Origin of the sequence: Variovorax sp. Sphag1AA (assembly GCF_014192575.1) — a bacterium.
GTDB lineage: Bacteria > Pseudomonadota > Gammaproteobacteria > Burkholderiales > Burkholderiaceae_C > Variovorax.
In genome coordinates this window covers 565,089-622,260 of the sequence record NZ_JACHYC010000003.1, presented here as the reverse complement: position 1 = coordinate 622,260, position 57,172 = coordinate 565,089, and the positions used below count along the sequence as shown (strand labels likewise).

The following is a 57,172-nucleotide window of genomic DNA, read 5'->3' as shown; positions in this document are numbered from 1 at the left end:
GACGCGCAGCACGAGGGCATACCGATCATCAACTACCACGTGCCGAAGGAATTCGTGCACGAGAACGGCAAGCTCACCGGCATGCGCTTCGAGATCGTGCGCGCCGAGTACGACGATCAGGGCAACCGCAAGCTGGTCGCCACGGGTCAGCCCGATGCCTTCTTCGAATGCGACGAAGTGCTGGTGGCGGTGGGGCAGGAGAACTCGTTTCCGTGGATCGAGCGCGACTGCGGTATCGACTTCGACAAGTGGGGCCTGCCGAAGCTGGATAAGAGCAGCTTCCAGTCGACATTGCCGAACGTCTTCTTCGGCGGTGACGCGGCCTTCGGCCCGAAGAACATCATCGAAGCCGTCGCGCATGGGCACGAGGCAGCCGTGTCGATCGACAAGTTGCTGCACGGCGAGCCGGTGACGAATCGTCCGCCGCCGATGACCAACCTCATCTCGCAGAAGATGGGCATCCACGAGTGGAGCTACGACAACGACACATCGAACGACCTGCGCTACAAGGTTCCGTGGGAAAAGGCCGAGAAGGCACTCGCCAGCATCCGCGTGGAGGTGGAACTGGGCTTCGATGCGGCCACCGCCTTCAAGGAAGCGCAGCGCTGCCTCAACTGCGACGTGCAGACCGTGTTCACGGAGACCGCCTGCATTGAATGCGATGCCTGCGTGGACATCTGCCCGATGGACTGCATCAGCTTCACCACCAATGGCGACGAGGCCGATCTGCGTGAGCGCCTGAAGGCGCCGGCACTTAACCTTGCGCAGGACCTGTATGTGTCGGGTGGACTCAAGACCGGCCGCGTGATGGTCAAGGACGAGGACGTGTGCCTGCACTGCGGCCTGTGCGCCGAACGTTGCCCGACCGGTGCCTGGGACATGCAGAAGTTCCTTCTGAAGACCACGCCCGCTGGCCCGAACGCGCGCGAGAAGCGCGTCGCGCCGGAGGGGGTGCCCGCATGAGCGCCACATTGCCACCCAAGGGCATCGTGCGGCAGATCGAGGCCGTCAACGATTTCGTCATCAAGTTCGCGAACGTCAACGGATCGGGCTCGGCATCGGCCAACGAACTGTTCGCCAAGGCCATCCTGCGCATGGGCGTGCCGGTGAGCCCGCGCAACATCTTCCCGAGCAACATCCAGGGCCTGCCGACCTGGTACGAAGTGCGCGTGACCGAGGCGGGCCACCTCGGCCGGCGCGGCGGCACCGACATGATGGTCGCGATGAACCCGCAGACCTGGGATGCCGACGTGGCCGAGCTGGAGCCGGGCGGCTACCTCTTCTACGACAGCACGCGTGCGTTGCCGCCATCGAAGTTCCGCGACGACATTCGCGTCATCGGCATGCCGCTGACGGAGATCTGCAACGCGGTCTACCAGGACCCGCGCCAGCGGCAGCTCTTCAAGAACATCGTCTATGTGGGGGCGCTCGCGATCCTGCTGGGCATCGAGCCCGAGGTGGTCGAGAAGCTCTTCGGCGAGCAGTACAAGGGCAAGGAAAGGCTGCTCGCTTCGAACGTGCAGGCGCTGCATCTGGGATGCGACTTCGCGCGCGAGCACCTGCGCGAACCCATCGGACTCAAGGTGCGGCGTGCGGACAAGGTCGGCAACCACATCTTCGTGGACGGCAACAGCGCCGCAGCACTGGGTTGCGTGTATGGCGGCGCGACGGTGGCCGCGTGGTATCCGATCACGCCCTCGTCATCGGTGGCGGAGGCCTTCCAGAAGTACTGCTCTAAGTTCCGCGTCGATTCCGCGACCGGCCAGCAGCGCTTCGCGATCGTGCAGGCGGAGGACGAGATCGCTTCGATCGGCATGGTGGTCGGGGCAGGGTGGAACGGCGCGCGTGCCTTCACTGCGACCTCGGGACCGGGGATCTCGCTGATGAGCGAGTTCATCGGGCTTGCATACTTCGCGGAGATCCCGGTCACGCTCATCAACGTGCAGCGTGGCGGACCTTCGACCGGCATGCCCACGCGCACGCAGCAGGCCGACATCCTCGCGTGCGCCTATGCATCGCACGGCGACACCAAGCACGTGCTGCTGTTCCCCGAAGACCCGCACGAGTGCTTCGAGCATGCGGCCGCCGCGCTCGACCTTGCGGACCGGCTGCAGACACCGGTGTTCGTGATGACTGATCTCGACATCGGCATGAACCAGCGCCTCTGCGAGCCCTTTGCATGGGACGACAGCCGCGCCTACGACCGGGGCAAGGTGATGACCGCCGAAGAGCTGGAAGCCGGCCGCGATTTCGGCCGCTACAAGGACGTGGATGGCGACGGCATCCCATGGCGCACGCTGCCGGGCACGCATCCGACCAAGGGCAGCTTCTTCACGCGGGGCACGACGCGCGATGCGTACGCGCGCTACTCCGAGCGCGGTCCCGACTACATCTACAACATGGAACGGCTGCTGCGGAAGTTCAAGACAGCCGCATCACTGGTGCCACAACCCATGGTGCGTCTGGCGGCCGAGAAGACACCGCTCGGCGTGATCTATTTCGGATCGACCAGCCCGGCGATGCATGAGGCGCTCGAAGCCCTGCAGGAGCGCGGCGTTCACCTCGACGCGATGCGCCTGCGCGCGTTTCCGTTCCCTGACAGCGTGTCGCGCTTCATCTCGCAGCACGAGCAGGTGTTCGTGGTCGAGCAGAACCGCGAGGCGCAGATGCACAGCCTGCTGGTGAACGAGCTCGATGTCGATCCGGCGCGGCTGGTGCGGGTGCTGCATTTCGACGGCACGCCGATCACGGCGCGATTCATCACCGAGTCCATCTCCAAGCGCGTGAACGAGGAGCGTGCATGACCTACATCGCCAAGCCGCGCATGCGGCATCCCACCCTTGCCACCAACAAGGTGGGCTACACGCGGCGCGACTACGAGGGGAAGATCTCCACGCTGTGCGCGGGCTGCGGGCACGACTCGATCTCGGCATCGATCATCGAGGCCTGCTGGGAGCTGGACATCGAGCCGCACCGCGTCGCGAAGCTCTCGGGCATCGGCTGCAGCTCGAAGACGCCGGACTATTTCCTTGGTGCATCGCACGGCTTCAACACGGTGCACGGCCGCATGCCCAGTGTGCTGACCGGCGCCAACCTCGCCAACCGCGACCTGCTGTACCTCGGCGTGTCGGGCGACGGCGACTCGGCCTCCATCGGCCTTGGCCAGTTCGCGCATGCGATGCGGCGCGGGGTGCGCATGGCCTATATCGTCGAAAACAACGGGGTCTACGGGCTGACCAAGGGCCAGTTCTCGGCTACCGCGGACCAGGGTTCGAAGAGCAAGAAGGGCGTGGTCAACACCGACAGCCCGGTGGATCTCGTCGCCATGGCACTGCAGCTCGGTGCGACCTACGTGGGGCGCGGCTTCTCGGGCAACAAGGCGCAGCTCGTGCCGTTGATCAAGGGCGCGATCAGCCACGGGGGCGCGGCATTCATCGATGTCATCAGCCCGTGCGTGGCGTTCAACAACCACCCGGGCAGCACCAAGAGCTACGACTACGTCCGCGAGCACAACGAAGCGGTGAGCCGCATCGACTTCATCAGCGCGCGCGAAGAGATCACGGTGGACATGGCGCCGGGCGAGGTCATGGAAGTGCGGCAGCACGACGGCACGCTCCTGCGTCTGCGCAGCCTGCATCCGGACTACAACCCGGCCGACCGCTACGCGGCCATGGCGCACATGCAGCGGCACCAGGAGATGGGCGAGATCGTGACGGGGCTGCTCTACGTCGACCCGCTGGCGACCGACCTGCACACCGCGCTCAATACCGTCGACCGGCCGCTGAATGCGCTCGGCCCGGCCGAACTCTGCCCCGGCGCACCGGCGCTGGAGCGGCTGAACGCCAGCTTGCGTTAACCGAAGGCACGTCGCACCATTGGATGTTTCCCAACGGAGGGGGCGGATCATGGCTGAACGCACAGTTTTCCAGTCCATTTCGCGCAAGCACGTAACCAGTCTGGCGCCACAGGCCACGGTGCGTGACGCCGCCTGCGTGATGACGCGCGCCAACTGCGGCAGCGTGCTCGTCATGGAGCCGCCAGACAGTCTCCTGGGCATCCTCACGGAGCGCGACCTGATGACGCGAGTCCTCGCGCGGGGGCTCGATCCGGACGCGACCAGCGTCCGTTCGGTCATGACACCCAATCCGATCTGTGTCACGCCAGAAACATTGGTATCTGATGCCGTCGTGCTGATGCTCGAACGCGGCTTCCGTCACCTGCCGCTGGTGTCGGGCAAGAAGATCCTCGGCGTGTTCTCGGTGCGCGATGCGTTGCCGCGCGAAATCGGTGCGGCGCTGAGCCAGACCGAGTTCAACGAACAGGTTAACGACGTACTGGGGTAGCCCGACCCTCCGACCCCCGGCCGCGTCCGCGGCGCTCCAGACTCCCAAAGACCCTTCCGCTCCGCTCGGAGAGGGTCGTGCACGGCCTTTTTCTGCCGTCTCGCGAGCTGTGATCCGGGTTTCTACCGGCACTAATTTTTAGGTCGCCCGTCCCTAAAAACGGTGCTTTGCGAGAACGCCCTCAACTCCTAAATTTCGGTCACGCCACACGGCAGACGACCCGAATCCACAACCAGGAACCCCCGTCATGAATCACTCTTGCGACCCCGCACGCCGCCGCCTGCTGAAGACCTCGCTTGCCGCTGGCGGTCTCGCGGCTGGAGGCTTTCTCTCGATCGACGCACTCGCCCAGGGCAAGGCGCGCATCAACATGCAGCTCGGCTGGATCCCGAGCGTCAACCAGGTCGGCGAGGTCGTCGCCAAGCGCCTGGGCTTCTACGAGCAGGAAGGCATCGACTTCGCGATCCAGCCCGGTGGCCCGAACATCGACGGCGTGGCGATCGTCGCCTCCGGCCGCTACGAAGTGGGCCAGGTGTCGTCGAGTCCCTCGGTCATGCTGGCCGTGTCGCAAGGCCTGCCGATCAAGTGCTTCGCGGTCGGTGCGCAGAAGCATCCCTTCACCTTCTTCTCGCTGGCCAAGAACCCGGTGCGCAAGCCTGCCGACCTCGTGGGCAAGAAGGTGGGCATCCCGTCCACCGCCGGCATCCTGCTGCGCGCACTCCTTGCGAAGAACAAGATCGCCGAGAAGGACGTGACCGTGGTCACCGTCGGTTCGGACATGGCGCCGCTGCTGACCGGCCAGGTCGACGTGGTCACCGGCTGGCTCACCAGCACCACGGCGCTCAAGGCCTTGGGTCCGGATCGCGTCGACCTCACGCTGTGGGACTCGGGTGTGCAGCTCTACGCGCTGCCTTACTACGCCACCACCAAGACCATCGAGACGCAACCGAAGGTGCTGGAGGCTTTTGTCCGCGCCACCTCGCGCGGCTGGCAGCATGCCAAGGCCAATCGCGACCAGGCGGTGGACCTGCTCGTGAAGGAATATCCGAACCTCAAGCGGGAGGACGAGCGCGCAGCCATCGACGTGATGCTCGAGTACGCACTGGGCGGCCTCGCGCAGACGCAAGGGTGGGGCACGATGGATCCGGCGGTCTGGCAGTCGCAGATCACGACCTACGCCGACCTGGGCCAGTTCACGGCCCGCACGCCCAAGGTCGATGACGTCATCTGGCTCGGCGCGCTCAAGAACACCGTCGACGCGCGAGTGAAGGCCTGAGCCATGGCAGCCGTTCTCAACGACGCCTCCGCGATCTCGTGCCGCGACGTCGGCATGCGCTTCTTCACCGAGCGCCGCGATGTCACTGCGATCAAGTCGCTCGATCTCGAAGTCGCGCAGGGCGAGTTCCTCACACTGCTGGGCCCGTCGGGCTGCGGCAAGTCGACTCTGCTGCGCGTGGTGGCGGACCTGCAGGCACCGAGCCGCGGAAGCGTGAAGGTGCTCGGCGCCACGCCAGAGCAGGCGCGCGAGCGCCGCGACATCGGCTTCGTGTTCCAGGACGCGGCGCTGCTGCCGTGGCGCACAGCTTTGCAGAACGTCGAGCTGCCGCTGCAGGTTGGCGGCGGCGCGGGTCGCAAGGGCCGCCGTTCGCCGAAGGAACTGCTGGAGCTGGTCGGCCTGAAGGACCGCGCCAACGCGTGGCCGCACGAGATGTCCGGCGGACAGCGCCAGCGCGTGTCCATCGCACGTGCGCTCGCGAGCGATCCGAAGATCCTGCTCATGGACGAGCCCTTCGGCGCGCTCGACGAGATCACGCGCGACCGGCTGAATGAAGAGATCCGCCGCGTCTGGAAGGAAACCGGCGTGACCATCCTCTTCGTCACGCACAGCATCCACGAGGCGGCCTTCCTGGGCCAGCGCGTGCTGATGCTGGCCGCCAATCCCGGGCGGGTGCGCGAGATCGTGCCGGTGAACCTGCCGGAAGACCGCACCCTGGACATCCGCGAGACACCCGAATTCGTGCAGCTCACCGGCCACCTGCGCCGCGTGCTGGAAACCTGCTGAAGGCCACTCACATGACCACCAGTTCCCTCGAGACACCCGTGACGGTACGTGCTTCCGTGGCCGCCGATCCCGAGTACACCGCCTGGGCCGCCGCGCGGCGCAGGAAGCTCTGGCGCCGCCGCATCCTGCCCGCGCTGGGCATCGGCGGACTCATCGCCCTGTGGTGGGCGGTGATCGCGATCTTCGACGTCAAGCCGTTCATCGCGCCGTCGCCCTGGGCCGTGCTGGAGACGCTGTACGCCAAGCGCGCAGTGCTGCTCGACAACCTGATTCCCACCGCGTTGGAAGCGGCCGGCGGCTTCGTGCTGGGCAACCTTGCGGCCATCGCGGTCGCGACGGTGTTCGTGCACAACAAGACGCTGCAGGACATCTTCTTCCCGGTGGTGCTGATGTTCAACGCCATCCCGCTGGTCGCGAAGGCGCCGGTGCTGGTGTTGATCATGGGCAACGGCATGGAGCCGAAGATCACGATCGCCGCGCTGGTGTGCTTCTTCCCGACGCTGGTGAACATGGTGCGCGGGCTCGAATCGGTGAACCCGCAGGCCATGGAGCTGATGCGCGTGCTGTCGGCGAGCAAGACGGAAATCTTCTTCCGGCTGCGCCTGCTCAATTCGTTGCCGTACCTGTTCTCGGCGCTGCGCATCGCGGCTTCGATGAGCGTGATCGGTGCGGTGGTGGGCGAGTGGGTCGGTGCCACCGTGGGCATCGGCGCCATGATCCTTCAGGCCACCTTCAACTTCGACTCGCCGCTGCTCTATGCCGCGATCGTGATGAGTGCGACCTTGTCCGGCCTCTTCTTCCTGCTCGTGACCGTGGCCGAGCGCCTCGTCATCCGCTGGCAGCCCGAGAGCAGCCACTGAACCCCAAGGAGCACGGCGCGATCCGCGCCGCTCCATTCCCCCATCAATCAAGGAGATAGTGATGAGCCGTATTGGCGATTGGATGCATGAGAGCGCGCACGACATTCGTGTTGCAGCCGAATCGGACGTGGTGGTGGTCGGCGGCGGCCCCGCTGGACAAGCGGCAGCCCTGGCGGCTGCGCGCAACGGCGCCAGCGTGACCCTGCTGGAGCGCTACAACCACCTCGGTGGCCTCGCTTCCGGCGGCATGGTGCTGGTGCTCGACGACATGTGGGACAGCCATCAGCAGGAGATCTCGGTGCGCGGCATCTGCCTCGAGATGATCGAGCGCATGGCCGAACGCGGCCTCGCCGAATACCCGAAGCAGAAGGACTGGGGCAGCCTGCCCGAGTCGGTCCGCCGCTGGAAGCGCTGGGGCACCTTCGACTTCCACAGCAAGGAGAAGCCGCACCCCATCTGCTTCGCCGCAGCATTCGATCCGGACGCCTTCAAGCGCGCTTCGCTGGAGATGGTGCTGCAGGCCAATGTCAACCTCCGCCTGCACTCCTGGTTCTCTCGCACGCTGGTGGAAGACGGCCAGGTCAAAGGCGTGATCTGCGAAAGCAAGAGCGGCCGCGAAGCCATCCTGGGCAAGGTGGTGATCGATGCCACCGGCGACCTCGATGTGGCCGCATCGGCCGGTGCGCCGCACGTCAGCGGTGCGTACATCGTGACCACGGTGTTCCGCCTCGGCGGTGTCGACACCGAAGAAGCAGAGCGCTTCGAGCATGAAGAGCCGGCCGCCTTCCAGGCGATCGACCGCGAGGTCAAGCATCTCCTTGGCGGTGCGTGGGACAGCTGGTGGCTCAAGACGCCGCTGCCGGGCGTGGTGTGGTGCAACTGCCCGCACATGGCGGGGCTGGACGGCCTCAAGGTCACCGACCTGACGCGCGCCGAAGTGCAGGGCCGCGCCACGATCCACAAGGTGATCGAGTTCATCCGCGGCAAGCTGCCCGGCTTCGCCAACTGCTACCTGATCGACCTCGCGCCGCAGACCGGCGTGCGCCAGACGCGTCTGCTGGAAGGTGAGTACGTCATGAGCAAGGACGACGTCACGCAGCGCGTGCGCTTCGAAGACAGCATTGCCCGTGGCCGCGACTACTACTACCCGTACCGTTCGCTGGTGCCGCGCAGTGTCGAGAACCTGCTGGTGGCAGGCCGCCACTACTCGTCGACCTCGGCGGCGCAGAAGATCTCGCGCGAGATCCCGCCGTGCATGGCCATGGGCGAAGCCGCCGGCACCGCTGCCGCGCTGGCGCTCGATGCCGGCGTGAGCGTGCGCAAGGTCGACATCGCGAAGCTGCAGCGCACGCTGCGCGCGCAGGGTGCCGATCCTGGTGATCAGAAAGGCCCGAATGCCGACGTGCCCGAGATCGCCCGTTCTTTCGCGGAGGCCGCATGACACACAACACCAAGACGCTGCCGCTGGCCGGCATTCGCGTGATCGACTTCACCCAGGTGATGATGGGTCCCGTCTGCACCCAGATGCTGGCGGACCATGGCGCGGACGTGATCAAGATCGAACGCAAGGGCGCGGGCGATCTGAGCCGCTCCACCTTTGCGCCGGTCGCAGGGCATGACAACCCGATCTTCTGCAGCCTCAACCGCAACAAGCGAAGCTGCGAGATCGATCTGCGCGACCCTGCGCAGGTGGAACTGGTCAAGGCCCTCATCGCCGATGCCGACGTGGTCACCAACAACTTCCGCGCCGGCGTGATGGAGCGCCTCGGCCTGGGCTACGAGGACTGCAAGCGCCTGAACCCGCGCATCATCTACGCGGTGGGCACGGGCTACGGCGAGAGCGGCCCCTACGCGCACAAGGGCGGGCAGGACGTGCTCGCACAGGCACTGACCGGCGTGATGGCGCGCCGTGCCGATGCTTCGGTGCCGGTGTCGATCTATCCCACTGCGCTGGCCGACTACACCGCCGGCATGCACATGGTGCAGGGCATCCTCTTCGCACTGCTGCAGCGCGAGCGCACCGGTGAAGGGCAGAAGGTCTCGGTGTCCCTCTACAACTCGATGCTGGCCATGCAGATGCAGGAGGCCGCGATGATCATGATGGAGGACTCCGAGGTGAACTGGGCGGCGATGCCGCTGTCGGGCGTGTTCGACACGCAGAACGGGCCTCTGGTGCTGGTGGGTGCGTTCAAGGCCAATCCGCTGCGCGACATCTGCGCCGCGCTCGAGATCGACGACCTGTCGCAGGATGCGCGCTTTGCCGACCTGCAGGCGCAGTTCAAGCACAAGGCCGAACTGCACACGATCTTCCGCGAGCGCTTTGCGACCAACACCCGCGAATACTGGCTGGCGCGGCTCGAGGAGCAGGACCTGCTGTCGGCGCCCGTGCGCGACATGCGCGAGGCGCTGGTCGATCCGCAGACGCTGCACAACGGGATGATCCTCGACGGAGGTACTCCAGGTGGCCGTCCGTTGCGGTTCATCGCGAGCCCGATTCAGATGTCCGGTGCGGCCGCCGGATTGCGCCGCGCGCCGCCCCGGCTTGGCGAGCACACGGATGAAGTGCTGGAGGAAGCCCGCGCACTCAGCGAGGTGGCGCAATGAGCGTCATCTACGAAGTCAAGGAGCATGTGGCGCGGGTCACCATCGACCGGCCCGATGTGCTCAACGCTGTCGACCTATCGACCGAGGCCGAGCTGATCCGCATCTGGGAAGACATCGAGCGGCGCGACGACGTGCGCGTGGTGGTGCTGACCGGCGCGGGTGAGCGCTCCTTCTGCGCGGGCGCCGACCTGAAGAACACCAGCAACCTGAAGGGCGTGGAGTACTGGGCGGCCAGTCGTCCCGGCGGCTTCGGCGGCATCGCGCTGCGCGAGACGCTGAATGTGCCGGTGATTGCCCGCGTCAACGGTTTTGCGCTGGGCGGTGGCTTCGAGATGGTGCTCGGCTGCGACCTCGTGGTCGCCTGCGAGGAAGCCAGCTTCGGCCTGCCCGAGCCGCTCGTCGGTCGCCTGCCGCTCGACGGCGGCATGCTTTTGCTGCAGCGTCAGATTCCGTATCGCCAGGCGATGGGCATGATGCTGACCGGACAGCGCGTCAAGGCACGCCAGGCGCTGGAGATGGGCCTCGTCAACGAGGTCGTGCCGCGCGTCGAACTCGACACCGCGGTCGAGCGCTGGGTGCAGCAACTGTTGGCTTGTGCGCCGCTGTCGTTGCGCGCGATCAAGCAGGTGGTGCGCCAGACCGGCCAGCTTTCGCCGTCGCAGGCCCACGGCATGCGCCTGCCAGCGCTGGTTGCTGCACTGCAGTCGGAAGACTCCAACGAAGGCGTGCTGGCCTTCCAGCAGAAGCGCAAGCCGCGCTGGCAGGGGCGTTGAGGCCTCGGCACGAAGGGATTGCGCCATGGCTCACGTCATCACCACCGCCTGCATCGACTGCAAGGATGGCGCCTGCGTCCCTTGCTGCCCTGTCGATTGCATCTACGAAGGCGCCCGGACTCTGTACATTCATCCGGATGAATGCATCGACTGCGGCGTTTGCGTGTCGGCCTGCCCCGTGCAGGCCATCTACGAGGAGTCCCGGCTGCCGCCCGGGCTCGCGCATTTCGTGGCCATCAACCGCGAGTACTTCGGCGATTCGGTCAGCGGCCTGGGTTCGCCCGGCGGCGCGGACGGCCGGCGCAGCGCCTGCGACCACCCCGGCATCGCCTCCGCGCTGCCCACTGTCGGAGCGGTCGCATAGTGCACAGCGCGGCAGGAGGGCCGGCTGATGCATGCCAGCGTCCTGAAGTACTTCATCGAAGTGGCCGCCTGCGGCTCCGTGCGCAAGGCGTCGGAGCGGCTCTACGTGGCGGCCAGCGCGGTGAACCGCCAGATCCACAAGCTGGAGGACGAGCTGGGCGTCGAGCTGTTCGACCGCATGCCCAATGGCTTGCGGCTGAACCCGGCAGGCGAGCGACTGCTCAAGCATGCGCAGGAGACGCTGCACCAGTTCCAGGTGATGCGCACCGAGCTCGATGCACTCAAGGGCGAGCGCACAGGGCACGTCAAGGTGGCAGCCATGGATTCCTTCTTCGAAGAGCTGTTGCCTTCGGCGGTGGAAGAGTTTCTGCAGCTCTTTCCTGCAGTGACCTACACCATCACTTCGACGCAGCCCATGGAAGTGGCCCAGATGGTCATGGCCGGGCAGGCCGACGTCGGGTTGACCTTCCTCGGCCGGCTACCCGGCGGAGTGCGGGCCATGAATGTGGCGCACCTGCCGATCGGCATCGTGATGCCCCCAGGACATCCGCTCGCCAGCTTCGAAACGGTATCGCTCAAGGAGTGCGCGAAGTATCCCTTCCTGCGCTCCAGCTCGCATCCGGTGATCAGCGCCGCGTCGTCGCCCGAGTTCGCCAACTTCTGGGACGACATGGAGCCCGCGGCCACCTGCAATTCGACGCCCTTGCTCAAGCGCCTGATCATGGGCGGCAAGGGCATTTCCTGCTTCTCCAAGATCGCCTTCATCGAGGAACTCAAGCGCGGGGAGCTGCTCTGGCGGCCCTTCGAGCTGGAGGCGCTCAATGGACTGAAGGTGGGCATCGTGGTGCCCACGCAGCGCGTGCTGCCGCACGTCACGCAGAACTTCGTCGGCCGCATGGCTCGGCGACTCACCCAACTGGAAGCCATCGCCGCGACGCTCTGAAGATGCCCGCCGTGGTGGCGATTCCTTCAACCCCCGAAAGGATCTCACCATGAACGATCTGAAGAACAAGGCAGTCCTCATCACCGGTGCCAGCACCGGCATCGGCGCGGCCGTGGCGCGCGCCATGGGCAAGGCGGGTGCGCGCGTGGCGGTGCACTACCGCGGCAGCCGGGCCGAGGCCGAAAGCGTGGCGCGCGACATCCGGTCGGCCGGCGGCGAGGCGCTGCTGGTGCAGGCCGACGTGATGGACACGAAATCGGTCGACCAGATGGTGCATGCGGTGCACGAGGCTTTCGGGCGCATCGACATCCTCATCAACAACGCCGGTGGCTTCGTCAAGCGCTCGCCCATCGTCGATGCGGACGACGACTACATCGATGCGGTGTTCCGTCTCAATGCGCGTTCGGTAGTGGCGGTGAGCCGGCGCGTGATCCCGATCATGTCGGCGGGCGGCGGCGGGGCCATCATCAACGTGACCACGCAAGCTGCACGCACTGGTGGAGGCCCGGGCGCGGGTCTCTACGCGGCCTGCAAGGGCTTCGTTTCGACGATCACGCGCACGATGGCCAAGGAACTGGTGAAGGACGGCATCCGTGTCAACGCCGTCGCGCCCGGGGTGATCGAGACGCCGTTCCATGACGGCCATTCAAGCCCCGAGGTTCTGAAGAACTTCGCGAGTGCCATCCCGATGGGGCGGTTGGGCACGGCCGAGGAATGCGTTGGCGCTTTCATGTTTCTCGCGAATGCAGAAGCCAGCAGCTATGTCACCGGCCAGATCGTCGAGGTGAACGGCGGGCAGGTCATGCCCTGAACGCGCGGCGGGCGGCTAGTGCGGCCGCCCCTTCGTCGCCTTCTTCTTCGTTGCGTCGAAAGCTGCGGCGACCACGGGCTTGGCCCATTGCGGCACCAGTTCGAGGTCGATGTGCGAGACGACCTGGCCGCCTTCCATGTGCAGGATCAGCGTGGGTTGCGGCTTGATGCCGGCCTTGGGATCGCCGTCGATGCTGTTGTCGTACACGCGCAGGCTTGCGAGGTGCGGCAACAGGCGGATCAGGTTCGCGCGGCTGCTGACGTAGCGCGCGCGGATCTTGTCCTCGGGGATGTCATGGCCGCCGGCGATCACGCGTTCCTTCACACGCTCGACGTGCTTCTCGGGCGATTGCAGCCCGGCGTACCAGACATGGACTTGCGCACCCTTGCGTGCGCCGGCCAGCAGCATGTCGGGAAGGGTCCGCGCGCCCAGCGTGGTTTCGAAGGCGAAATTGAGGCCCTCGGCCAGCGCGCGTTCAAGGCCGGCACGGCCCATTTCCCAGGCCTGCGCATTGGCCGTTTCCTGCGTGAGCGTGGGATTGGTGTCGAGCAGCTTGCGTGCTGCGAGATCGGGATTGAAGTAGGTGGCCTTGCGCGCCTGGAGCGCCGCACCGCCGATGCTGCTCTTGCCCGCTCCGTTGACGCCCGCGAGAACGAAGATGCGCGCGACCATCAGTGGGGGGTTACCTCTTGGCGGACTTGCTGCCGCCCGCGGCGCGGACCGCCGCCTTGCCCAGTTCGGCCGGTGTCATCGCGAAGGCGTCTTCCATCGCCGCGGCAGCGGCGTCGCCCTGCATGCTGGCGAACATGTCGTCGAACTGCTGCGTGAGCGCATCCAGATCGGGTTCGGCCGCCTGTTCGAGCGCGAGGTAGCGGTCGATCGACATCAGGACCATGGCCGGCTCGTCGTGGCGGGTGACGACGACGGCGCCGTGCGTCATGACGGCGCTGGTGACCTTCTGCATCCCTGCGACCAGCTTGGTGGCCGAGACGGCCGGCAGACCGCGCGTGAAACGGTCGAGAGCTTCGGGACGCGAACTATTCGGGCTGGACATGGCGGGCTCCGGTGGATCTCCAATCCGGCCATTTTGGCCGATTTGGGGATTTTAGCCATTTTGCCCCTTTCGGGTACGGATCGTGCCCTGCGCCGGGGCGCCTGGGGGTGGGCTGCGGTGCGCCAGTGGGGCGGTCTGCGCCTTGCGCAGACTTCCCTGCGGTACTCGCGCGGCCGGCTGCGCCGCAGAACTCACTGCGTGCCCCTTCGGTGCACTCCGTTCAAACAGCTGCGGCGAGTCAGACCACGAAGCGCGTGTCTTCGCACGCGCAGCCGGCCGCGCTGCGTTCCTCGGCGCCCCACAGGCGCACCACAGCCCACCCCCAGGCGCCCCGGCTGGAGAGGTTGCGCCGGTTTCTTCCAACGACGTCACTTCGCGGCAGGAGCCCGCACCCCAGACCCCCTGCCGCGACGCACGACCTGTATTCGTGAACGCAAGGTCGTATCAGAGCAGCTCGAATGCGATGTCCTGCGCGCCTTCCAACGGGGGCGTGTCAGCTACGCAGCGGCAATGCAACCCCGATCGCCACGAACACGCCGCCGCAGGCCTGGTTGAAGCGCCGCCCGACCTTCCGCAGCCAGGGGCTGATCCGGTGGGCCATGCTGGCGATCAGCAGTTCGGTGGCGATCTCGATGGCCGCGAAAGTCCCGGCCATGATGAGGAACTGCACCCAGAGGCTGTGAGTCGGGTCGATGAACTGCGGCAGGAAGGCCGCGAAGAAGAGGATGCCCTTCGGATTGGTCAGCGCCGACAGCGCGCCCTGCCCGAACATCGAGCGGCCCGAGCGCGATTCGACGGGTGCGCTGGTTTCGATGCCGATCGGCGGCGCGCGCCACACCTGGATGCCAAGCCACACGAGGTAGGCCCCGCCCAGCCACTTCATGACCGTCAGCCACGTCAGCGACGCCTTGAGCAGCGCGCCGATGCCGAACATCGACAGCGCGATGACGATCACGAAGCCCAGCGCCCCGCCGGAGATGGTGTAGAGCGTCTTGCGGCGCCCGTGCAGCGCGCCGTGCGTCAGCGCCAGGAGTCCGTTGGGGCCGGGCGATAGCGACAGCCCGATGGCCGCCGCCAGGTAGATGAGCCAGGTGTGGAGATTCATGGATCAGAACCTGTACGAGGCGAAGACGCCGTAGGTCTCCTGTGTCTTGTCTTCGGTGATCGGACTGCGCTTGGCGTCGCCTTGCAGCCAGGCGGTGGTGAAGCTGGCGCCGATACCCCACTGTGCCGTCAATTGATACTGGGCGCCAATGGAGAAGCGGACCGTATTGAGACCGGCTCCCGCCCGGTACTGGGGAACACCGGCAATCACGCTTTGCTGCGCGTTGATGCCATAGAAGGTCTGCGTGTAGTTGCCGTTGGCCCAGGTGATGCCGGGGCCGGCAGTCAGGAGCAGTCTTTCATTGACCGGATACCGGCCCTCGAGGTCGATCGCGATCCGGGTTCCCTGGTCATTGCCGCCCAGGTCGGAAACGAGAAAACCCCGGAGCGTGAGCCATTCGTACGTATAAGACGCAAACACGCTTCCAAGGGCAGTCTCGGGAATATCGCCCCAGCCATGGAGGAGCGGCGCATCCGACTCCTTCCGCGGCTTGGTCAGTTCTCCACCCACGGCCACCCCAAATCGCCATGTGTCGTTCTGGATGATGTTGAAGCCCACGCCGAACGGGAAGCCCGCTCCCGGCGTGCCCCCGATGAAATAGCGTCCGTAGTTGGCGGTGACGAGCGGCAGTCCCACGACCTGGCTTTCGCCGCTACCGGGATATTTGGGGCGATCGAAGACGCCGACCCCTACCGAGAAGCGCCAGGAGTCATCGGCAGCCTGGTCCAGCCGCGCCTGGGCCCGTGCGTCTTGCGCAGTCATCGCAGCGGCAAGCGCCGCCCCCGAAAAAAAGAAGAGAGCGGTACTTTTGCTGCGTTGGATCATTGGGCGTTCAGTTCTGAATGGGAATGACGGAGTATCGATGCACTTCCGAAGAGGGTAGGGTGCATTGCGATCTTTGTCATCCCGCTCGCAGAACGGCACGCCCAGCGTGGCGCCATGACCACGCGTTCCGCAAGCACGCGCGCTCAGGCCTTGCGCTGCGCGGACTCGTAAACGTGGGGCCGCGTCAGTACCTCGTGGCGCAGTGCCTCGTTCAAGGCTTCTTCCGTCATCAGCTTGCGCTTGAGCACCACCTCGCGCACGTTGGTGCCGTTCGCGAATGCCTCCGCGGCGACCTCGGTCGCCTGCTTGTAGCCAATGATCGGATTCAGCGCGGTCACAAGCGCGATCGAGCGCTCGATGCTTTCCTCGAGCTTGGCCGGATTCGCGGTGATGCCCTTCACGCAAAGGTCGGCCAGCGTCATGCAGGCGTTGGTCAGGTGCTTGAAGCTGCGGAACAGCGCGTTGGCGATGATCGGCTCGAAGGCATTGAGCTGAAGCTGTCCGGCCTCGGCCGCGAAGGTCACGGTGACATCGTTGCCGAACACTTCGAAGGCGACCTGGTTGACCACTTCGGGGATCACCGGATTCACCTTGCCGGGCATGATCGACGAGCCGGCCTGCATCGGCGGCAGGTTGATCTCGCCGAACCCCGCGCGCGGGCCACTGGAGAGAAGCCGCAGGTCGTTGCACGTCTTCGACAGCTTCACGGCGATCCGCTTCAGCACACCCGACAGCTGCACGAACGCGCCGCAGTCCTGGGTGGCTTCGATGAGGTTCGGTGCGGTCGAGAGTTCAAGCCCGGTGATGTCGCACAGCGCGGCCAGTGCCTTGCTCGCGTAATCCGGGTGCGCCGTGATGCCGGTGCCGATCGCGGTCGCACCGAGGTTGATCTCGCGGATCAGCGCCGAGGCTTCGGTGAGGCGCGCGATGTCTTCCTCGATCATCACCGCGTAGGTCGAGAACTCCTGGCCGAGCGTCATCGGCACCGCATCCTGCAACTGCGTGCGGCCGATCTTCAGCAGGTGCGCGAACTCCTCGGCCTTCGCGGCGAAGGCGGCCCGCAGATATTCCATGGCCTTGAGCAGCCGCTCGATCGCGAAGCAGGTCGCGACGCGGATCGCCGTCGGGTACACGTCATTGGTGCTCTGCGCCATGTTGACGTGCTCGTTCGGATGCAGGTACTGGTACTCGCCACGCTTGTGGCCGAGGATTTCGAGCGCGCGGTTGCAGATCACCTCGTTCGCGTTCATGTTGGTGGAGGTGCCCGCGCCGCCCTGGATCACGTCGACCACGAACTGGTCGTGCAGCGACCCTCGCCGGACCTCGCGACATGCAGCGACGATCGCATCGCGAAGGCCAGGGTCCAGGAGGCCGAGGTCGGTGTTGGCTTCTGCCGCCGCCTGCTTCACGGAAGCGAGCGCGCCGATCAGGTCCGGGTAGGCCGAGATGGTCGTCCCGGTGATCTGGAAGTTCTCCTTGGCCCGCAGCGTATGGACGCCGTAGTAGGCGTCGTCCGGGACTTCGCGGTCGCCGAGCAGGTCGTGTTCGATCCGTACGTTGCTCATGTCTCCTCCTGTTTCGCGGATGGAATGATGCGGAATGCGACGAGACCGCAGCCATCGTAGCGCGCGATCTGCGCGCTGGCGAATGGCTTTTCTTCCGCTCAGGAGCTGCGTTCGGCGAGGTAGTGGCGCGTGATCACCGCTTCGCCTTCGACCTGGAAGCTGCGGGCGTTCGACTCGAGTTCCATGCTCGCCACGGTGGCGCGCGATCGCTGGCGCAGGTAGTCGGCCCACGAGGTGACGATGAAGCGCTCGACGTACCGTGTCGGGTCGCCGAGATCGCGGTAGATGCGCCAGAAGGTCGCGCCGTCGCGCCGGCGCGGCACTGCGAGCAGCCGCACCGCATCGAGGAAGCGCGATGCATCGGCCTCGCGAATGCAATAGACCACTTCGACTGCGACCGGGCCGGCTTCGAACTCAGGCTCGCTCGCGAGCGAGAGTTCGTCCGATTGCGCGACCTGCGTGACTTCGTCGTCCGCGCCCATGCGCAGCGGATAGGGCCGGGCGAGCGCCACGCTCGCGAGCATGCCGGCGGCGGCGATGCACAACGCGGCCGGCAATCCCAGCAGACTGGAGACGGCGCCCCATAGCGCCGATCCGAGCGCGAAGGAACCCAGCGAGCACAAGGTATGCATCGATGCCGCCCGCGCGCGCACCCAGGGCGATGCGCTGGTCTGCGTGGCGGCGTTGAAGGTCGACATCATCGTCATCCACGCCGCACCGCCGATCACGAAGGTCACGTACACCAAGGCGTGCCAGGTCACCAGTGCGCCGACCAGCATGGCGATCGCGAAGATCACGCAGCAGGCCATGGCGAGCGTGTCGAGCCCATAGCGCGCGCGCATGCGTCCGACGAAGAAACCCGCCGCGACTGCGCCGCTGCCCAGGCAGGCCATCAGCAGGCCGAAGCCCGCTGCGCCGAGTTCGAGCCGATGCGCCGCGATCACGGGCAGCAGCGCCCACAGCGCCGAACCGAGCCCCGAGTAGGCTGCAGTCCGCACGAGCTGCGCGAAGATCGCCGGCGAATGGCGCGCATACCGCAGCGCACTGACCATGCCGGCCCAGAGCCGCTCCGCCGGCAGCTTGCCGACGGTGGGTGGCGCGGGCGGCCAGCGACGGGTGGCGTAGCTCATGCCGATGGCGGTGAGCACCGCGAACGCGAACACCGCGCCGCCGCCGGTCCACGCGAAGATCAGCCCCGCAAGCGCCGGCCCGACGGCGCGCGCGCCGTTAAAGGACATCGAGATCAGCGTGATGGCCTGCGGCAATTGCTTGCGGCCCACGGCATCGCTGACCGCCGAGTTCCACGACGGCGATTGCAGCGCTGTGCATACGCCGAGCAGGAAGGTGAAGAAGAGCAAGGTCGTCGGCCCGGCCCACCCGACGAACGCGAGCACGGTGAGCAGTAGCGCCGCCGCTGCGTAGACGCCCTGCACGCGCAGCATCAGCTTGCGGCGATGCGTGGTGTCGGCCAGCACACCCGCCGGCAGCGACAGCAGGAACATCGGAAGAAAGGAAGCGGTCTGGACCAGTGCCGAGAGAAACGACGAGCCCGTGACCTCGATCATCAGCCACGAAGCGGCCATGTTGAGCATGGCGTTGCCGACGAAGAAGAGACTGCCGGCCGTCCAGAGGCCACGAAAGGCCTCGGTCTTCAGGGGACTCCAGATGGATGGCGCGGACGTGGCAGTGGCAGCGGGTGTGTTCAAGCGCGGGAATCCATCGGCGGGCGCCGGCCATTATCGGCGCGCGCTGCGCTCCGGCCGAGTCGCCCGGTGGACAGCGGCATCAGCCGCGCTTGCGCAGGAACACGTGCGTCGCCCGCTCGCCGGCCACGCTGCGATGGCATTCATAGCCGAGTGCATGCAGGTCGAGGCCCTGGAAGAGGTTCTCGCCCGAACCCATCAGCACCGGCCGGACCGCGAGATGCAACTCGTCGATCAACCCGGCCTGCAGGTACTGCCTGACGGTCGAAACACCACCGCCGAGCCGCACGTCGCGCCCGCCCGCTGCGGCCTTTGCCTGCTGGAGCGCTGCGTGAATGCCTTCAGTCACGAAGCGGAACTCGGTGCCGCCCTTCATCGCGAGCGGTTCGCGCGGATGGTGGGTGAGCACGAAGACGGGCGTGTGATACGGCGGCTCGTCGCCCCACCAGCCCTTCCAGCTGTCGTCGGGCCATGGGCCGCGCACCGGGCCGAACATGTTGCGCCCGAGGATCCAGGCACCCAGGTTCGCGAAACCTTCTTCGGCCATCGAGTTGTCGATGCCGGTCTCGCCTTCGCTGCCGCCATCACCATGCATTGCACGGAAGAAGCGCGTCGGGAAGACCCACTCCATCAGCTCCGGACCGCGAACGCCGAGCGGGTTCTGCAGGTCCTGCGCCGGCCCCGCGCTGAAGCCGTCGAGGGAGACCGAGAAGCTTTGCACACGTAGTTTGGACATCGGGGCATTCTTGCAGGCACAGGCATGCGCCGCAACCGGACCTTCGATTCGGTTGACATGCCTCGTTGCAGAGAGACACCATGCACGGACTCATCGATCCGCAAGGAGACCCTTTTGTACGCATGCTCATCCCTCACCGGCGACACAGTCATCCGACGCGCCGTGTGCCTGTGCCACCGTCCGGAGCTTCATTCGCTGACCCGTCGCATCAACGCAGAACTCACGCGCCGTGGCTTCGTGGCCGGCATGGCCGCATCGGTCGCGTCGGTCGCGGCGCTCGGCTTTCCTTTGAAGGCAAAGGCGCAGACCCCCGAACAGCCGAAGTCGACACTGTTTACCAACGTTCGCATTTTTGACGGCCGCTCCGCTCAGCTGCGTGACGGCCACCTGCTCGTGGAAGGCAATCGCATCAAGTCGATCGGCGCTGGCACCCCGGCGACCCCCGCAGGCGCGCAACTCATCGATTGCAAGGGCCGCGTGATGATGCCGGGGCTGATCGATGCGCACTGGCATTCGCTGTTTGCGGCGCTGCCGCTGCCGGTGCTCCTGCAAGGCAACATCGGCTACATCCATCTGGCGGGCAGCGCCGAGGCCGAGCGCACGCTGTTGCGCGGATTCACCACGGTGCGTGACCTCGGTGGCCCCACCTTCGCGTTCAAGCAGGCGATCGACGAAGGACTGATCGCCGGGCCGCGCATCTACCCGTGCGGCGCGATGATCACCGGCAGCGGCGGGCATGGCGACCTGCGCCCGCTTTCGGACGTGCCGCGCACGCCCGGCGTGCCGAGCTTTACCGAGAGGACCGGCGCGGCCGCGATCGTCGACGGCCCCGACGAGATTCGCTTGCGCGTGCGCGAACAGCTCACGCAGGGTGCATCGCAAGTCAAGATCGTGGGCGGCGGCGGTGTCTCGTCGCCGCGGACCCCGCTCGACCTGACGACCCTGAGCGAGGCCGAGGTGCGCGCGGCCGCCGAAGTCGCGAGGGACTGGAACACCTACATCACGGTGCACGCCTACGCGTCGAATACGGTGCAGCGCGCGATCAACGCGGGCGCGGGTTGTGTCGAGCACGCACACCTGATGGACGACGCGACAGCCAGGCTGATGGCCGACAAGGGCGTCTGGCTCAGCACGCAACCCTTCCTGTCCGACGAGGACACCGGACGGCTGACCGGCCAAGGCGCCATCTCCGCGCAGCAGGTCTTCGGGGCCACGGACGGCCTCTACAAGCTTGCCAAGAAGTACAAGATCAAGACCGCCTTCGGCTCCGACATGCTGTTCTCGCCCGCGCTGGCGCAGCGGCAGGGCATCATGCTCACGCACCTCACGCGCTGGTTCTCGAACAGCGAAATTCTCACGATGGCAACGTCAACCAATGCGCAGCTGATGGCGCTATCGGGGCCGCGCAATCCCTATCCGGGCAAGCTGGGCGTGCTGGAAGAGGGCGCTTATGCGGACCTGTTGCTGGTCGACGGCAATCCGCTCGACAACATCGCGCTGCTCGCCACGCCGGACACGAGCCTGATGATCGTCATGAAGGACGGCAAGATCCACAAGAACACCCTCAAGGCCTGAACGCAGGCCCTTGGGCGAAGGGCCGCTTCAGCGTCGTTTGCCGCGACCGCTTTTCTTGCCGGTTTCGGCAACCTGCGCGCTTGCAACGGCGGGGCTGCGCGCGTTCGCGTCGTCGAGCCACAGGAGTCCGTCGACGTACGACATGAACTTGTTGAGGTACTCCGGCGAGAGTTCGTGCATCAGCGTGAGTGCGCGGTGCACGAGGTGATGCGAGTTGAGCGGCCCCGCGTTTTCCGGCACCTTGGCGAGCGATTGATTGAGCCGGCGGTCGGCGCTCAGGCGCGACCAGGTGCTCTTGAAGTAGCTGAGCGTCTTCAGTTCGCCCGAGGGAACCGGGGTCGCTGCTGAGCCAACGGCGGTCGGCGCGGCATGCTGCCCGATGTGCTCGACAAGCTCGGCGAGCGCACTGCGCTGGATGGGCTCCGGGTCGTTGCCCGGCGCAACCTGCGCGGCGTCACGGGACTTTTGCAGCGCTTCGGCATAGGCCGCCATATGCGTCTGCAACCGCTCGTCCAGCAGGCGCCGTGCTTCACCGCCGTAGCCCGCCGTACGACGCGCCAACGCTTCGATGAAATGAAAGCGCACCGGATCGAAGCGGTGGTCGCCGCGCTGGCGCCACTCGTCGATGGTGGCGTTGCTGTCGCTGGCTGCGTCGTTACTCACGATGCCCGGGGATGCTGTTCGACGGCCGTGGGGTCGGCGCCATTTCCACGCGACGGTTTCGCGCGCGTCCCTCTGCATCGGCATTGGATGCGACCGCCTGCTCCGAACCGAAGGCCGCGGCGAACACCGATGACGAAGGCAATCCTTCCTCGATGAGCGTACGCGTCACAGTCAACGAGCGTTGCGCCGACAACTCCCAGTTGTCCGCGAATTGCTTGCTGCCGCCGCGCACCTGGCGGTCGTCGGTGAAGCCGCTCACCATCAGGATCTCGTCGCGCGAGCGCAGGTAGGCGGCAAGCGGTGCGGCGAGGCTCCTGAGCAACTGGCGACCTTCCGGCTGCAGATCAGCCGAGCTCACCGCAAACAGCACGCTGCCGCTGATGCCGATGCGCCCGTTGTTGAGCGTCACGCGGCCGGCGGCGAGTGGGCCCTGAAGAGCCTTCTCCAGCGCTTCGCGGCGCTGCGCCTCGATGCGCCGCTTCTGTACCTCGTCCTGCAGCTTCGATGTGAGGTCGAGCTGCATGCCGATCGCGCACACGAGGATCAGCACGAAAGCGCCGAGCAGGCCCGCCATCAGGTCGCCGAAGACCGCCCAGACCGGCACCTCCGGCTCGAGGCCGGCATCGACGTCGTCGTGCATCACGCTTCGCTGCCTGCAGTGGCCTGGCGGTTCGCGATCTGCTGGAGGTCTTCGACCACCTGCTTCTGCGACATGATGCTCAGGTCGATCACCTCGCGCGCCTGCGCGACGTAGTAGGCAAGCTGCTCGTCGCTGCGCGCGATCGATTTGCCCAGCGCCGCTTCGATGCGCTGCAGATGGCCCACCAGCTTGTCGTTCGATTCGCTGAAGAGGCCGACTGCATGGCCGAAGGCTTCGCCGAGGCTTGCCACTTCGACCGCGCTGCCGGTGAGTTGCGCGGCGACTTCGCCCATCTTGCCGGTCTCGGCTTCGAGTTGTTCGGTGAAGCGGCTTCCGACGCGTTCCAGCAGATCGGCCGAGGAAGCGACCAGCGCATCGATGGCGCCTCGCTGTTCGGTCGAGGCATGGTTCACCGCATCCAGCAAGGTCTTCAGCGTTTCGAGGATGTGGCCGCGCTCTTCCAGCATCGCGTTGTCGCGCGCCATGCTGTCGGAGAGCTTCTGGCGCAGTTCTGCCACCACCTCGGCCGCGGCCTTCGGGGCTTCCGATGCGGCCTCGAGCAGTCGGGCGGTCTCGGCGATGGTGCTCTTCGCATGCGCTTCGGACTGCGCCGCGATGTCGCGCGCGGTCTGCGCCATGGCTTCGCTGAGCTGCTGCTGCTGCGTCGCGGCGTGTTCGCCGGCCTGCTGCCATTCCTGATGCAGCGAGCCTGCCATCGATTCGAGCGAGTGGTTCCACGCGGACAGGCGCTGCTCGTCGCGCGCGGCGAGTTCGGTCTGGAGATTGGCGTGCGACTCGTCGACCTTGCCCAGAAGCACTGCCGAGTGCTGCTCGAAGGTCGCGGCAGCGGCGGCGAGCGCCTGTTGCGTGTCGGCCGCGAGCTTCTCGCTCGTGCGCTCGTGCTGCGCCAGTGCGCCACCCCAGGTGTCAGAAACGCTGCCGACCGTGCTTTGCAGATGCGTGGAGACGTCTTCGACCAGCGAGGCCGAGCGTTGCTCGAAGGTCTCGGCGAACTGGCCGAGTGCGCCGCGCAGGTCGGTCGAGAGGGCTTCGTTCGTGTTCTGGTGCTGGGAGAGTGCGCTCTTCCACGTATCGGCGACGCTGGCGGTCATCGTCTCGAAGCGGCCCGAGAGCCCTTCGAGCTGCATCTGCACCGTGCTCGCGACCTTGTCGTGCAGCGATGCGGTCTCGCGCGCAATGCCGGCCATGGTCGTCTCGACCACTGGCTGGATGGTTGCGCCTGCGATGCGCGCGCTTTCGGTGAGGCTCTGCTGGAGCGATTGGCCGACCGACGTAGCCAGGCCGGTGTATGCGGCCTCGGCGCGTGCGTGGAAATGGTCCTGGCTTGCGGCGAGGCGCTCGCTGATGGCCACGCTCTGCTGCTCCATCGTCGTCATCACGGCGTGCAACTGGCGGACCAGGTCGGGCATCACCTGGGCCTGCTGCTGCAGCAACCTGAACGATTCCTCGCGCTGATACGCCAGCGAGTGCACCCGCAGGCTGGTGGCGATCCGCGTGTCCAGCAGTTGTCCGGCGCGCAGGCGTTCGCGTCGGCACAGTGCCGAGGCGAGGCCCAGCATCGCCGAAGCGGCCACGCCGGCGACCGAGGTGCCGAAGGCCAGTCCCAGGCCCTTGACCGGCGCGGACAGCGATGCGCGCACCGCTTCGAGATCGGTCGCGCTGTCGAGGGCCATGCCGGTGCCCTTGAGCGTGACCACCATGCCGACGAAGGTGCCCAGCATGCCGAGCAGCACCAGCAGGCCCACGAGATAGGGCGTCAGCGCAGGACCGGGCAGCCCGACGCGTTCGCCTTCGACGCGTAGGCGCACCGCATTGCGCAGCGAAGGATGCAGGGTGTCGAGCCAGTCGGCGAGCTTCGGGGGCGATTCAGTAGTCGTCGCGGTGGCCTGCACCAGCGACGAAGTCGCCTGCTGGTAGCGATGCAGTTCCAGCGCGCCGACGATGTAGAACGCGGCGATGAGCACGATGACCGCGAGTGCCAGTGCGTTCGTGCCGGCATAGCCGAGGCCCACCCAGCCCACGGCCGCCAGGCCGGCCACGAGGACGGCATGTAGAAGAGTTCTGTTCATGAATGCGGGTTACTTCATGCGAAGGGCATCGAGCAGCCCTTCGACGGGTTGAAATCGAAAATCCAGTTCGGCGAGCAGCACATCGCGTGCGTCGCGGCGGAAGATGTCGAGCCATGCGCCGGTTTCGGTCGATTCGGCGTCCTGGCGTAGCCGGCCGAAATGCTTCTCGAGCACCTTGGGCACAGTAGACAAAAGGCTGCGTTCGCGGGTGCCCAACACTTGTTCCATCACGACATCCACTGCGGCCAGCTTTGCCATCTCGGGCGAGCGGGCCGCAAGCCGCGACCGCAGCTTGCCGCGCAATGCGCCGACACCCGCTTCGATGGCCTGCTGCCGCGCCTGGTAGCGCTGGCGGTAGGGCGAAAAGTCGGTCTCGGCGTCATCCGCTGCGGTTTGGGTCTGCTGGGGCGCGGCGAAGGTGCTGTCTTCGGCGATTGCCTTGGTGAGCGCGGCCCGCACGCGTTGGCATTCGCCTTCTTCGGCGCGGGATGCACTCTTTCCGCTGGATGTGCCAGAGGCACCGGCCACGGGCACGCCGTCAAGGGCTGCGGAAAGGGAGATGGCGTCCGTCCAGCTGAACCATTGGCTCAGCCGATCCGACGTGGATGCGCCGGATTCGCGAACATCGGGGCCGGCCAGTCGATCGAGCAAGCGAATGAGCGCCGAGCCAGTCAAACTCCTGCGCATCGACACTTGTGCACCTTACCGCCAGCTGGAAAAGCCCAGCAGTCTAACTGATGAGCCCTTCCGAACCGCCCCCAGAGGGGCAGGTGAGGGTAAGCACCTGCAACGCGGCGTTCAGTCGAGCCACTGCAGCCCGTTGACCGCGATGTCGTAGCGGGCGCTTTCCTGGGGCGTCATGGCGGCCTCGAGCTGCGAGAGTTCCAGCCGCTCGTCGTCGTGCGCCACCCACTCGAAGAGATGCGACGGCGGCATGTCGGCCACCTCGTCCTGGTCGCTCCAGGACTGGAGGCGAGCGGTGGCGCTTTCGAGGAGGAGGCGCAGGAACAGCGCTCGCTCCAGCCGGACCTGGGCGCGTTCTTCGGTACTCATCGCATTGGCGAGCTGGTCGATCCGTTCCTGGTACAGGGTCATGCGCAGCCAGAGCTCGTCGCACGACAGATCGGGGTACTTCCAGACCTTGGGCGACAGGCGTTTGCATCCGAAGTGGATGCGGGAGCAGGCCAGCGCCTGCAGGAGCCGAAGGATCAGTTGCTGCGAAGACTGCGAAAACGCGCTCATCTTGAGCGCCATCAAAGCAAAGGCGTGGGGCAGTCCGCGTAGGACGATCCGCCGTCCTCAGGCGGGCGTCTGTCGCCGGGCGTCGCCGAGCGTGCGGTGGGCGAGGAGGAAAGTCGCGGCGTTCCAGCTCTGTCCAGCCATGCCCATGGGCTCCAGCGTGCGGCCGTGGAACCATTCGGTGAAGCGCCATTCGCCGTGTGCATTCGCTCGCGCGAGGTGGGCGAGTGCTTGCCACGCCCGCTCGCGCAGCCCGAGCTGCGCCAGTGCCAGCACCCAGTAGCCGCCCACGAAAGGCCAGATGCCGCCGTTGTGGTACTGGTGCATCAGGTTCTGTTGGTGCCTCGCCATGTACGGCCGCCACAGCGGGTGCTGCTGGGTCAGCGGATGCAGCGCCACGCGCACCGGCCACGGCTCGGCCGCCTGAGCCGTCGCGATGGTGTTCACGATGCGGTGGGACATCGCCTCGTCGGCCAGGCCGCCCTGGATCGCGAGGAGGTTGCCGAACACGTCGCCCTCGTCGCCGACCACCGAGAGGTTGACGAAGCTGAGGTAGAGCCCCGGATCGCGCCGGCCGCGCCGCGCGTAGTGCCCCAGGAGCCGTGCACGGTGGTATTCGGGCAGGTCGCGCTGGAAGGGGTTGAAGAGGTGGTTGAAGTGGTAGTACGTCTCTTCGGCATGCGCGAGGGCGAAGCGGCGCTTGACCTCGTACCAGAGCGCATTGGTGTAGAGCACGTAGCCCGAGCGCGGCATGATGTCCGCCCAGTCGCTCGCCTCGTTCTGCTGCAGCAGGCGGAAGTGCTGGTGCTCCTGCGCGAGCAGCCAGTTGATCGCGCGTTCGACGCCGTCCTGCCAGTGCGCGGAATCGACGCTGCCGGCGCGTCGCACATGGTCCACCGCGATCAGCCACCACAGGGTGGCGTCGATGCAGCCGAGGTACCAGAAGTCGGCATCAAGGCCTTCCGGGTCGACGTACTTCGGGACCTGGCCATTGGGCGCCTGCTGCGCGGCGAGCGCTTCGAGGCTCGCGACCGCGCCTTGCTCGAGCGACGGCACGCCGCTGCCGCACATTGCCATCACGCAGATCGCCGCATCGCGCCCGAAGATGCGCGTGTAGCGGCGCGCGACGGCTGCCTCGGTGCGGCTCGCGGCCAGGATGCCGTGCGGCGTGAGGTTGCGCTCGAGGAGTTCGAGCGAGGCCTGCGAGCAGGTGTCGATGAGTGCGAGGTCGTCGGGCGCGAGGCTGGTCACATCAATGATTGTGACGAGGTTGATCGCCCGCCACACCGCGGTACTTGATCGCAAGTTCCATGCAAGCGCCTGACTCGAGTTGGCCGACAGTCGAGCGATAGACCTCCTGCCACGGCGTCTGGCTCGGCCGGATCGGCGGTACACCTTCGCTCTTGCGGCGCGCGATCTCCTCGTCGGACACCAGCATGTTGCATTGCCCGGTATTCACGTCGATGCGGATGACATCGCCCGTGCGCAGCCAGGCCAGGCCACCGCCGATGGCGCTCTCGGGCGAGGCGTTGAGGATCGACGGGCTGTCCGAGGTCCCCGACTGCCGACCGTCTCCCAGCGTGGGAAGACTGGTGATCCCGCGTTTGAGCAGCGCATCCGGCGGCTGCATGTTCACCACTTCCGCGGAACCGGGCCAGCCGACGGGCCCCGCGCCTCGTATCACGAGGATGCAGTTCTCGTCGATGGCGAGCGCCGGGTCGTTGATGCGCGCGTGATAGTCATCCGAATCTTCGAAGACGATCGCGCGGCACTCGAACTGGCCTTCCGCGCCCGGACGGCTCAGGTAGCGCTCGCGAAACTCCGCGGAGATCACGCTCGTCTTCAGGATCGCGAAGTCGAAGAGATTGCCGCTGAGAACGAGGAAGCCGGCGCGGTCCTTGAGGGGATGAGCGAACTCGCGGATCACTTCGCGGTTCGCGCTTTGTCGATCCTGGATGTTCTGTTCCATCGTCTTGCCGGTGACCGTCGGCCGCGCGCTGCGCAGCAACCCGGCCTGCTGCAGTTCCCACATGATGGCCGGAACGCCGCCCGCGCGATGAAACGCTTCGCCCAGGTACTTGCCCGCCGGCTGCATGTTCAGCAGCAGCGGCACGTCGAAGCCGAATTCAGTCCAGTCGCTCGGACGCAGATCCACGCCCGCATGACGCGCCATGGCCATCAGATGCGGCTGGGCGTTGGTGGAACCACCAATCGCGGCGTTGACGACGATCGCATCGAGGAATGCGTCCCGCGTGAGGATCGACGACGGGCGCCGATCCTCGAAGGCCAGCTCGACGATGCGGCGGCCGGTCTCGTAGGCGATTTGCCCGCGCTCCCGATAGGGCGCGGGAATCGCGGCGCAACCGGTCAACGACAGGCCCAGCGCTTCAGCAAGCGCATTCATGGTCGAGGCCGTTCCCATGGTGTTGCAGTGGCCGACCGAAGGCGCCGATGCGGTGGCGATGTCCATGAACTTCGCTTCGTCGATCTTGCCGGCCGCCAGCAGCTTTCGGCTCTTCCAGATCGCCGCCCCGGAGCCCACGAGTTCGCCTTCGAACCAGCCGTCCAGCATCGGGCCGCCAGACAGCACGATCGTGGGAATGTCCACGGTCGCCGCGGCCATGACTTGCGAGGGCGTCGACTTGTCGCAGCCCGTCGTCAGCACGACCGCATCGATCGGGTACCCGTGCAGGATCTCGACCAGCGCCATGTAGGCCAGGTTGCGGTCGATCGCCGCGGTGGGCCGCCTGCAGTTCTCGAAGGTCGGATGCACGGGGAACTCCATCGGAATGCCCCCGGCATCGCGGATGCCATCGCGCACGCGCTTTGCCAGTTCGAGATGGACGCGGTTGCAGGGATTCAGGTCGCTGCCCGACTGCGCGATCCCGATGATGGGCTTGCCGGAGCGCAGTTCCGCCGGCGTGATGCCGTAGTTCATGAAGCGCTCCAGATAGAGCGCTGTCATGTCGATGTGGTCGGGGTTGGCGAACCAGTCCTGCGATCGGAACCGCCGGGTGGTGCGGGCAGCTTCGGTCATGCGCCGTACCAGCCTGCGTCCACGAAGTACTCGCGCCCAGAGCACCGGGCCGCGTCGTCCGACGCCAGAAAGAGCGCCATCGATGCGACATGCGCCGGATCGATGCGCTGGTGCAGGCACTGGGCTGCGACAACCTGCGCTTCGCTTTCGGGGGTTTGCCACAGCTTCATCTGGCGCGGCGTGCGCACCGCACCCGGGACGATGCAATTGACGCGGATGTTGTACCTGCCGAGGTCACGAGCCAGTCCCTTGGTCAGCCCCTCGATGCCCGCTTTGGCCGTCATGTAGATCGACAGGCTGGCCAGCGCGAGGTGCCAGGAGATGGAGCCGAGGTTCAGGATCACGCCGCCGCCAGCTTCGCGCATGCCGCCCGAGACAGCTTGTGCGCAGAAGAACTGGTGCCGCAGGTTGACGGCGATGCGTTGGTCCCAGTAGTCCGGCGTGACGGCGCCGACTTCGTGTCGATCGTCATTGGCGGCGTTGTTGACGAGGACGTTGATGGCGCCCCCCGATGCCTGGATCGCGTCGAAGGTCGCCTGCACAGCCTGGATGTCGGTCAGGTCGCAGCGATGGAAGACGGGAGGGTGCGCGGTGTCGCGCAGCTTCGATTGAAGCGCCCGGCCGTCCTCGTCCGCAATGTCCAGGAAGAACACCTTGGCCCCTTGCCGGGCGAAGGCTTCGACCATGGCCGCGCCGATGCCGGAGCCCCCGCCCGTGATGACGACGCGCTTGCCGGAAAGGCTCGGATAGATGGCTGACATGGATGGTCCTTTTCTTGTTGGTGGGTTTGTGCCTCAGGAAACGGCAACGCCGCGGGAGGACAGATTGCGGTAGAGGGCCCTGACGCCGAAGGTCCAGGGCGCGATCGCATCGGAGCGCTGCACCTGATTGACCAGCGTGCCCAGCGACGGCGTCGAGATCGTCACGCGGTCACCCAGGCGGTGCGTGAAGCCTTTGCCTTCGGCACCCCGGTCCTTGATGGGCGAGAACATCGTGCCGAGGAACAGGAAGAAGCCGTCCGGATATTGGTGGTGTGCGCCGCAGGTCTGCCGCACCAGATCGGCGGGGTCGCGGCTGATCTCGGCCATGCGGCTGGAGCCTTCCAGCGTGAAGCCGTCGTCCTGCCCTTCGATGGTGAGGTTCACGGTGCATGTGCGGATGGTGTCCAGCGTGAAGCCGTCATCGAACAGGCGCACGAATGGCCCGATCGCGCAGGAGCCGTTGTTGTCCTTGGCCTTGCCCAGGAGGAGGGCGCTGCGGCCTTCGATGTCGCGCAGATTGACATCGTTGCCCAACGTGGCGCCGACGATCTCTGCGCGGCTGTTGACGGCGAGCACGATCTCGGGCTCGGGGTTGTTCCACGATGAGGTGGGGTGCAGGCCGACGTCGGCGCCCAATCCGACCGCCGACATGGGTTGGGATTTCGAGAACACCTCGGCATCGGGGCCGATGCCGACCTCCATGTACTGCGACCACGTGCCCTGGCGGATCAGTTCGCGCTTGAGCGTTTCCGCTTCCGGCGAGCCGGGCCGGATGGCCGACAGGTCCGAACCGATCGTGCGCTGAAGGTCGATGCGGATCTGTTCGGCCTTGGTGGCGTCACCGCCGGCCTGTTCCTCGATGACGCGCTCCAGCAGGCTCACGGCGAAGGTGACGCCGCATGCCTTGATGGCCTGCAGGTCGCACGGCGCCAGGAGCTTCTCGGCGCCGGCTTCTGCCGGGGCTGCCATGGATTTGTCGAGCCACCCGGCGACATCACCGAGCGATTCGCCCTTGCAGTTGCGCACGAATTCCAGGAGGTCTTGCCGATCGAGAAGGTCGGAAACGGTGGGGGCCGAGGCGGTGATGTCGATCACCTGCCCGCCGCGCACCAACACAACGCAAGGTCCGTTGACCGGGCCGGCACGCCAGACGCGGCCAACAAGCAATGCGGTGGAAACGTCGGTGGGGAGAAACGATGAATGAAGGTTCGATTGCATTGGAGGATCTACTGGAGGGGTTCCGGCGAAGGGTGAATCTCGAAGCTGCTTTCCATGCGCCACTTCTTTTCGAGCGCGCGCGCGCTGCCGACCACTTCGACTTCCGCGCGCAGCCGGATGTCGGCGCTCGACGCGCCGATTCCCAGCTCGAACTGGCCCGGCTCGACGATTCGCGCACCGGCCATGCCGGTGAATGCCAGCATGTCCACCGGCACGCGGAAGGTCACGCGGGCGATCTCGCCGGGGTTCAGTTCCACTCGACCGAAGGCCTTCAATTCGCGCACGGGGCGCACGACACTGGCCAGCCGGTCGCGCACGTAAAGCTGTGGAATCTCCACACCCTTTCGTAGCCCCGTGTTGGCGACTTCGAAACTGAGCACGATCTCGCCGTCCTCGATGGAAATGGGAGAGCGGGCAACTGCAAGATTGCGGTACTCGAAGCGGGTGTAACTCAGCCCATGGCCGAAGGGATAGCGGCTGCCGAAGTGCAGCGCAATCGGCGTTCCCCCGCTCTTGAACTTGTGGTTGTAGTAGTACGGCATCGCGCCGACGTTGTCCGGCACAGAGACGGTCAGCCGGCCCGTGGCCTCGGCGCGGCCGGAAAGCACTTCGGCGATGGCCGTGCCGCCTTGCTGGCCGCCGGAGAACGCCATCACGAAGGCGGCGATTCGATCTTCCAGTCCGCCGAGGTTGTAGGGGCGCCCGCTGGTCAGCACGACCACGGTCGGTGTGCCCGTATCGACCACGGCCTGCAGCAACTGCTGCTGCACACCGGGCAGATCGAGCAAATCGGCATCGGAGCCTTCGCCGATCGTGCCCGTCTGGAAAAGGCCCGCGAGGTCACCGACGAAAACGAAGGCGACATCCGCATTGCGGGCGGCGTCGACAGCCTCGGGAATCTGGTCGGTGCGAAGCGAAACGGGCGATGTGGGCTTGACTGTCCCTGCGCGTACATCGCCAGGGAACACCGGCGTTCCCTTCTGGCGGACTTCGATGATCGAACAGCCCTTGGCATGGCTCACGCGATCTGTGCCATAGATCGCTTGAAAGCCCTGCAGCGGCGTCACGATGTGCCGCGTGTCTTCGACCTGGTTGTGCAGGACGACGTGCGCGGGGTAGCTGTAGCCGCTGAGCATGGCCAGTGGGTCGTCCGCCGTCGGGCCGATGACAGCGATGCGGGGAGCGCCGGAAGGACTGAGGGGCAGCACACCGCTCCGGTTCTCCAGCACCACGATCGCCTGGCGCGCTGCTTCCAGAGCCGTTGCGACGACCTCTGGCGTACGCAGCGCGGGCGGCGCCGCGGGGTCCTCGAAGGTCTTCTCGAACAGTCCCAGTCGGAACTTCTCCGTCAGAACGCGAGAGACGATGCGATCGACGGTCGCCATCGAGATCAGGCCGCGCTCGATCGCCTCTGCGAGGTGCTGAGCGCAATCGTCCGCTGGCAGTTCGACATCCAGCCCGGCATTGAACGCCAGGGCCGCAGCTTCGGTCGCATCCGCCGCCACCGCGTGATGCTGGTAGAGCAAGCTCACCCCCACGTAGTCGGCCACCACGAGCCCGTCGAAGCCCCATTGCTCGCGCAGCACTTCGGTCAGCAAATGGCGAGAGCTGTGGGCCGGCTCGCCGTCGATGTCGTGATAGGCCGGCATCACCGAGCCTGCGTTGGCCTGCTTCACGGCCATCTCGAATGGAAGCAGGAACACATCGTTCAGCTCGCGCCAGCCGACATGCACCGGGGCGTGGTTGCGTGCGCCCTCGCTGAACGAATGGCCGACGTAGTGCTTCAGCGTCGCGAGCACGTCGCGCCGGGGCCCCTGCACGCCACGGGCATAGCGCGTCGCCATGACGCCGACGAGATACGGGTCCTCGCCGAAGGTCTCTTCCGTGCGTCCCCACCGAACATCGCGCGACACATCGAGGACGGGCGCCAGTCCTTGCTGGCATCCCAGTTCACGGCATTCGAAGCCGATCTTCTCCGCCACCTGTTCGACGAGAGCCGGATTCCAGGTCGAACCGAGGGCCAGTGGAGACGGGAACAGCGTGCCGTCGCGTGTCATCAACCCTGCGAGGCACTCTTCATGCGAAATCGCGGGAATGCCCAGGCGTGTCTCGTTCTTCAGATAGCGCTGCAGTTTGTTGAGAGCGCGCAATCCGCTGCCTGCCTCGACACTGCGCGTGCCCAGTGGCCGCGTGATCTGCCCAATGCCGTTGGCAAGGCGCCGCAGCACCGAATCGGCATCGCTGGCAGCGACGAAGGCCTCGCCGGGACGCACCCGGTGTTCACCGGTCTCGGACAGGATCAGCCAGAAGGCATGCATCTGGGCGATCTTTTCCTCGAGCGTCATGCGCCCGAGCAGGTCGCTCACACGCGCTGCCAACGGCTGCGCGGGGTCCTTGTAGAGGGGTGTGGAGGAAGTCATCGTGCCGCCCAGAGCATTCCGCGTTCGAGCAGCGTGCGCATCTGCGGCACCTCGAATTCGCTGGCGACATGGCCGAGCGCGCTGTAGAACACGCGGCCTTTGCCGTGCCGGCGCTTCCAAGCCACCGGCATCACCACGCCATCGATCCACGGCGCGTGTTCGCCGGTGAATGTCGTCGTCGCCAGCACCTCGTTCGAGGGGTCGACGTGCATGTAGTACTGCTCCGAGCGGTAGTCGAAGTCGCCGATGCCCTCCATCACGGGATCGTCCGGCTTCGCGATGTTCACTCGGAAGTCGATGACGTTCCCGGGGTGGGCGACCCACTGGCCCCCGGTCATGAACTGGTAGTCGACGGCATCGCGAAACGCATCGCACATCCCGCCATGAAAGCCCGCGAGGCCGACGCCCTCGCGCACTGCAGCGGTCAGATTGGTGAGTTCGTCCTTCTCGATCTTGGACATCGTGATGATCGGAACGATCAGGCTCAGATGCGCAATGGCCGGATCGGCGAACGCCTTCGTCGAGGTTTCGACACGGACCTTGAAGCCGCGCTTCGTCAGCAGGTCCGAGACGATCTTCGCGGCCTGGTCGGGCTCGTGCCCCATCCATCCGCCCCACACGATCATGGCTTCGCGCATTTGAGTTGCCTTGTTCAGTTCACTGAGGTGGATCAGCCGAGCCCGACTGCGGAAAACGCGGTCGGCAATATCTGCGGCCGCTCGGGTCGGGTCTCGATGCTCACGTGGCGGCCGAGCCGCGACGAGGTCTCGAACGCTTCCATCACTTCGAGCACATGCAGCGCCAGTTCGCCGGATGCACGATGGGGACGATCGGCGCGAATCGCATGCGCCATGTCGGCCACGCCGATGCTTCGGTAGTTGCCGTCGCCGTAGGCGTGTCCGATGGGATGGTCGGTCCACTCCTGCCCGGCCTGGGCGAGCTGGATGGTGCCGCCGAAGTAGTTCGGATCGGGCACGATCATGCTGGCCTCGGTGCCGTAGAGCTCGATCGGCACATGCCGGTGCTTGGGCACGTCGAAGCTCGTGGCAATCGACACGATGGCACCCGATGCGAACTCCATCGTGCCGGCGACATGGGTGGCCACTTCGACGTTGATCTTCGTGCCCTTGAGCGGCTCGCTGGTGATGACGCGCTCGCTGCGCACTCGCGAGGTCGAGCCGGAAACACGCGCGACAGGCCCGATGAGGTTGACCAACGCCGTGATGTAGTACGGCCCCATGTCGAGCATCGGACCGCCACCCGCGGCGTAGTAGAAGGCCGGATTCGGGTGCCAACGCTCATGGCCGGGGCACATGAAAGTGGCCGTGCCGGCCACGGGCTTGCCGATGGCGCCTTCGTCCACGAGCTTGCGGCACGTCTGATGCGCTCCACCCAGGAAGGTGTCAGGCGCACAGCCGACGCGAAGGCCGCGCCTGTCGGCGGCTTCGAGCAGCTTTCGCGCATGCGCTGTCGTGAGGCCCAGTGGCTTCTCGGAATGGACATGCTTTCCGGCGGCAATCGCCATGAGGCCGACCTCGACATGCGCCGCCGGAATCGTGAGATTCACGATGATCTCGATCGCAGGGTCGCGCAGAAGCGCATCGACCGAGACTGCCTTGAGCCCGAACTGCGAGGCACGCGCTTGCGCCGCTTCAGGCTTCATGTCGGCGAGGCCCCGGATATCGAGGATCGGAAACTTCGCCGCGGCCTTCAAGTAGGCCTCGCTGATGTTTCCGCAGCCGATGAAGCCGATACCAACCTTGTCCATGCGGCGATCCCTTACGCGGAATACTTCTTCACGATGCCGGCGAGCTCGTTGTTCACCTTGCACTGCTTCAGCGAGAACGAGGAGAGCACCCGATCGATCTGCGTTTCGGAGAGGTCCTTGAACAGCCGCGCGTAGGTCTGCTGCATCAGCGCGCTCGTGTAGAAGCAGAGCACTGCCGAGCTGAAGCACTTGCGGTTGTAGACCTGGGTGATCTCGTCGTCGCCGATGACGTCGTAGATCTGCTGCGCCAGCTCGCCGGTTTCCTGCTTGACCGATGTCGGGGGCATCCACACCATCCAGTCGTCGGCGCCCAGAAGTTCCTTCTTGCGAATGAAGTCGCCGACGCGCTGCCGGTATTCCGATTCAGGATCGAGGGTCACCAGGCCCATCACGCCGACATCCTTGTAGGTCCAGGTGGTCCAGTGCGCGCCGTGACGCTCGAAGATGCCGATCTGGTCGTCCATCGCGCGGAGCCGATCGGGCACTGCTTCCAGTCCGCCGTTGTAGACCGAGCCGAACTCGCCGACCCAGAGCGGGACGTTGTGCTTCTTCGTGAAAGCGGTGCCTTCGTGGTTGGTGAACTCGAGCTCTTGTCGTGCGAGGTCCCAGTGCTCGGGTCCATCGCTTCGGGGTTGACCTGCATCGATCGTCCCGGGGTACTGGCCGGGGCCGAAGCCCGCAATGGTGTAGTTGTGGCTGCTGTAGACGAGGTTGTCTGCGAACGGCGCTTCCAGGCCAGCGAAGAGGTAGGAATAGCGATCACCTTCGAGAAAGACGATGTGCTTCGAATCGATCTCCCTCACTGCGGCAACGGCTCGCCGATAGAGGGCGTTCATCAGATCCCAGTCCGGACGATAGTTCTTGTGGATGTTCCAGGGCAGATCGCCGAACTGGTTGTTCACGCACGGCTCGTTCATCAGGTTGAAGCCCGCGACGACGGCTTCGCCCTTGTAGCGCGTGGCGATCTCCTTCCACAGCGCAATGAAGCGGTCCTGATAGTGCGAGTGGTTCCAGAACAGGCTGTGCCGGTTGGCGTTGTCCGAATGCCAATGCACGTTCTGCCAACCCTGCACGGCATGCAGGTCGAGGATCGCGTAGATGCCATGCTTCTCGCACCACTTGAGCACCTGCGTCAGCCGCTGGAAGCCGGCTTCCTTGTAGACGAAGGGCTTGCTGTCGTCTTCGAAATGCCGGTAGTTCAGCGGGAGCCTGATCACCGTCGAACCGAGGCTCTTGATGTATTCGATATCGGCTTCGTTGAAGAAGTGATCGTGGAACCGCTCGAAGAAGAACTCGGCCTTCGACTTACCGAGGACTTCAGCCATCTCGTACCGCAGCGTGTGCTCCGCGCCGGAGAACCCGTTGATGAAGTCTTCCATGTTCATCCAGCCGCCGACGCACGTGCCCCGCAGGCGCACGTTCTTGCCTTTCGCATCGACGATCTGGTTGCCCTTCACACTCAAAAAATCCATTTGTCCTGCTCCTGTTGATCAGTTGATTCGTTGCTCGGTCGCCGCGTCGAACAGATGCGCGTGTTCGCGCTGTGCGGCAATGCGGATGGTTTCGCCGGGTCCGGCGGTGATGCGCTCGCGGAAGACCGCGGTGATCGGCTGTCCACCGATCTGCGCCATGACCTGCGTCTCGGAGCCGGTCGGCTCGACCACTTCCACCGTGATCGGGAAACCTGCGTCGTCGAGCATGAAGTGCTCGGGGCGGATGCCATAGACGGCCGGCAGTCCCGGTGTGGCCGTCGGTGCGTTCGAGAAGGGCAGGGTGAGGCCCGACCCATCGACCACGAAGCCTTCGCGCTCGACCTTGCCCTTGATGAGGTTCATCGCGGGGCTGCCGATGAAGCCGGCGACGAACAGGTTCGCCGGACGGTCGTAAAGATCGAGCGGGGCCCCGACCTGCTCGACCACGCCGTCGTGCAGCACCACGATCTTGTCGGCCATCGTCATGGCCTCGACCTGGTCGTGGGTCACGTAGACGATGGTGGTTCCGAGGCGCTGGTGCAGTGCCTTGATCTCGGTGCGCATCTGCACGCGCAACTTGGCGTCAAGGTTGGACAGCGGCTCGTCGAAGAGGAAGACCTTCGGGTCGCGGACGATTGCGCGGCCCATCGCGACACGCTGTCGCTGGCCGCCCGAGAGTTCCTTCGGAAGGCGGCCGAGCAGCGGTTCGAGGCTGAGGATCTTCGCTGCGCGCGCGACCTTCGGATCGATCTCGCTCTTCTTCGCGCCACTCATCTTGAGCGAGAAGGCCATGTTCTGCTCGACCGTCATGTGCGGATAGAGCGCATAGCTCTGGAACACCATCGCGATGTCGCGCGCTTTCGGTTCGAGGTCATTGACCACGCGCTCGCCGATGCGGATCTCGCCGCCCGAGATGTCCTCGAGGCCCGCGATCATCCGCAGCAGCGTCGACTTGCCGCAGCCGGAGGGACCGACGAGGATCACGAATTCGCCATCGTCGATCTCTACATCGACGCCGCGAATGACGGACACCGCCCCATAGTCCTTCTGGACCTTTCTGATACTCACCGAAGACATTGATTGATCCTTGTCAGTTTTCGATCCCGCATCGCATGAAACCGGCACAGCCGAGGCTGGGGGTGGGTTTCATATCAGCCTTTGACAGAGCCGGAGGTCAGGCCGGCGACGATGTGCTTCTGGGCGGCAAAGAACATGATCACGGCCGGAAGGATCGTGAGCGTGATGAATGCCAGCACCAGGTTCCAGTCGGTCGAGAACTCGCCCTGGTAGGCCATGATCCCGAGCGGCCAGGTGTAGAGCGTCTCGCGGTTGAAGACCACCAGCGGAAGCAGGTAGGAGTTCCAGCTGTGCACGAAGACGATCACCGCCACGGTCGCGAGGATGGGGCGCGACAGCGGCAGCACGATGTGCCAGAAGAACCGGAAGTAGCCGCAGCCGTCGATCAACGCTGCCTCGAACAATTCCGACGGCAGCTGCTTGAAGTAGTTGCGGAACAGCAGGATGCTCGATGCAAGGCCGAAGGCCACCTGCGGCAGGACGACGCCCCAGTAGTTGTCGAGCAGGCCCAGGTCACGGATCTGGATGAACAGCGGCAGGATCGCAGTCGCCGCCGGGAACATCAATCCGAGGAGCAGATAGTTGATGAGGAAGGTCGAGCCGAAGAACTTGATGTGCACGAACACGAAGGCCGCCATCGCCGAGACCATCACTGTCAGGATGACCGTCAGCACCGCGATCACGGCGGAATTGCCCATCAGTTGCCAGTAGCGACTCCCGCCCAGGATGTCCCAGTAGTTGCGCCATTCCCATTGCGCCGGAAAGCCGAAGGGATTGGTGCGCAGGTCGCCGAGCGTCTTGAATCCGCCGAGGACCGTGGCGACCAGCGGGATCAGCACAAGGCCGGCGACGATGAACAGCGCCGCATAGCGAACGACCGGCGACATGGACGCGGACTTCGGCGCGGATGAATCGTGGTTAGTCATTGCGCATCAGGATCCGCTTGTAGCCAAAGGCGAAGACCACGCAGATCAGGAACAGGACGACGCCGACGGCGCTGCCGAATCCGATCTCCATGCGTGTGACGCCGTAGCTGTAGAGGAAGGTCACCATGGTCTGCGTGCTGTCGGACGGCCCGCCCTTGGTGAGCGGCATGATGAGATCGAAGAGCTGGATCGAACCCAGGATGGCGAAGAACACCGACAGCCTGATCGTCGAACCCAGCAGCGGCACCGTGATGCGCGTGAAGATCTGCCAGCGCGATGCGCCGTCGATTCGGGCCGCCTCGTACAGGCTTCGGTCGATCTGCTGCAAGCCGGCGATGTACAGGATCATGTGGAAGCCGAAGTACTTCCAGATCACCACCACCAGGATGGCGTACATGGCGAGGTCGGGCTCGGACAGCACGTAGGGTGCGCTTGCTCCGAATGCTTCCCAGATCTTGGCCAGCAGGCCGTAGTCGCCGTCGTAGACAAAGCGCCAGATCAGGCCAGCCGCGATCTCCGCGAGGATGTACGGCAGGAAGAAGATCAGCCTGAATGTTGTCGTGCCGATCACCTTGTCGGCAAGCAGCACCGCCATTGCCAGGGCCAGTGGCAACTGCACCGCCAGCGACCCGATGATGATCAGCAGGTTGTTGCCGAGTGCGGTGTGGAATGCCGGGTTGCGGAAGAGGTCAACGAAGTTCCGCAAGCCGATGAAATTCGTCGGCACGCCATAGCCGTTCCAGTTGAAGAAGCTGTACCAGCCAGCTGCCCCCATCGGAAAGGCAACGAACAAGGTGAACAGCAGGATTGCCGGCGGCAGGAAGAACAGCACCACTGTCGTCGTGCCGCCAACCCGCTTGGATGGCTTGCGGCGCCAGGCCCGTGCCCAGCCCGTCGGGGCGGCGGGCATGGCGCCGGCGCTGTGATCGATCGTCGTCACGTTGGATTACTCCCTGCGCCAGAGTCGTCGCGCGATATCGCTCAGTTGGTGCTGTTGGCGCGCTGCCAGGCTGCTTGCACTGCGGCTGCTGCATCCGCCGGCTTCATCTTTCCGGTGGCGAGATCGACCGAGATGTCATTGACGACCGCACCGACCGATGGGCCAAGCATCTGGTCGTAGTAGATCTGGTGGTAGTGCGACTTCGAGACGTTCTCCGCCAACTGGCGAAGGATCGGGTTCGCGATGGCATCCTGCGTCCCATTGACGACGGGGATGTAGGAGCCCTTTTGAGCTGGAATGCGCTGGTTGCTGGCTTCCGAGAAGAAGCGCAGGAACTCGGCGGCCTCCTTCGGCGAGCCCTTGGTGACCAGCCAGCCGTTCATGCCGCCCAAGGTGTCGGTCGGGTCACCCTTGCCGCCCGCCACGGCCGGGAAGGGGAACCATCCCAGCTTGTCCTCGGGGATGCCGAGCTTGTTCGCGGAGTTCGCCTTCATCGAGCCGAGCATCGAATTCAGCTGCAGGACCATCGCGCCCTTGCCGTCTCCGAATTGGCCGGACGATTGAGGGAAGGTCGCGCCCAGGTAACCCGGCTGGAACGGCTTCAGGTCGGTGAGTTGCTGGAACAAGGTGCCTGCCTGCACGAAGGTGTCGCTCGCAAAGCCCTTGCCTTCGCCTTGCATGGCCGAATCGAACGCGGCCTTGCCGCCGATGCGCAGGGCCAGATGCGACCAGTAGAAGTGCAGCGGCCACTTGTCGCCGCCGCCGACGATGATCGGCGTGGTTCCGGAGTCCTTGATCTTCTTCACTGCGCCGAGCAGGTCATCCCAGGTCTTGATCGACGCTGCATCGACACCGGCCTTCGCGAAGAGCTCCTTGTTGTAGAAGAACCCGACCTGGCCCAGTTGCAACGGCACGCCGTACACCTTGCCGTTGACGGTAAAGGCTTGCAGCGCAGCCGGCATGAAGCTCTCGCGCCACTTCGCGTCCATGGGCGCCGAAAGGTCTTCGACGACGCCGGCCTTGATCTGGTCGCGCATCGTTCCGCCACCCCAGCTGTACAGGATGTTGGGCTTGTCGGGCGACTGGAGGAGGGTGGTCAGCTTCTTCTTGTACGACTCGTTTTCGAGGTACTGGATCTCGACCTTCACGCCGGGGTGCGACGCTTCGAAGCGGCGCGCGACGTCGTTGTAGAAGGCGCCGGTGTCGGGGTTCTGATCCACGTGCATCAGACGAACCGTCGTGTCGGCGGCCAGGACACCGACCGAGGAAAGCGACATCCCAGCGGCGAGCAATGCCGAAGTAACCAGCTTGATGCTTCTCATTGTGTCTCCTATTTGTTTGATGGACGAACAAATGTGCCATCGGGCAATGGCGAGGTCACTAGGGAATACGCTGAGGGTGCTAGATTCCCCCTTTGGCGCTACGCTTGCGCCTGTGTCCGTCGAGCCGATGAAGGCCAAGGAACGCCATGTCTCATGTGAAAAATCGAAACGAAAGAGCATTGATTCGACCACCAGTCATAAGGCGCAAGAGCACGCCGAAGGAAGAGGTTCCTTCTCCTGCGTCAGCACCGGTGAAGGGGGATCAGGCGCTCGTCAAGAGCATCAATCGCATCGCGCTGCTGCGGCTGCTTCGCGAGCACGCCGGCATCTCGCGCGCGGGGCTGTCCGAACGCAGCGGCTTGACGCGATCGACCGTGAGCCTGCTCATCAAGGAGCTCATCGATGAAGGCTGGCTGGTCGAGTCGGATGCGTTCGTCACCGGCACGGTCGGACGTCGGCCGACGCCATTGAAGCTCGCGGGCAAGGACATGGTCCTGCTCGGCGTCGATCTCAGCCCGGATTCAGTGCAGGTCGTCGCGACTTCGATCCATGGCGAGATCATCGAGGCGAGCCAGGCCGCGCTTCGGTCGAAGGACCCGGACGAGGCGTGCCATCAACTCGTCGAGATGTCCACCGCACTCTCTTCAAAGATGGCGCACGGCGGACTGCGTTTGCTGGGCATTGGCGTCGGTCTGCATGGCCCGGTGGACAAGCGTTCGGGCATGCTCGAATTCGCGCCGAACATCGGCTGGCGCCATGTCGAGATCGGTCGCCGGCTCGGCGCGGAACTCGCACAGGCGGGCCTTGCAGATGTGCCTGTCTACTATCACAACGAAGCCGATCTGGCCGCAGTTGGCGAGACCGAGTTCTGCGAAAGGCCGGTCGACGATCCCCTCGTCTACGTGAGCTGCGGCGTTGGGGTCGGCTCGGGGATCATCCTCAACCACGCGTTGTTCACCGGCGCCAGTGGCTCGGCAGGCGAAATCGGACATACGACGCTCGTGATCGAAGGGCAGCCCTGCTCGTGCGGTCGCCTCGGTTGCGCAGAGGCGTACATCGGCCTCAAGGCCATCGCAGCCGCTGCAGGCTGCTTTCAGGACGATGTGATCGACCGGCGCGCGTTACGTGCGCGCATGAGCAGCCGCGATCCCGCGACCCGTGCCGCATTCGCCAAGGCGGGGACGTATCTTGGCGTGCTGCTGCAGAACGCGTGGACCACCTTCAATCCACAGGTGATCGTGCTGGGCGGCGAGACGGTGACTCTCGGCGGAGACACGCTTCTTGATGCGGCGACGGAGGTGCTTTCACGCTATGCGGAAAGGGCCGGACTGACGGCGCCCGTGGTGAAGACCGCGCGCTATTCCGACCTTGCGACCGCTGTCGGAGGCGCCGCCTACGCTCTGCACGCGATGCTCAATCCGCACCAGCCTGCACTGCACTCGCAGTACGTTCCGACGTAGGGTCAGACGCTCGTGTGCGGCAGGTAGCGCACCGACAGCACGCCCTCGATCGCGCCGATGTCATCGAGCACCGCGCCGCTCACCGCGCTGTCGACATCGACCAGCGTGTAGGCCATGTCCCCGCGCGACTTGTTGACCATGTTGTGGATGTTGAGCCCCGCCTGCGCCATCGCGGTGGAGATCTGCCCCAGCATGTTCGGGACGTTGGCATTCGCGATCGCAACGCGGTAGGCCGACTCGCGCGCCATCGTCACGCCGGGGAAGTTCACCGCGTTCGCGATGTTGCCGTTCTCGAGGAAGTCGCTGAGCTGGTCGGCCACCATCACGGCACAGTTCTCCTCGGCCTCACGGGTGCATGCGCCGAGATGCGGCAGGCAGATCACGCGCGGGTGCCGATGCAGCAGCGCACTCGGAAAGTCGCACACATAGTGCCCGAGGTACCCCGCCGAGAGGGAAGCAAGCACGGCAGGGTTGTCCACCACGCCATCGCGCGAGAAGTTCAGCAGCACGGTGCCGGCGCGCATCATCCCGATGTTGTCGACGTTGACGAGGTTGCGCGTGGCCTGCATCAGCGGCACGTGCAGCGTCACGAAATGCGCGCTGCGCAGCACCTCGGTCACGCTGCCGGCCTTCTTCACCTGCGAGGGCAGGCTCCATGCCGCATCGACGGTGATCTCCGGGTCGTAGCCGAGCACGTTCATGCCGAGCTTGATCGCGGCATCGGCCACGAGGCAGCCGACCTTGCCGAGCCCGACCACGCCGAGCGTCTGGCCCGCGAGCTCGAAGCCGGCGAAGGCGCTCTTGCCGCTTTCTACGGTCTTATCGAGATCGCCGCGGCCGGTGTCGAGCTCGTCGACGAAGCGCAGCGCACCCGAGAGCTGGCGCGCGGCCATCAGCATGCCGGCGATCACCAGTTCCTTGACCGCATTCGCGTTTGCGCCCGGCGCGTTGAAGACCGGAACGCCGCGCGCACTCATCGCCTCGACCGGGATGTTGTTGGTGCCGGCACCCGCACGGGCGATGGCGCGCACGCTGGAGGGAATCTCCATCTTGTGCATGTCCGCCGAGCGCACCAGCACTGCGTCGGGCAGGGCAACGTCGGTGCTGGTGACGTAGTGTTCGGCCGGCAGGCGGTCCAGCCCCTTGGAGGAGATCTGGTTGAGCACCAGGATCTTGAGGCGCTCAGCCATGGCTCGCCTCGAACTCCTTCATGTAGGCCACCAGCGCCTGCACGCCTTCGATGGGCATCGCGTTGTAGATCGACGCGCGCATGCCGCCGACCGAGCGATGGCCCTTGAGCTGCAGCATGCCGCGCGCATCCGCGCCTTTGAGGAAAGCATCGTCGAGCGAGTCGTTGCGCAACTTGAAGGGCACGTTCATCAGCGAGCGGTCTTCGCGCGCGACCGGGTTGTAGAAGAACGAGGTGGTTTCCAGATAGTCGTAAAGCACCGCGGCCTTGCGCCGGTTGTTCGCTTCGATCGCCGTGAGGCCGCCTTGCTGCTCGATCCATTCGAACACCAGCCCCGCGATGTAGATCGCGTAGGTGGGCGGGGTGTTGAACATCGAATCGTTGTCGGCCTGGATCTTGTAGTCGAAGGCCGAAGGCGTGATCGGCAGTGCTTGCCCGATGAGGTCGTCGCGCACGATCACCACCGTCACGCCCGCCGGTCCGATGTTCTTCTGCGCGCCGCCGTAGATGAGCCCGTAGCGGCTCACATCGACCGGCTTGGACATGAAGTTGCTCGACATGTCGGCCACCAGCGGCACGTCGCCGGTGTCGGGCGTCCAGTGATATTCGACGCCACCGATGGTTTCGTTCGAGCAGATGTGCACGTAGGCGGCCTTGGGGTCGAGCTTCCACGTCTCCTGCTTCGGCACGCGCGTGTAGCCGTCCTTCTCGCTGCTGGCGGCCACGTTGACCTTGCAGTACTTCTTCGTTTCCTTGATGGACTTCTTCGACCACTCGCCGGTGTCGATGTAGTCGGCGCTCTCGCGGCCGCGCAGCATGTTCATGGGCACGATCGCGTTCTCTGCGATCGCGCCGCCCTGCAGGAAGAGCACCTTGTAGTTCTTCGGCACCCCGAGCAGCGCGCGCAGACGGCGCTCGGCTTCGGCGTGGATCGAGATGAATTCCTTGCCCCGATGGCTCATCTCCATCACCGACATGCCGCTGCCGCGCCAGTCGAGCATCTCGGCGGCGGCCTGCCGCAACACCGATTCGGGCAGCGTGGCAGGGCCGGCGCTGAAGTTGAAGACACGGGTCATCGTGAAATCTCCACAAGGTGCGGGCGAGCACCGTAGCGCATCGCCGGGAGTCCCACAAGAGCCGTTAGCCCTGAGCGCGGCGTCCCGTCGGGACCGCAGTCAAGGCTCGACAATCAATTGGCCATTGGTGTAGAGCTGTTGCGTTACGCCATCGATCGTGATGGCGTACTTGACGCGAAATTCGTATGTGCCCGCGGGCAAGCACCAGTTGTACGGATAGACCGGATTGAGCGTCGAGTCGATCCGGCACGCTGTGGCGCTGACGTCGATGAAGAATCGATTGGGCTCCGTCTGATGAGGGCCAAGGTTCACGAAGAGGAATTTCAGCCCCTGTGGGATCGCGGCCTGTTGCTCCGGAGTGAATAGCGTCTCGAGTCCTTGAAGGGCAAATTCCCCGCGCGGTAGCGCAAGTGTCAGGCGACCGATGGTCCAGTAGTCCCGATTGGCAATCCTGGCCGGTATCGCGAGGGCCGTCGGAGTGACGAGATAGGGCAGGCCAGGGTTCTCCGTCACCTGGATGTCGACGACGAGTTCTCGAATCAGCCCCGACTGGGTTCGAAAAAGGAAGGGCTGCCTGTAGGTGCCCGGGAGGACGGCAGGCGGAATCTCCAAGGTCAACGTCCCTGTGCCATTGCCGTTGTCGGACAGGGATGAAGAGGTCAGGCGGAATGTGTTGGAGGCATACCTTTGCTCCATCTCCCACGACGAAATGGCCGTGCCTTCCGCGGGTTTCACCGTGAGTTTTACGACCTGAGGCGCATCGCTGAATGGCACATTCAAGCTTGTCGAGGCTGAATCGCTGACGTCAAACCTCACGTTGCGCTTGACCACGACGTCATACGGTATCTTGACTGGCGTGTTGCCCAGGCGGACGGAACAGCTGACGTCCAGGCACGCATAGATGGAGACGAACCCACGGTAGGTTCCGATGCCCTTTGACTTCGGCTTCAAGGACAACATGACGCCGCCACGACCGTTAACGTAGAACGGGATCGCCTGTACCTGGGATTCAAACAGGCTGTCGGGATCTTCCAGAATGACGTAGACCGTTTTCCCATTGACCACGCTGAAGTCCCCCTCGGCTTCAAGGACCATTGTCGACGTGCTCAGCGCAGCGGTTTCGTACCCCTCCTGTTTCAAAAGGGAGGGGCTGACGCTTTGAATAGAAAGCGGGACCGTCTGGAAGTTCGGATTCGAGGAGACGGGTGTTCCGGAAGATGTTGTTCCGTTTCCTGTTGAGGAAGAAACGACGTCTGTTTGCAGCGGGAGCGCCGCCCCGGATGCCGAGACACCATCTACTGCTCCTCCTGCTCCTCCTGCTCCTCCTGCTCCTCCTGCTACTCCACCACCTCCGCCTCCGCCACCTCCGCATGCGGTCAATGCCCAGATCAAGGCAAGGGCTGCGCCCCTCCACGCGAGAACTCTCATGCTCATCCTCTTTGCTTTTTCGCGCCGTCCCTCAACGGCGGGTTCGGTTTTCGAACGCGTGCAAAGATACAGAAAGTTGCATTAACTTGCAACAAAAGCATTCAGTCTGCGAGTCCCCTTGACAGGCTCGTCAGTTGAGGGGGGTGGTCGAGGTCAGCAAGTGTTCAATGTCCGATTGGGAATAGCCCAGTTCGGCGAGCAGGCTCCGGCTGTCGGCGGCAACTGGCCGTACAGGCTGGCAATCCGCCGCAGGCGTGCCACTGAAACGCGGCGCGGGCGCGGGCTGCGTGATGCCGTCGACCTGCGCGAAGGTGTGTCGCGCAAGGTTGTGCGGGTGGATGGGCGCTTCATCCAGATCGAGCACCGGCGCAAAGCACGCGTCGCTGCCTTCGAGCAATGCGCACCATTCGGCGCGCGTCCTGCCTCGAAACACCTGTGCAAGCCGTTCCTTGAGCTGCGGCCACTTCGTGGCGTCCCACTGGGCGTCGAACGCCGGTTCTTGAAGACCGCACTTCTCGCGTAGCAGCGCATAGAACTGCGGTTCCATCGCGCCGACGCTGACGTACTTGCCGTCGGCGCACGCGTAGGTGTCGTAGAAGTGCGCGCCGCCGTCGCCGTTGTTGGTGCCGGCCTCCGCATTCCAGAGACCCGCAGAGCGCCAGCCGTAGACCAATGAGGCGAGCAGCGCCGAACCGTCGCAGATGGCCGCATCGACCACCTGGCCCTCGCTGGTTTGCTGCGCATGCGCCGCCGCCGCGAGCACGCCAAACGCGAGCAGCATGCCGCCACCGCCGAAGTCGCCCGTGAGTCCGGGTGTGAGCGTCGGCGGCTGACCTTGCCGCGCAGTCGAGTGCAGCGCGCCAGACAGGGCGACGTAGTTGATGTCGTGGCCCGCTGCTTGCGCGAGAGGTCCATCCTGCCCCCAGCCAGTCACGCGGCCGTAGACCAGCGAAGGCCGGCGGCGCAGGCATTCGTCGGGGCCGAGACCCAGCGACTCCATCACGCCGGGGCGGAAGCCTTCGATCAGCACGTCGGCCTGTTCGATGAGGCGCAAGGCGACCTCGCGGCCGGCCTCCTGCTTGAGGTCCAGCGCAATCGACTCCCGCCCGCGCGAGAGCACATCACTGCGGCGCGCCGTGAGCGCGGCCATTCCGCCGCCGCCCGATTTCGAGGGCGGGCGATCGATGCGAATCACGCGAGCGCCCTGATCCGCCAGCATCATCCCCGCGAAAGGCGCGGGACCGAGCCCCGCGAACTCGACGACCGTCAGATGGGCGAGCGGCCCCTTGCGTGCAGCGGCTGCCATCGCTCAGAGCGCGATCGTGCGCGACAGCTTTTCGGGCGTCGCGTGCGAGACCAGGAAGGCCTCGTTCAACTCGACGCCGTAACCCGGTCCCTCGTTGGGGTAGCACAGGCCGCCCTCGAAGCGCGGGATGTTCAGCGCGATGTCGGTGCCGGGCTCGATGTTCTTGCTCTCCATCGTGCCGTGGATCATCAGCGGTCCGATCGATTCATTGAGGCCCTGCGTCGCCCACTCGTTGCTGGTCCACAGATGCGCGGAAGGGCTGTGCTCCAGGCCCGAGCCGATCATGCAGCCGCAATGCACTGGCAGGCCCGCGAGCCGCGCCATCGTGAGCCAGCGCTGCGACTTCACGAGGCCGCCGGCCTTCTGCAGCTTGAGGAAGAGGCCGTCGGCCGCGCGGCGGTCCACGATCTCCTTGAGGTGATGCAGTTCCTGCGCGGATTCGTCGGCGTAGATCGGGGTCTTCACCTGTCCGCGCAGGCGGGCCATGCCTTCGATGTCCCAGTGCGGCAGGGGTTGCTCGATCAGGTCCAGCCCGCACGGGTCGAGCTTGCGGATGATGTGCAGTGCCTTTTCGTAGTTCCAGAAGCCGTTCGCGTCGATCGTGAGATAGGCATCGGAGCCGACTGTCTCGCGCACTGCATGCACCATCGCGATGTCATCGGCCATCGTTCCGTAGCCGATCTTCATCTTGAAGAGCGCGAAGCCGGTCTTCTTCGCGAGCGCGGCTTCGGCGGCGACATCGTCCGGCTTGCCGGCCGACAGCACCCAGCCTTGCCGCGCGGCCTCCAGCGTGCGGCCGCCGAGCAGTTCGTACACCGGCACGCCGAGCAGCTTGCCTTTGAGGTCGTGCAGCGCGAAGTCGACAGTGGCCTTCGCCTGGTTGTTGTCGCGCACCAGCAGATCCATCTTCGCGACGATCTTCTCGATGTTGCGCGGGTCTTCGCCGAGCAGGATGCGCGGCGCGATCACGTTGGCGATCATCGCGATGATCGATTCCTGCAGCTCGCCGCGATACCACGAGGATGTATCGCCCGAATCGGCGATGCCGACCGTGCCGTCATCGGTCGTGAGCTTGAGCACCACGCTGTCGATCGAGACGATCCGCGTGTTGGGCATGATGACGGGCTTCTTGAGGGGTGTGGATACCGGAAGGCACTCCACCTTGACGATCTTGGACATGCTGTTTACTGGGCCTGGAAGTTGGACTTGCGCACCTGCTCCGCCCAGAAGGCGGTGGCGGTGTCGACGAAGGCGCGGAGCTCATCCGGCGAGGCATAGGACGGCTCCATGTTGGTGGAGGCGAACTTCTCGACGACGCGCGGGTTGTCGAACATCTTTCGCGTGGCCTCGGTGATCTGCTTGAGCAGTTCGGGCTTCAGCGTGGTGGAGGCATAGACCCCGAGGAAGGCATCGGCAGGCATCTTCAGCCCCATCTCCGCGAAGGTCGGCACATCGGGCATGGCGGAGTAGCGCTTGTCGGCGGCCATCGCGAGCACACGCACCTTGCCGGCCTTGCGATATTCGACGAGGCCGTCGCACGGCACGATCGCGGCTGGTACCTGTGCCCCGATGAGATCGGTGATGGCCGGCGCGGCGCCCTTGTACGGGACCGCGTTCATCGGCACCTTGAAGTGTTGGCCCATCACATAGCCCACGAACTGCGCCTGCGAGCCCGGAGCCGGAATGCCGTAGTTGCCGAGGTCGGGGTTCTTGCGTACCGCGTCGAGGTACTCGTTGAAGGTGTGCGCCGGTGAGTTCGCAGGCACCGCGAGGCAGGTGTAGAACTTCACGATGCGGCCGACGGGGACCATGTCTTTCTTCACGTCGAAGCCCGGGCTCTTGACCACCAGCGGCACCATGATGACCTGGTGATCGACGGCAAACATGATGGTGTTGCTCTCGGGCGTGGCCTGCTTGAGCGTCGCCGCGGCGATCTGGCCGCCCGCGCCGGGCTTGTTGTCGACCACGGTGGTGGCGTTGAGCTGCTGCGCAAGCGCCTCTGCGTAGATGCGTGCGAGGGCGTCCGTGCCTGCACCGGCCGGGAAGCCGACCAGCACACGGATCACCGGCTTCTCGTCGGCTTGGGCGGGCAGGGCGGCGAAGCCGGCGGCAATGCCCATCGCGACCAGGCTGGCGCCGATCGTGCGGTTGAAGATTCGTTTCAGGCTCATTGGGATGTCTCCAGGGTTCGTGTCTGTCAGAGCGGATAGACCGGCGGCTTGCCGCGCACCGTCATCCATTGCCATTGCGTGAACTCGTCCCAGTTGGCGGGACCCCCGTGGCGCGAGCCGTTGCCCGATGCGCCGCGTCCGCCCATGGGCATGGTGCCGTCATCGTTCACCGTCTGGTCGTTGACGTGGACGAGGCCGACCTCGAGCTGCTTTGCGAGTGCCATGCCGCGTGCGACATCGCGTGAATAGATGCCGGCGGAAAGGCCGTATTCGGTGTCGTTGGCGAGCGTTGCGGCTTCGGCATCGGTGCCGAAGGCGCTGATCGAAACGACCGGGCCGAAGATTTCCTCGCGGAAGGCCGGCATCGCCGGCGTCACGTCGGCGAGCACCGTGGCGGCGTAGAAGGGGCCTTCTGCGGTTCCGCCGGCCAGCAGCTTCGCGCCCATCGCCACCGATTCGCGCACGATGCGATCCACGCGCTGCAACTGCTGCGGCGTGATGATCGGTCCGAGCGCCACCTGCTGGCGGAAAGGATCGCCCGCGGGGAGTGCGCGGGCTTTCTCCGCCATGCGCTGCGCGTAGCTTGTCGCGAGCTTCTCTTGAACGAGGTGCCGGCCCGCGCTCATGCAGATCTGGCCCTGGTGCAGCCACGAAGCCCACGAACCGCCGCTCACCGCGAGGTCCAGGTCGGCATCGTCGAGGACGATCAGTGCGTTCTTCCCGCCGAGTTCCAGCGCCACCTTCTTGAGGTGTTTGCCCGCCAACTCGCCGACGCGGCGGCCCACGGCGGTGGAACCGGTGAAGGAGACCATCGCCACGTCCGGATCGGTGACCAGCGCTTCGCCGGCTTCGGCATCGCCGGGAAGCATGTGGAGCACGCCCTTGGGAATGCCCGCGGCCTGCAGCAGCAACGCGAGTAGCACGCCACCGCTCACAGGCGTACGCGGGTCCGGCTTGAGCAGCACCGCATTGCCCGCCGCCAGTGCCGGCAACACCGCGCGGCTCGACAGCAGGAACGGGAAGTTGAACGGCGAGATCACGCCAACCACGCCGTGCGGTACACGGCGGGCGATGCTCGTCACGTCTTCGGCGCTGGGCAGCACGTAGCCCCGCGCCTGCGTGAGCATCGCGGCGGCCTCGTGGCAGAGGTGCAGCACGGAGTCGATCTCGAACATCGCCTTGGGTTGGATGCCGCCGGTCTCACGAACGATCCACTCGGCGTATTCGGCGCGGTTGGCCTCCAGCAGCGTGGCGGCGGTGCGGAACACCTTGGCGCGCTCGGCGTAGGGCAGGGCGGCCCATTCCTTCTGTGCGCGACGCGCAATCGATGCGCTGGCACGCACGTCCTGTGCCGTCGCACGAGCGACCCAACCAATCGGTTGGCCTGTTGCTGGTTCGGACACCTCGATCTGACCGCCGGCCAGCGGCTTCCAGTCTTTGGCGAGCGCGCGACGGCTCCAGTCTGCAGAGGCTAAGAGGCTCACATTCATTTCGTCTCCGTTTCAGTTGGCTTCCAAGTTGGGTTGGGCGGATTGTGGTGCGGCAGTTTTCAAAAGTCAACCAACTGGTTGGTTGACTTTTGTGATGGAGGTCGACAGAATCGCCCCCATTGCACTTACCGCACTCGGAGACCCGAATTGACCGCCCCTTACCGCTCCCCCTGGATGACCGACGAACTCGACATGCTGCGCACCACCGCGCGGCGCTTCTTCGAAGACGAAGTGGCCCCGCGCGCTGCGAAGTTCCGCGCGCAGCACCACATCGACCGCGATGTCTGGCAGCGCGCCGGCGAACTCGGCCTGCTCTGCATGAGCATCCCGGAGGAATACGGCGGCCAGGGCGCGACCTTCGCGCATGAGGTGGTGGTGATGGAAGAGCAGGCCCGCATCTGCGACACCACCTTCGGCTTCATTCCCGGCGCGGTGAACGGACCCGCGTTCTTCTTCGAGACCGCCAACGAAGAGCAGCGCAAGCGCTGGATGCCTGACATCGCCTCGGGCCGCAAGATGCTGTCGGTCTGCATCACCGAACCCGATGCGGGCACCGACGTGAAGGCAATGCGTACCACCGCGCGCAAGGAAGGCGACGGCTACGTGCTCAACGGCAACAAGATCTTCATCACGCACGGACAGCAGGCCGAGCTGTCGCTGGTTGCGGCGCGCACAGGTGGCACCGGATCGGGCGCGAAGGGCATCTCGCTCTTCATGGTCGAGCGTGAGAAGACCGATGGTTTCCGCATCAACAAGGTGCTGGAGAAGGTAGGCCAGAACGGGCTCGACACCTGCGAGATCTTCCTCGACAACGTCTACGTGCCGGCCGAGAACCTGATCGGCGGCTCGGAAGGCCGGGGCTTCGGACAGTTGATGGACGTGTTCGTGCGCGAGCGCCTGTCGATCGGCGTGGTGGGCATCACCTGCGCCGAGCGCGCCATCGAGCTCACGGTGGAGCACACGAAGAATCGCAAGATGCTCGGGCAGACGCTCTGGGACTTCCAGAACAGCCGCTTCACGCTCGCGGAGTGCCTGACCGAAGCGCGCATCGGACGCATCTTCATCGACAAGCTGGTGGCCGACCTCGTCGAAGGCCGGCCGCTCGACCCCAACGACGCGATGATGGCCAAGTGGTGGGGCTCGGAGAAGCAATGCCAGATCATCGACCGCTGCCTGCAGCTCTTCGGCGGCTACGGCTACATGACCGAATACCCGATCGCGCAGCTCTACATGGATGCGCGTGTGGCCCGCATCTACGGCGGATCGAACGAAACGCTGAAGGACCTGATCGCCCGCTCGATGTAAGCGGGCGCCTGGCGCGGCGCCTAGCGCCGCGTGGCAGAGATGCCGTTGATCACCATGTCCATGAAAGTGTCCGCGACCTGCTGCACCGAGAGCTTGCCGCTTTCGCTGTGCCAGCGCGGCACCCAGTTGAGCGCGCCGAAGAGCAACGCAGAGAACATGCTCGGATCGCAGGGCTTGATGCTGCCGTCTGCGATGCCTTCGGTGATGAGGTCACGAACGGTCGCATCGAGCCGCCGCTGGAACTGGCGGATGTCCCCGCCCTGAGTCATCTCGAGCGGACGCGAGCCCACGAGGATGAGGCAGCGCCCGAAGTCGTTGTTCTGCGCGACCGCCAGGCTGCGCACGTAAAGGCGCAACCGCTCCAGCACCGGAATGCTGCGGTCCTTCGTCTTCTCGATCACTTCGTCGAGATCGCCGAAGGAGAGCACCAGGCATTGGTAGAGGATGCTCTCCTTGTTGTCCACGTAGTGGTAGAGCGTGGCCTTGTGCATGCCGAGCCGCTCGGCGATGTTGTCCAGCGACGTGGCCTCGTAGCCCTTCTCGGCGAACAACTGCGCGGCGGTACGCAGGATGGCGGTGCGCTTGTCTTCGTGCTTCAGCCCCGGCCCGCTCCTGCGTCCCGCGCCGGCACGGCCACGCGCCGGTTTGGTGACGGCGGTATCGGTGGCGGCGGTTCTAAGGTTCCCAGTCATGCGGCGGCATTATCCCGAACGATGCCTTCGGCCACGAGGCGCGCGATTTCATCCGCACCCAGGCCCGCTTCGCGCAACACCTCTTGCGTGTGCTCGCCGAGAAGCGGGGCGCGATGGCGTACTTCTCCCGGCGTGAGCGAGAGCTTCACCGGTACACCCGGCACTGCCACCGGCCGTGCGCTGCCGGGCTGCTCGACTTCGGGCAGCATGCGGCGCGCCGCGAAGTGCGGGTCGGTGAAGATTTCCTCCGCGGTGTAGATCGGGCTGAAGGGGATGCGGCTGCCGAACAAGTCCTTGAGTTCGGCCTTGGTGCGCGTGGTGGTGAATCGCTCGATCGCTTCCATCAGCGCATGGCGATTCGTCCAGCGTGACTCCTCGTTCGCAAAGCGCGGGTCGTCCGGAAGCTCCGGCTGCCCGATGAGCTTCGCCAGCTCGCGGAACTGCGGATCGTGCGGCGCGGCGAGCGCGATCACGCCATCCTTCACGCGCACCGTGTCGAACGGCGCCATGCCCGGGATGCCGTTGCCGACCGGGCCCGGCGAGACGCCGCGGTAGCTGAACTGGCTCACCACCAGTTCGGACAACGCAAGGATGCTGTCGGTCATCGCCACGTCGACGTACTGCCCCTGACCGGTGCCCCGCGCATGCCACAGCGCGGCCATGGTGCCGAAGGCGGCAAAGAGGCCCGACACGGTGTCGCCCGCGCCGCCGCCGACCTTGACCGGATGCGCGGCGTCGGGCCCGGTGATGCCCATCCAGCCGCCCATCGCCTGCGCGACGATGTCGAAGGCCGGCCACTCCATGTAGGGGCTGACGCCGCCGGTGCGGTCGCCGAAGCCGCGCACCGAGGTGTAGACCAGTGCCGGATTGATCTCCTTGAGCGTGTCGTAGCCGAGGCCCATCTTGTCGAGCACGCCCGCGCGGTAGTTCTCGACCAGCGCATGCGCGCCGCCGACCAGCTTCTTCAGCAGCGCCTGGCCGTCGGGATGCTTGAGGTTGAGCGCGATCGAGCGCTTATTGCGATTGCAGGACTGAAAGAGCCCGCCGAGCACGCGGCGCTGGTCGTCCTCGCGGAACGGGCCCATGCGCCGGAAGAAGTCGCCGTCGAGCGGCTCGATCTTCACGACATCGGCGCCATGGTCGGCGAGCACCTGCGAGCAGAAGGGGCCGGCAAGCGCGTGCGTGAGGTCGAGGACGCGGAGGCCCTGGAGGGAACCGGGAGCAGTCATGGTAGAAAAATCAATCAAACGGTTGGTTGATTATCTGCGCATTCGCTTGCCGCGTAAATGCCCCCGGAAGGGCTCAGGGCTTGCGCTGCTGCTGTTCGTAGGCTGCGACAGCTTCCTCCACGGTCGAATAGAAGGTCTCGGCGCCGAAACGGGCGAAAAGGCCGAAGCGCTTGAGCTTGTCCTTGACCGGGTCCTTCATCTCCGCGAAGCAGAGTTCGATGCTGTCGGCCTGCAGGCTGTCGTCGAGCTCGGCCACGATGTCGGCGGCCGTCACGTCGACGCTGGTCACGGGCTCCGCCGCCACGACCACCCAGCGCACCGGGGTGGGAGAGGTCTTGATCGCGTCCTTCACGCGGTCGCGAAAGAGTTCCGCATTGGCGAAGAACAGCGGCGCGTCCCAGCGAAAGATCACCAGCCCCGGAATGCGCCGTGCCTTTGGATAACGCGTGATGTCGTGATAGCCGTGCACCTCGTCGGGCTGCCCGAGCACCGCCGAATGGGGTCGCCAACCGTCCCACAGGAATTCGGCGATCGCGATCGCAAGCGCGATGCCGATGCCCGGGATCGCGCCGAACACCGCAACGCCGATGAAGCAGATGATCGATAGCCAGAACTCCCAGCGCTGGATGCGGTAGATGCGGCGCAGGTCGGTGATCTCGATCAGCCCGATCGCCGATGCGATGACCACGGCTGCAAGCGCCGAGGTCGGAAGGTTGCGCATCAGGTTGGGCGCGGCGATCAGAAGCACCGCGATGGCGATGGCGCCGACGATGCCGGTGACCTGGGTGCGCGCGCCGGCTGCCTCGGCCACGGGGGTGCGCGATGAGCTGCTGCTGATGGGCATGCCCTGGAAGAACCCGGTGGCCAGGTTTGCAATGCCGAGGCCGACCATCTCCTGATTGGGGTCGACGGGCGTGCGCATGCTCGCGGCATACACGCGCGACAGCACGCTCGTGTCCGCGAAAGAGACCAGCGCCACCGCGAGCCCACCGAGCAGCACCGGGCGAAGGTCATCGAGCTGGATGAGTGGCACGGCCGGCACCGGCAGCCCCTGCGGCAACGGGCCGAGCACCTTGAGGCCGGTCCGCTCCGCGAGATCGAACAGCCCGGCGGCGATCGTCGCGCCGACCACGCCGATCAATACGGCCGGCGCACGCGGCACCCGCTGCAGGAGCAGGATGGCCACCAGTGTGCCGGCGCCCACGAGCAGCGTCACGCCATGCGTCTTGCCTTCGGCGATGCCGTGAAGAAGCTCCCAGCTCACGCGCAGTGGACCTTCGCCCTCCACCGAAAAGCCGAAGAGCTTCGGCAACTGGCTCAGGAGCACCGTGAGCGCGATGCCGTTCATGTAGCCGTAGCGGATCGGCTTCGACAGCAGTTCGGTGATGAACCCCAGCTTCAAGACCCCCGCGGCGACGCACACCAGCCCCGAGACGACCGCCATCGCGCTCGCGATCGCGATGGCGCGCATCGGATCGCCGGCCGACAGCGGCAGCACCACCGCAAGGATCACGGCCGCGAGTGCGGAGTCGGGGCCGAGCACCAGGATGCGGCTCGGTCCGAAGAGCGCGTAGGCCAGCAGCGGAATGATGGTCGCGTAGAGCCCGTAGATGCCGGGCACGCCCGAGGCCTGCGCGTAGGCGATGCCCACCGGCACCAGCATGGTCGTGAGCACCAGGCCGGCCACGAGATCGTGGCGCAGCATGGACGCGCTGTAGCCCCGCAGGTTGCTCAGGCCCGGGAGCCAGCGGGCGAGGGTGGTTACAGCAGCCATTCGATCGGCAGCGCGGCGCCGATCCCGACGAAGGTCCGCTCCAGCCATCCGGTTTCCGGGTCGACCGTGTAGACCTTGCCATCCGCATCGGCCCAGCGGAGCGATCCGTCTTCGGCCAGCGTCACGCGGTAGGCAATGGACGGATAGGCGTCGCCGACGAAGTCATGAAGCTTCGAGGCCATCCTGGGGCTTTCGATCACGAGGCCCATCTCGGTGTTGAGCCGCGCCGATCGCGGATCGAAGTTGAAGGAACCCACGAAGATGGTTCGCCCGTCGATCGCGTAGGTCTTCGCGTGCAGCCCGGCCTTGGAGCCGCGGCCGATCTCCTTCGCGCGGCTCATGATCGGCGCGGCCTCGGGCTTGAGCTCATAGAGCTGCACGCCGGCCTGCAGCAGGTCCTTGCGATGCTTGACGTAGCCCGAGTGGACCGACTTCTCGTCGGTCGCAGCCAGCGAGTTGGTCAGCACGCGAACCTGCACGCCTTGACGCGCGAGGTTGGCAAGCGCTTCAGTACCGGCGTTGCCTGGCACGAAGTAGGGCGAAATGATGTCGAGCGACTTCACCGGCTTGCCGAAGGCGGAGATGAGTTTCGGCAGCAGGAGCAGCTCGGCCTTGGCTTCAGGGCTCAGCGTCTTGCCGGGGTCGTCGTGAACGACGGTGGCCGTCGTCCATTCGGGCTGCAGGGTGTGCGCGAGCATGCGCTGCACGACCTCGGCATGTGCGATCGCATCGGCGTATTTCGCGGTGGTCGGATCGTCGCGGATCTTCTGTGCGCGAGACGCCAGCGCCTGCCGCGACTCGGGCTCGACGCCGGCAAGGATCTTCTTCGCGGGATAGGCGGAGGGGCTGTTCCAGAACAGATCGAACTCGGAGGAGACCGACTTCACCACCTCGCCGAAGGCAATCACGTCGAGGTCGACCAGACCGGTACCTGCACCGGCTTCGAAGTATTCGTCTGCGATGTTGCGTCCGCCGACCACCGCGACCACGTTGTCCACGGTGAAGGACTTGTTGTGCATGCGGTGGTTGAGCCGCGTGAAGTCCGCGAGGAAGCCCACTCCGCGTGCACTGCGGCCCGCATACGGGTTGTAGAGGCGCAGGTCGACATTCGGCTGCGAGGCGATGAGCGCCAGTGTCGGATCGAGCCCTGCGGTGTT

General features: G+C 65.4%; 51 protein-coding genes (2 of these 51 only partly in view). 16 read left to right on the top strand and 35 right to left on the bottom strand.

Annotation, left to right across the window (positions count from 1 at the left end; genetic code table 11):
• From FHW64_RS14750 to FHW64_RS14690, 13 genes are all read left to right on the top strand, one after another.
• Positions 1-963 carry the 3' portion of an FAD-dependent oxidoreductase gene (locus FHW64_RS14750; RefSeq protein WP_184527358.1) on the top strand. The gene continues 867 nt to the left of window position 1, outside the view, so only the last 963 of its 1,830 coding nucleotides appear in the window; its start codon lies off the left edge, out of view; the stop codon is at positions 961-963.
• On the top strand, positions 960-2,804 hold the full coding sequence (locus FHW64_RS14745) for a 2-oxoacid:acceptor oxidoreductase subunit alpha (RefSeq protein WP_221210335.1): 1,845 nt from the start codon (positions 960-962) through the stop codon (positions 2,802-2,804). The genes FHW64_RS14750 and FHW64_RS14745 overlap by 4 nt, the downstream gene beginning before the upstream one ends.
• On the top strand, positions 2,801-3,856 hold the full coding sequence (locus FHW64_RS14740) for a 2-oxoacid:ferredoxin oxidoreductase subunit beta (RefSeq protein ID WP_184527356.1): 1,056 nt from the start codon (positions 2,801-2,803) through the stop codon (positions 3,854-3,856). The genes FHW64_RS14745 and FHW64_RS14740 overlap by 4 nt, the downstream gene beginning before the upstream one ends.
• 49 nt (positions 3,857-3,905) lie before the next feature.
• Positions 3,906-4,343: a CBS domain-containing protein gene (locus tag FHW64_RS14735; protein WP_184527354.1), complete on the top strand. Its 438-nt coding sequence runs from the start codon at positions 3,906-3,908 to the stop codon at positions 4,341-4,343.
• A gap of 247 nt (positions 4,344-4,590) precedes the next feature.
• Positions 4,591-5,619, top strand: coding sequence for an ABC transporter substrate-binding protein (locus FHW64_RS14730; RefSeq protein ID WP_184527352.1), 1,029 nt, complete (start codon positions 4,591-4,593; stop codon positions 5,617-5,619).
• A 3-nt stretch (positions 5,620-5,622) separates the two neighbouring features.
• Positions 5,623-6,405 (top strand): ABC transporter ATP-binding protein, encoded by a 783-nt coding sequence (locus FHW64_RS14725; RefSeq protein WP_184527350.1) that lies wholly within the window; start codon positions 5,623-5,625, stop codon positions 6,403-6,405.
• Between the two features lie 11 nt (positions 6,406-6,416).
• Complete coding sequence (locus FHW64_RS14720; protein ID WP_184527349.1) at positions 6,417-7,265, top strand: ABC transporter permease; 849 nt, start codon at positions 6,417-6,419, stop codon at positions 7,263-7,265.
• Between the two features lie 61 nt (positions 7,266-7,326).
• Positions 7,327-8,706 (top strand): FAD-dependent oxidoreductase, encoded by a 1,380-nt coding sequence (locus FHW64_RS14715; protein WP_184527347.1) that lies wholly within the window; start codon positions 7,327-7,329, stop codon positions 8,704-8,706.
• A complete protein-coding gene (locus tag FHW64_RS14710; protein ID WP_184527345.1) occupies positions 8,703-9,869 on the top strand; it encodes a CaiB/BaiF CoA-transferase family protein in 1,167 nt (388 codons plus the stop codon). Before FHW64_RS14715 ends, FHW64_RS14710 begins: the two co-directional genes overlap by 4 nt.
• A complete protein-coding gene (locus tag FHW64_RS14705; RefSeq protein WP_184527343.1) occupies positions 9,866-10,642 on the top strand; it encodes an enoyl-CoA hydratase-related protein in 777 nt (258 codons plus the stop codon). Before FHW64_RS14710 ends, FHW64_RS14705 begins: the two co-directional genes overlap by 4 nt.
• A 25-nt stretch (positions 10,643-10,667) precedes the next feature.
• On the top strand, positions 10,668-11,006 hold the full coding sequence (locus tag FHW64_RS14700) for a ferredoxin family protein (protein WP_184527341.1): 339 nt from the start codon (positions 10,668-10,670) through the stop codon (positions 11,004-11,006).
• Between the two features lie 27 nt (positions 11,007-11,033).
• Positions 11,034-11,948 carry a LysR family transcriptional regulator gene (locus tag FHW64_RS14695; RefSeq protein WP_184527339.1) on the top strand — a complete coding sequence of 305 codons (915 nt, stop codon included), beginning with the start codon at positions 11,034-11,036 and terminating at the stop codon, positions 11,946-11,948.
• Positions 11,949-11,997: 49 nt separating this feature from the next.
• The gene (locus tag FHW64_RS14690; protein WP_184527337.1) at positions 11,998-12,759 is read left to right on the top strand and encodes an SDR family NAD(P)-dependent oxidoreductase; all 762 of its coding nucleotides are present in this window, start codon (positions 11,998-12,000) and stop codon (positions 12,757-12,759) included.
• A gap of 15 nt (positions 12,760-12,774) precedes the next feature.
• Here FHW64_RS14690 and FHW64_RS14685 read toward each other — a convergent pair whose 3' ends face one another.
• From FHW64_RS14685 to FHW64_RS14655, 7 genes are all read right to left on the bottom strand, one after another.
• Positions 12,775-13,431 carry a zeta toxin family protein gene (locus FHW64_RS14685; RefSeq protein WP_184527336.1) on the bottom strand — a complete coding sequence of 219 codons (657 nt, stop codon included), beginning with the start codon at positions 13,429-13,431 and terminating at the stop codon, positions 12,775-12,777.
• 10 nt (positions 13,432-13,441) lie between these two features.
• Positions 13,442-13,813: a prevent-host-death family protein gene (locus FHW64_RS14680; protein WP_184527334.1), complete on the bottom strand. Its 372-nt coding sequence runs from the start codon at positions 13,811-13,813 to the stop codon at positions 13,442-13,444.
• Positions 13,814-14,306: 493 nt separating this feature from the next.
• Positions 14,307-14,918 (bottom strand): LysE family translocator, encoded by a 612-nt coding sequence (locus tag FHW64_RS14675; protein ID WP_184527332.1) that lies wholly within the window; start codon positions 14,916-14,918, stop codon positions 14,307-14,309.
• 3 nt (positions 14,919-14,921) lie between these two features.
• Positions 14,922-15,743, bottom strand: a complete 822-nt coding sequence (locus FHW64_RS14670) for a MipA/OmpV family protein (protein ID WP_184527330.1) — start codon at positions 15,741-15,743, stop codon at positions 14,922-14,924.
• Between the two features lie 143 nt (positions 15,744-15,886).
• Complete coding sequence (aspA, locus tag FHW64_RS14665; protein ID WP_184527328.1) at positions 15,887-17,308, bottom strand: aspartate ammonia-lyase; 1,422 nt, start codon at positions 17,306-17,308, stop codon at positions 15,887-15,889.
• Positions 17,309-17,406: 98 nt separating this feature from the next.
• The gene (locus FHW64_RS14660; protein ID WP_260303840.1) at positions 17,407-19,014 is read right to left on the bottom strand and encodes an MFS transporter; all 1,608 of its coding nucleotides are present in this window, start codon (positions 19,012-19,014) and stop codon (positions 17,407-17,409) included.
• A 79-nt stretch (positions 19,015-19,093) separates the two neighbouring features.
• Positions 19,094-19,747 (bottom strand): dihydrofolate reductase family protein, encoded by a 654-nt coding sequence (locus FHW64_RS14655; protein ID WP_184527326.1) that lies wholly within the window; start codon positions 19,745-19,747, stop codon positions 19,094-19,096.
• Between the two features lie 114 nt (positions 19,748-19,861).
• Here FHW64_RS14655 and FHW64_RS14650 point away from each other — a divergent pair, with 114 nt between their 5' ends.
• Positions 19,862-21,322 carry an amidohydrolase family protein gene (locus FHW64_RS14650; protein ID WP_260303839.1) on the top strand — a complete coding sequence of 487 codons (1,461 nt, stop codon included), beginning with the start codon at positions 19,862-19,864 and terminating at the stop codon, positions 21,320-21,322.
• Between the two features lie 27 nt (positions 21,323-21,349).
• Here the strand turns inward: FHW64_RS14650 and FHW64_RS14645 are convergent, their stop codons facing one another.
• From FHW64_RS14645 to FHW64_RS14565, 17 genes are all read right to left on the bottom strand, one after another.
• Positions 21,350-21,985 (bottom strand): DUF2894 domain-containing protein, encoded by a 636-nt coding sequence (locus FHW64_RS14645; protein WP_311733307.1) that lies wholly within the window; start codon positions 21,983-21,985, stop codon positions 21,350-21,352.
• Positions 21,978-22,625: an OmpA family protein gene (locus tag FHW64_RS14640; protein WP_184527937.1), complete on the bottom strand. Its 648-nt coding sequence runs from the start codon at positions 22,623-22,625 to the stop codon at positions 21,978-21,980. The genes FHW64_RS14645 and FHW64_RS14640 overlap by 8 nt, the downstream gene beginning before the upstream one ends.
• Complete coding sequence (locus FHW64_RS14635) at positions 22,625-24,715, bottom strand: DUF802 domain-containing protein (protein WP_184527322.1); 2,091 nt, start codon at positions 24,713-24,715, stop codon at positions 22,625-22,627. The genes FHW64_RS14640 and FHW64_RS14635 overlap by 1 nt, the downstream gene beginning before the upstream one ends.
• A 9-nt stretch (positions 24,716-24,724) precedes the next feature.
• The gene (locus FHW64_RS14630; RefSeq protein WP_184527320.1) at positions 24,725-25,402 is read right to left on the bottom strand and encodes a DUF3348 domain-containing protein; all 678 of its coding nucleotides are present in this window, start codon (positions 25,400-25,402) and stop codon (positions 24,725-24,727) included.
• Positions 25,403-25,513: 111 nt separating this feature from the next.
• The gene (locus FHW64_RS14625) at positions 25,514-25,957 is read right to left on the bottom strand and encodes a hypothetical protein (RefSeq protein ID WP_184527318.1); all 444 of its coding nucleotides are present in this window, start codon (positions 25,955-25,957) and stop codon (positions 25,514-25,516) included.
• A gap of 57 nt (positions 25,958-26,014) precedes the next feature.
• Positions 26,015-27,205, bottom strand: coding sequence for an amylo-alpha-1,6-glucosidase (locus FHW64_RS14620; protein ID WP_184527316.1), 1,191 nt, complete (start codon positions 27,203-27,205; stop codon positions 26,015-26,017).
• Position 27,206: 1 nt separating this feature from the next.
• On the bottom strand, positions 27,207-28,991 hold the full coding sequence (locus FHW64_RS14615; RefSeq protein WP_184527314.1) for an IlvD/Edd family dehydratase: 1,785 nt from the start codon (positions 28,989-28,991) through the stop codon (positions 27,207-27,209).
• Positions 28,988-29,752 (bottom strand): SDR family NAD(P)-dependent oxidoreductase, encoded by a 765-nt coding sequence (locus FHW64_RS14610; RefSeq protein ID WP_184527312.1) that lies wholly within the window; start codon positions 29,750-29,752, stop codon positions 28,988-28,990. Before FHW64_RS14610 ends, FHW64_RS14615 begins: the two co-directional genes overlap by 4 nt.
• A 33-nt stretch (positions 29,753-29,785) precedes the next feature.
• The gene (locus FHW64_RS14605) at positions 29,786-30,970 is read right to left on the bottom strand and encodes a fumarylacetoacetate hydrolase family protein (protein ID WP_184527310.1); all 1,185 of its coding nucleotides are present in this window, start codon (positions 30,968-30,970) and stop codon (positions 29,786-29,788) included.
• A gap of 8 nt (positions 30,971-30,978) precedes the next feature.
• Positions 30,979-33,390 (bottom strand): beta-glucosidase, encoded by a 2,412-nt coding sequence (locus FHW64_RS14600; protein WP_184527308.1) that lies wholly within the window; start codon positions 33,388-33,390, stop codon positions 30,979-30,981.
• Positions 33,387-34,028, bottom strand: a complete 642-nt coding sequence (locus FHW64_RS14595) for a ThuA domain-containing protein (protein ID WP_184527306.1) — start codon at positions 34,026-34,028, stop codon at positions 33,387-33,389. The genes FHW64_RS14600 and FHW64_RS14595 overlap by 4 nt, the downstream gene beginning before the upstream one ends.
• Before the next feature lie 32 nt (positions 34,029-34,060).
• Entirely contained in the window at positions 34,061-35,158 is a 1,098-nt protein-coding gene (locus tag FHW64_RS14590) for a Gfo/Idh/MocA family protein (RefSeq protein WP_184527304.1), read from the bottom strand.
• Between the two features lie 11 nt (positions 35,159-35,169).
• Positions 35,170-36,630 carry a glycoside hydrolase family 5 protein gene (locus FHW64_RS14585; RefSeq protein ID WP_184527302.1) on the bottom strand — a complete coding sequence of 487 codons (1,461 nt, stop codon included), beginning with the start codon at positions 36,628-36,630 and terminating at the stop codon, positions 35,170-35,172.
• A gap of 18 nt (positions 36,631-36,648) precedes the next feature.
• Positions 36,649-37,707 (bottom strand): ABC transporter ATP-binding protein, encoded by a 1,059-nt coding sequence (locus FHW64_RS14580; protein ID WP_184527300.1) that lies wholly within the window; start codon positions 37,705-37,707, stop codon positions 36,649-36,651.
• 74 nt (positions 37,708-37,781) lie between these two features.
• Positions 37,782-38,594 carry a carbohydrate ABC transporter permease gene (locus FHW64_RS14575; RefSeq protein ID WP_221210333.1) on the bottom strand — a complete coding sequence of 271 codons (813 nt, stop codon included), beginning with the start codon at positions 38,592-38,594 and terminating at the stop codon, positions 37,782-37,784.
• Between the two features lie 31 nt (positions 38,595-38,625).
• Positions 38,626-39,573, bottom strand: a complete 948-nt coding sequence (locus tag FHW64_RS14570) for a carbohydrate ABC transporter permease (protein ID WP_221210332.1) — start codon at positions 39,571-39,573, stop codon at positions 38,626-38,628.
• A gap of 41 nt (positions 39,574-39,614) precedes the next feature.
• Positions 39,615-40,895 carry an ABC transporter substrate-binding protein gene (locus tag FHW64_RS14565; RefSeq protein WP_221210331.1) on the bottom strand — a complete coding sequence of 427 codons (1,281 nt, stop codon included), beginning with the start codon at positions 40,893-40,895 and terminating at the stop codon, positions 39,615-39,617.
• Positions 40,896-41,074: 179 nt separating this feature from the next.
• Here FHW64_RS14565 and FHW64_RS14560 point away from each other — a divergent pair, with 179 nt between their 5' ends.
• Complete coding sequence (locus FHW64_RS14560) at positions 41,075-42,355, top strand: ROK family transcriptional regulator (protein ID WP_184527296.1); 1,281 nt, start codon at positions 41,075-41,077, stop codon at positions 42,353-42,355.
• A gap of 2 nt (positions 42,356-42,357) precedes the next feature.
• Here FHW64_RS14560 and FHW64_RS14555 read toward each other — a convergent pair whose 3' ends face one another.
• The 7 genes from FHW64_RS14555 to FHW64_RS14525 form a co-directional block, all read right to left on the bottom strand.
• Positions 42,358-43,545 carry a phosphoglycerate dehydrogenase gene (locus FHW64_RS14555; RefSeq protein ID WP_184527294.1) on the bottom strand — a complete coding sequence of 396 codons (1,188 nt, stop codon included), beginning with the start codon at positions 43,543-43,545 and terminating at the stop codon, positions 42,358-42,360.
• The gene (gene serC / locus FHW64_RS14550; protein WP_184527292.1) at positions 43,538-44,620 is read right to left on the bottom strand and encodes a 3-phosphoserine/phosphohydroxythreonine transaminase; all 1,083 of its coding nucleotides are present in this window, start codon (positions 44,618-44,620) and stop codon (positions 43,538-43,540) included. The genes FHW64_RS14555 and serC overlap by 8 nt, the downstream gene beginning before the upstream one ends.
• A 99-nt stretch (positions 44,621-44,719) precedes the next feature.
• Complete coding sequence (locus FHW64_RS14545; RefSeq protein ID WP_184527290.1) at positions 44,720-45,715, bottom strand: hypothetical protein; 996 nt, start codon at positions 45,713-45,715, stop codon at positions 44,720-44,722.
• A gap of 463 nt (positions 45,716-46,178) precedes the next feature.
• Positions 46,179-47,354, bottom strand: a complete 1,176-nt coding sequence (locus FHW64_RS14540; RefSeq protein WP_184527288.1) for a CaiB/BaiF CoA-transferase family protein — start codon at positions 47,352-47,354, stop codon at positions 46,179-46,181.
• Positions 47,355-47,357: 3 nt separating this feature from the next.
• Positions 47,358-48,533: a mandelate racemase/muconate lactonizing enzyme family protein gene (locus tag FHW64_RS14535; RefSeq protein WP_184527286.1), complete on the bottom strand. Its 1,176-nt coding sequence runs from the start codon at positions 48,531-48,533 to the stop codon at positions 47,358-47,360.
• A gap of 5 nt (positions 48,534-48,538) precedes the next feature.
• On the bottom strand, positions 48,539-49,525 hold the full coding sequence (locus tag FHW64_RS14530) for a tripartite tricarboxylate transporter substrate-binding protein (protein ID WP_184527284.1): 987 nt from the start codon (positions 49,523-49,525) through the stop codon (positions 48,539-48,541).
• 26 nt (positions 49,526-49,551) lie between these two features.
• Entirely contained in the window at positions 49,552-51,015 is a 1,464-nt protein-coding gene (locus tag FHW64_RS14525; RefSeq protein WP_184527282.1) for a benzaldehyde dehydrogenase, read from the bottom strand.
• 147 nt (positions 51,016-51,162) lie between these two features.
• On the opposite strand from FHW64_RS14525, the gene FHW64_RS14520 reads away from it, so the two are divergent.
• Entirely contained in the window at positions 51,163-52,320 is a 1,158-nt protein-coding gene (locus FHW64_RS14520; RefSeq protein ID WP_260303837.1) for an acyl-CoA dehydrogenase family protein, read from the top strand.
• A gap of 20 nt (positions 52,321-52,340) precedes the next feature.
• Here the strand turns inward: FHW64_RS14520 and FHW64_RS14515 are convergent, their stop codons facing one another.
• The 4 genes from FHW64_RS14515 to FHW64_RS14500 all read right to left on the bottom strand — a co-directional run.
• Positions 52,341-53,012, bottom strand: coding sequence for a TetR/AcrR family transcriptional regulator (locus FHW64_RS14515; protein WP_184527280.1), 672 nt, complete (start codon positions 53,010-53,012; stop codon positions 52,341-52,343).
• The gene (locus FHW64_RS14510) at positions 53,009-54,241 is read right to left on the bottom strand and encodes a CaiB/BaiF CoA-transferase family protein (RefSeq protein ID WP_184527278.1); all 1,233 of its coding nucleotides are present in this window, start codon (positions 54,239-54,241) and stop codon (positions 53,009-53,011) included. The genes FHW64_RS14515 and FHW64_RS14510 overlap by 4 nt, the downstream gene beginning before the upstream one ends.
• A 73-nt stretch (positions 54,242-54,314) precedes the next feature.
• Positions 54,315-56,015, bottom strand: coding sequence for a SulP family inorganic anion transporter (locus FHW64_RS14505; RefSeq protein ID WP_221210330.1), 1,701 nt, complete (start codon positions 56,013-56,015; stop codon positions 54,315-54,317).
• A protein-coding gene (locus tag FHW64_RS14500) for a phospholipase D family protein (protein WP_184527275.1) crosses the window boundary here: on the bottom strand, positions 56,003-57,172 show its 3' portion. Its footprint extends 393 nt past the window's final position; the window shows 1,170 of its 1,563 coding nt (coding positions 394-1,563); its start codon lies off the right edge, out of view; it ends in the stop codon at positions 56,003-56,005. The genes FHW64_RS14505 and FHW64_RS14500 overlap by 13 nt, the downstream gene beginning before the upstream one ends.

What these genes read in the sequence shown, in the direction of transcription:
- FHW64_RS14680 (WP_184527334.1), bottom strand. Translation starts at nt 13,813, where the DNA reads ATGTCCAGCCCGAATAGTTCGCGTCCCGAAGCTCTCGACCGTTTCACG.
- FHW64_RS14610 (WP_184527312.1), bottom strand. Translation starts at nt 29,752, where the DNA reads ATGTCAGCCATCTATCCGAGCCTTTCCGGCAAGCGCGTCGTCATCACG.
- FHW64_RS14575 (WP_221210333.1), bottom strand. Translation starts at nt 38,594, where the DNA reads ATGTCGCCGGTCGTTCGCTATGCGGCGCTGTTCATCGTCGCCGGCCTT.
- serC (WP_184527292.1), bottom strand. Translation starts at nt 44,620, where the DNA reads ATGACCCGTGTCTTCAACTTCAGCGCCGGCCCTGCCACGCTGCCCGAA.
- FHW64_RS14565 (WP_221210331.1), bottom strand. Translation starts at nt 40,895, where the DNA reads ATGAGAAGCATCAAGCTGGTTACTTCGGCATTGCTCGCCGCTGGGATG.
- FHW64_RS14745 (WP_221210335.1), top strand. Translation starts at nt 960, where the DNA reads ATGAGCGCCACATTGCCACCCAAGGGCATCGTGCGGCAGATCGAGGCC.
- FHW64_RS14715 (WP_184527347.1), top strand. Translation starts at nt 7,327, where the DNA reads ATGAGCCGTATTGGCGATTGGATGCATGAGAGCGCGCACGACATTCGT.
- FHW64_RS14630 (WP_184527320.1), bottom strand. Translation starts at nt 25,402, where the DNA reads ATGCGCAGGAGTTTGACTGGCTCGGCGCTCATTCGCTTGCTCGATCGA.
- FHW64_RS14640 (WP_184527937.1), bottom strand. Translation starts at nt 22,625, where the DNA reads ATGCACGACGACGTCGATGCCGGCCTCGAGCCGGAGGTGCCGGTCTGG.
- FHW64_RS14595 (WP_184527306.1), bottom strand. Translation starts at nt 34,028, where the DNA reads ATGCGCGAAGCCATGATCGTGTGGGGCGGATGGATGGGGCACGAGCCC.
- FHW64_RS14590 (WP_184527304.1), bottom strand. Translation starts at nt 35,158, where the DNA reads ATGGACAAGGTTGGTATCGGCTTCATCGGCTGCGGAAACATCAGCGAG.
- FHW64_RS14625 (WP_184527318.1), bottom strand. Translation starts at nt 25,957, where the DNA reads ATGAGCGCGTTTTCGCAGTCTTCGCAGCAACTGATCCTTCGGCTCCTG.
- FHW64_RS14555 (WP_184527294.1), bottom strand. Translation starts at nt 43,545, where the DNA reads ATGGCTGAGCGCCTCAAGATCCTGGTGCTCAACCAGATCTCCTCCAAG.
- FHW64_RS14515 (WP_184527280.1), bottom strand. Translation starts at nt 53,012, where the DNA reads ATGACTGGGAACCTTAGAACCGCCGCCACCGATACCGCCGTCACCAAA.
- FHW64_RS14580 (WP_184527300.1), bottom strand. Translation starts at nt 37,707, where the DNA reads ATGTCTTCGGTGAGTATCAGAAAGGTCCAGAAGGACTATGGGGCGGTG.
- FHW64_RS14635 (WP_184527322.1), bottom strand. Translation starts at nt 24,715, where the DNA reads ATGAACAGAACTCTTCTACATGCCGTCCTCGTGGCCGGCCTGGCGGCC.
- FHW64_RS14705 (WP_184527343.1), top strand. Translation starts at nt 9,866, where the DNA reads ATGAGCGTCATCTACGAAGTCAAGGAGCATGTGGCGCGGGTCACCATC.
- FHW64_RS14655 (WP_184527326.1), bottom strand. Translation starts at nt 19,747, where the DNA reads ATGTCCAAACTACGTGTGCAAAGCTTCTCGGTCTCCCTCGACGGCTTC.
- FHW64_RS14710 (WP_184527345.1), top strand. Translation starts at nt 8,703, where the DNA reads ATGACACACAACACCAAGACGCTGCCGCTGGCCGGCATTCGCGTGATC.
- FHW64_RS14525 (WP_184527282.1), bottom strand. Translation starts at nt 51,015, where the DNA reads ATGAATGTGAGCCTCTTAGCCTCTGCAGACTGGAGCCGTCGCGCGCTC.
- FHW64_RS14505 (WP_221210330.1), bottom strand. Translation starts at nt 56,015, where the DNA reads ATGGCTGCTGTAACCACCCTCGCCCGCTGGCTCCCGGGCCTGAGCAAC.
- FHW64_RS14615 (WP_184527314.1), bottom strand. Translation starts at nt 28,991, where the DNA reads ATGACCGAAGCTGCCCGCACCACCCGGCGGTTCCGATCGCAGGACTGG.
- FHW64_RS14700 (WP_184527341.1), top strand. Translation starts at nt 10,668, where the DNA reads ATGGCTCACGTCATCACCACCGCCTGCATCGACTGCAAGGATGGCGCC.
- FHW64_RS14695 (WP_184527339.1), top strand. Translation starts at nt 11,034, where the DNA reads ATGCATGCCAGCGTCCTGAAGTACTTCATCGAAGTGGCCGCCTGCGGC.
- FHW64_RS14675 (WP_184527332.1), bottom strand. Translation starts at nt 14,918, where the DNA reads ATGAATCTCCACACCTGGCTCATCTACCTGGCGGCGGCCATCGGGCTG.
- aspA (WP_184527328.1), bottom strand. Translation starts at nt 17,308, where the DNA reads ATGAGCAACGTACGGATCGAACACGACCTGCTCGGCGACCGCGAAGTC.
- FHW64_RS14730 (WP_184527352.1), top strand. Translation starts at nt 4,591, where the DNA reads ATGAATCACTCTTGCGACCCCGCACGCCGCCGCCTGCTGAAGACCTCG.
- FHW64_RS14600 (WP_184527308.1), bottom strand. Translation starts at nt 33,390, where the DNA reads ATGACTTCCTCCACACCCCTCTACAAGGACCCCGCGCAGCCGTTGGCA.
- FHW64_RS14690 (WP_184527337.1), top strand. Translation starts at nt 11,998, where the DNA reads ATGAACGATCTGAAGAACAAGGCAGTCCTCATCACCGGTGCCAGCACC.
- FHW64_RS14530 (WP_184527284.1), bottom strand. Translation starts at nt 49,525, where the DNA reads ATGAGCCTGAAACGAATCTTCAACCGCACGATCGGCGCCAGCCTGGTC.
- FHW64_RS14685 (WP_184527336.1), bottom strand. Translation starts at nt 13,431, where the DNA reads ATGGTCGCGCGCATCTTCGTTCTCGCGGGCGTCAACGGAGCGGGCAAG.
- FHW64_RS14725 (WP_184527350.1), top strand. Translation starts at nt 5,623, where the DNA reads ATGGCAGCCGTTCTCAACGACGCCTCCGCGATCTCGTGCCGCGACGTC.
- FHW64_RS14585 (WP_184527302.1), bottom strand. Translation starts at nt 36,630, where the DNA reads ATGGATTTTTTGAGTGTGAAGGGCAACCAGATCGTCGATGCGAAAGGC.
- FHW64_RS14670 (WP_184527330.1), bottom strand. Translation starts at nt 15,743, where the DNA reads ATGATCCAACGCAGCAAAAGTACCGCTCTCTTCTTTTTTTCGGGGGCG.
- FHW64_RS14720 (WP_184527349.1), top strand. Translation starts at nt 6,417, where the DNA reads ATGACCACCAGTTCCCTCGAGACACCCGTGACGGTACGTGCTTCCGTG.
- FHW64_RS14735 (WP_184527354.1), top strand. Translation starts at nt 3,906, where the DNA reads ATGGCTGAACGCACAGTTTTCCAGTCCATTTCGCGCAAGCACGTAACC.
- FHW64_RS14545 (WP_184527290.1), bottom strand. Translation starts at nt 45,715, where the DNA reads ATGGTCCTTGAAGCCGAGGGGGACTTCAGCGTGGTCAATGGGAAAACG.
- FHW64_RS14535 (WP_184527286.1), bottom strand. Translation starts at nt 48,533, where the DNA reads ATGTCCAAGATCGTCAAGGTGGAGTGCCTTCCGGTATCCACACCCCTC.
- FHW64_RS14605 (WP_184527310.1), bottom strand. Translation starts at nt 30,970, where the DNA reads ATGCAATCGAACCTTCATTCATCGTTTCTCCCCACCGACGTTTCCACC.
- FHW64_RS14540 (WP_184527288.1), bottom strand. Translation starts at nt 47,354, where the DNA reads ATGGCAGCCGCTGCACGCAAGGGGCCGCTCGCCCATCTGACGGTCGTC.
- FHW64_RS14740 (WP_184527356.1), top strand. Translation starts at nt 2,801, where the DNA reads ATGACCTACATCGCCAAGCCGCGCATGCGGCATCCCACCCTTGCCACC.
- FHW64_RS14510 (WP_184527278.1), bottom strand. Translation starts at nt 54,241, where the DNA reads ATGACTGCTCCCGGTTCCCTCCAGGGCCTCCGCGTCCTCGACCTCACG.